Here is a 55,641-nt window from a genome sequence, read left to right as displayed (position 1 = left end):
CGCCCCGGCCTCCGTCCCCGTCCCCGTCCCCGTCCCCGTCCCCGTCCCGCACGGTCCTGGCGAGCCGGTCGAGGAAGCGGGTGCCGAGGGCGGTGAGGCGGACGTGGGCCGCCACCTCCGTCAGGCCGCGCTCGACGTGGGCCCGGGTCTGTGCCAGGCGCCAGGCCGCGTCGGCCTGTGCGGGCCCGTGCCGGCTGCCGCTGCGGTCCTGCCAGAACGCCAGGTCGCCGAGGTGGGCGTAGATGCCTTGGAGCAGTCCGCCGGGGGGCCGCGGGTCGGGCCGCCAGGGCGCGTACAGCCGGGGGCCGCCGCCGGGCTCGTACAGGGTGACCAGGTCGCTCAGGGCGCTGAGTTTGCTGTGCTGGAACTCGTGCAGCAGGGTCAGCGCCAGCCGCTCGGGGTCGGCCGGCCAGGAGGTGAGCACGGTGCCGAAGGCGTGCCGTGAGGTGGCCGAGGCCACGCCGCGCGCCGGGGCGGGCAGGGGCACGATGCCGTTCAGCCCGGCGGCGAGTTCCTCGGCCCGGCGCGGATGGTTCTCGACGAGCAGTTCCCAGGCCTGCCGCAGGAGTTCCCGCCAGGCCGCGGGACCGGCGCTGGCCGTCTCCAGCGCGGGCAGCTCCGGTGCGGCGGTCTCCAGCGGCAGCCGGAGCGTCAGCCCCCGGTGCCGGGCGTCGAGCACGGCGACGGGCTGCCAGCCGTGTCCGGGCCGGGACGGGTCGCGCGGCAGGACGCGTACCCCGGCCGCGGTCAGGACGCGTACCCGGCGGCCTCCGGCCGAGGTGCCCGGGGCTCCCTCGGGACCCGCCGCCTCGACGACGACCAGGGCCTCGCGCGCCTCGCCGAGCCCGGTGACCGTGCCGAGGCCGGGCAGGGCCAGCCGTCCCTCGCGCACCGGCACGGTGATCCGGGCCGGGTGGGCCGCGCGGACCGCGGCGAGGACCGCGAGGGCGGCGAGGTCCCGGCCGGCGCATCCGCCCCCGCGGTGCGCCGGGCAGTCGCGCAGGGTGCGGGCCGCCCAGGTGCCGAAGGCGGGGCCGTCGACCACTGACCGGGCCGCCTCGGGGTCGACGCGTTCGACGCCCGCCAGCAGGTCCGCGGCCGCTTCGGCGGCCGCGCCGCACGGTCCGTCCAGCGCGCGGCGCAGCAGCAGGAGGTTGCGGCTGCGCCGGGCGCGGAGCAGCAGGAGCACCGCGGACCGGCCGCCCTCCCCCGCGGCGAGGGCGTCGAAGACGTCGTCCGGCAGGACGCAGGGGCCGATCACGTCGGCGCCGCGGTGCGGGCGATCCGGCGTCTGATGTGCCCGATGAGCAGGAGCAGGTCGGCGCAGTACACGGTGGGCGCGCGGTAGCCGGAGCCGGGCCGGTAGCGGTGCCCGTACTCGCCGCCGCCGCACACGGACAGCTCCGGACAGCGCAGGCACTGCTCGGACAGGGCGCGCTCCCCGGCCTGCCGGGCGGCGAACCCCGGGTGCAGCAGGACCTCGTCGAAGGAGTTCCGGAAGACGTCCAGGCCGCTCTCGGAGGAGCCGTCGGGCCCGGTGCGCAGCGTGTCGTTCTGGTGGAGGGAGCCGTCGGCCTCGACGAACACGGAGACGCTGCTGGTGACGCCGACCCAGTCGAGCCTGCTGTGCCCGCCGAGCACCGTGTGCAGCAGCTCGTCGAGGATCCGCACGGAGGTCTCCTTGCGCGGCGCGCCGGCCCAGCGGTCGAAGACGGCGGCCAGCCAGCGCCCGTACGCCCCGGCCGGTGCGGGTGGCGGGGCGCCCCAGTGGCCGTGCGGCAGCAGGAAGTCGATCAGCGGGGGCCTGGTCGCCAGCAGCGACTCGTAGACGGCGACCGGGTCCCCGGCCGCGTCCACGGTGCACAGCAGCCCGGCGTAGAGCTGCGGATAGGAGCCGGCGAGCAGCCGCAGTCCCGCCAGCACGTCGTCGTAGGAGCCCCGTCCGCCGCGGGTGCGGCGGTGGGCGTCGTGCGCCTGCCGGTCGCCGTCCACGCTGACGCCGACCCGCACCCGGTGCTCGGCCAGCGTGTCCAGCATGCGGGTGTCGAGGAGGGTGCCGTTGGTCTGGACGGTGAACTCGGCCTCGGTGCCGGTCTCCTGGACGGTGTCGCGGACGGTGCGCACGGCCTCGGCGACGCCCTGGGGCCCGGCCAGCAGGGGTTCGCCGCCGTGCAGCACGATCCGGACCCGCCGCAGCCCGTGGTCCCGCGCGTGCTCCGCGATCCGCTCGGCCGTGCGGCGCAGGGTCGCGGGGCTCATGGCGCGGGGCTGGCGCCGCCAGGTGCGGTCGCCGTGCTCGTAGATGATGCAGTAGTCGCAGGCCAGGTTGCACCGGCTGCGGGTCTTGAGGACGAACTGGCGCAGCGGGACCGGCCGCCAGCCCTCGTCCAGGAGTGCCGCGACGTCGACCGCGGGTCGGTCAGGCACTCGCCTGCCAGCTGGTGTATTCGTCGTCATGGGACTGAGCGGCCTCCGTCTGCAGCCGCTCCAGGGCCACCGCGAGTACGGAACCGGGAAGCGCGCGCAGTTCGTCGACGGTGCATTCGGCGATGTCGGGCAGTGCGCACTCGACCCCCGTGGTCTCTTCCACGCCTCGGCCCCCTCCTGCGTCCGGGACGTCTGGCATCCGGCCCCGCGCCGCGGCACACCGCCGCCAGTGCATGGTAGGCGGATCCGGGTGCGGTGCGGGAGAGGGCCTCACTCCCCCGCGGCCGGATCCGGACACCCGGTCCCCCGGGCATGGCGCTGCCTAGCTTTCCCACACGGCACGCACGATCAGGTGGGCCTCTCCCGTCGCTTTGGCCACGACGGCACCGGCTTCCCCGCTCAGCTTCACCCCGAACTCCAGTTCCAGCCGTTTCGGGGCGACGTCGAGGGACGTCATGCGGGTGTGCGCCTCGGCGGCCATGCGCCGGATGCCGTCGAGGGCGTCGCCGAGGCCCTCCTGGGCCCGCCGCACGACCGTGCTCCCGTTGACCGAGATCTCCTGCAGTCCGTAGACGTCCTCGTCGACCGGTTCGACCAGGACCCGGCCGCCGTCCGGCAGCGCGAAGCTGACGACGTCCCCCATGTGCACCCTCCCCTGGCTCGGCAGCGCCGGTGCGCTGGTGCGCTGGTGCGCTGGTGCAGTCGTACCCTGATCCGGGGTCCGTCCACACGTCCTGGCATCCTTGGTGCCGACATGAGCACCGCATCCCCCTCCCCCCTGCCGCGCAACCCCGTCGGCGGCCACGTCCCCGTGGCCGGCGGGCTGCACTCCGTCGGCCTGTCCTACGCCCGTGAGCTGAAGGCGGAGACCGTGCAGGTCTTCGTCGCCAACCCGCGCGGCTGGGCCACCCCGGCCGGCAACCCGAAGCAGGACGAGGCCTTCCGCGAGGCCTGCGCGGCCGGATCGGTCCCGGCGTACGTGCACGCGCCGTACCTGATCAACTTCGGCTCGCACACCGAGGCCACCGTGGAGCGGTCGGTCGAGTCGCTGCGGCACTCGCTGCGGCGCGGGCGGGCCATCGGGGCGCTCGGCGTGGTGGTGCACACCGGGAGCGCGACCGGCGGACGGGAGAGGCCGGTGGCGCTGAAGCAGGTGCGCGAGCACCTGCTGCCGCTGCTCGACGAGCTGACCCACGACGACGACCCGTACCTGCTGCTGGAGTCGACGGCGGGGCAGGGCGCCTCGCTGTGCTCGCGGACCTGGGACTTCGGGCCGTACTTCGAGGCGCTGGACGCCCATCCGAAGCTGGGCGTGTGCCTGGACACCTGCCACATCTTCGCGGCCGGCCACGACCTGAGGGGCCCTTCCGGCATGCACCGGACCCTCGACCTGCTGGTGGACACCGTCGGCGAGGGCCGGCTGCGGCTGATCCACGCCAACGACTCCAAGGACGTGGCCGGCGCGCACAAGGACCGGCACGAGAACATCGGCGCCGGTCACATCGGCGAGGACCCGTTCCGCGCGCTGATGACGCACCCGGCGACCGAGGGCGTGCCGCTGGTCATCGAGACGCCCGGCGGCAAGGAGGGGCACGCGGCGGACGTGGCCCGGCTGAAGAAGCTGCGCGACGGCTGACCCGCGGGGGCCGTACGGCGGGTCACGGCTCGGGGCCGTCCCCCGGCTCCTCCTGGTAGGAGTAGCGCTGCTCCCGCCAGGGGTCGCCGATGTTGTGGTAGCCGCGCTCCTCCCAGAAGCCGCGCCGGTCGGCGGTCATGTACTCGATGCCGCGCACCCATTTGGGGCCCTTCCAGGCGTACAGGTGCGGCACGACCAGCCGCAGCGGGAAGCCGTGCTCGGCGGTGAGCAGCTCGCCGTCCTTGTGGGTGGCGAAGAGCGTGCGCTCGGCGGCGAAGTCGGACAGCCTGAGGTTGGAGCTGAAGCCGTACTCGGCCCACACCATCACGTGGGTGACGGCGGGCGCGGGCGGGGCCAGCGACAGGATCGTGGTGGCCGGGACGCCGCCCCACTCGGCACCGAGCATGCTGAACTTCGTGACGCAGTGCAGGTCGGCGACGACCGTGGTGTAGGGCAGGGCGCCGAACTCGTCGTGGGTCCAGCCGTGCTTCTCGTCGTCGGTGGTGGCGCCGAAGACCCGGAACTCCCAGCGCTCGGGGCGGAACTTGGGAACCGGTCCGTAGTGCGTGACGGGCCAGCCGCGCTGCAGCCGCTGCCCGGGCGGGAGCTCGAACCGTGACGCTCCTTGCGAACCGTCTTCTCCCGATCCGTGTTCCACCGGCTGACCCATGCCTCCATCCTGACAGACCCGGACCGATGCCCCTGACCCACCCCACTTACATTCGAGCAAAAGCCCACAACACTCACTAAACCGACTAAGCCTGTACTTACTTACTAAGTCAAGACTTACTGGACGATCTTCGATGCCGGTGCAATCATGCCGCCCAATACGCCTGTTCCCGTTCGAAGGAGCGTCAAGCGATGCAGGGCGACCCGGAAGTCATCGAGTTCCTCAATGAGCAGCTGACCGCCGAGCTCACGGCCATCAACCAGTACTTCCTGCACGCGAAGCTGCAGGACCACAAGGGCTGGACCAAGCTCGCGAAGTACACCCGCGCGGAGTCCTTCGACGAGATGCGCCACGCCGAGGTGCTCACCGACCGCATCCTGCTCCTGGACGGCCTGCCGAACTACCAGCGGCTCTTCCACGTGCGGGTCGGCCAGAGCGTGACCGAGATGTTCCAGGCCGACCGGGAGATCGAGCTGGAGGCGATCGACCGGCTGCGCCGGGGCATCGAGGTGATGCGGGCCAAGCACGACATCACGTCGGCCAACGTCTTCGAGGCGATCCTCGCCGACGAGGAGCACCACATCGACTACCTGGAGACCCAGCTCGACCTGATCGAGAAGCTGGGCGAGTCGCTGTACCTGTCGACGGTCATCGAGCAGACCCAGCCGGACCCGTCGGGACCGGGCTCCCTCTAGGGCCTGTCTGACAATTCGCGCCGTCGCCCGAAGGGCGGCCGCGCGGCGTCAGGTGCGTGCTCTCGGTGCGCCGGCCCCAGACCCGCGTACTGGCCGTACTCGGGTCTGGGGCCGGTGCGGCGAGAGGGCGTGCATGGCGTCGCGCGGCAGACGGGAATTGTCAGACAGGCCCTAAGGGCCGGAAGTACGGGGCTAGGCCGCCTCGGGAAGCTCCGCGAGGACCGGGGCGCCCTGGTCGGCCAGCTGCCGGCGGGGGCAGGCGCCGCGTCCGAGCAGGGCCTGGATGCGGCGTACGCAGCCGCCGCAGTCGGTGCCCGCCTTGCAGGCGGAGGCGATCTGCCGGGGCGTGCACGCGCCGGCCTCCGCGTGGCTCTTCACCTGTTCCTCGGTGACACCGAAGCAGCTGCAGACGAACACGCGGTTCACCTCCCGGGCGGGGTACAAGGTCGTGCCGTACCGACGACCGGAGGGCCCGACTGATCGGTGAGGCAAACCTAACCTTACCCATCGCGCAAGGCCGGCAAAAGTGGGAGGGGCGCGGATCCCGTGTGACCCGCGCCCCATTTCACCCGCCCGCCCGGGGGCGGACCGTCACTGGTCCCGGTACATCTCCGCCACCAGGAACGCCAGGTCGAGCGACTGGCTGCGGTTGAGCCGCGGGTCGCAGGCCGTCTCGTAGCGCTGGTGCAGGTCGTCGACGAAGATCTCGTCGCCGCCGCCCACGCACTCGGTGACGTCGTCGCCGGTCAGCTCCATGTGGATGCCGCCCGGGTGGGTGCCGAGCGACTTGTGCACCTCGAAGAAGCCTTTGACCTCGTCGAGCACGTCGTCGAAGCGGCGGGTCTTGTGACCGGAGGCCGCCTCGTAGGTGTTGCCGTGCATCGGGTCGGTGATCCAGGCGACGGTGGCGCCGGAGGCGGTGACCTTCTCCACCAGCTCCGGGAGCTTGTCGCGGATCTTGTCCGCGCCCATCCGGACGATGAAGGTCAGCCGCCCGGGCTCGCGCTCCGGGTCCAGCCGCTCGATGTACTGCAGCGCCTCCTCGGCCGTGGTGCTCGGGCCGAGCTTGATGCCGATCGGGTTGCGGATCCGCGAGGCGAACTCGATGTGCGCGTGGTCCAGCTGCCGGGTGCGCTCGCCGATCCACACCATGTGGCCGGAGACGTCGTACAGCTGCCCGGTGCGCGAGTCGACGCGGGTGAGGGCCGACTCGTAGTCCAGCAGCAGCGCCTCGTGCGAGGAGAAGAACTCGACGGTCTGGAACTCGGCCGGGTCCGTCCCGCAGGCCCGCATGAAGTTCAGCGCGTTGTCGATCTCCCGGGCGAGCTGCTCGTAGCGCTGGCCGGAGGGGGAGGACTTCACGAAGTCCTGGTTCCAGGCGTGCACCTGGCGCAGGTCGGCGTAGCCGCCGGTGGTGAAGGCGCGCACCAGGTTCAGCGTGGACGCCGAGGCGTGGTACATGCGCTTGAGCCGCTCGGGGTCCGGGATCCGGGCCGCCTCGGTGAAGTCGAAGCCGTTGACGGAGTCGCCGCGGTAGGTCGGCAGCGTCACGCCGTCGCGGGTCTCGGTCGGCTTGGAGCGGGGCTTGGAGTACTGCCCGGCGATCCGGCCGACCTTCACCACCGGCACGGACGCGGCGTAGGTGAGGACGGCGCCCATCTGGAGGAGGGTCTTGAGTTTGTTGCGGATGTGATCCGCGGACACCGCGTCGAAGGCCTCGGCGCAGTCGCCACCCTGGAGGAGGAACGCCTCTCCCTTGGCGACGGCCGCCATCCGGGCGCGCAGCTGGTCGCACTCGCCCGCGAAGACGAGCGGCGGATACGACTCGAGGTCCGCGATCACTGCGCGCAGAGCCTCGGTGTCGGGGTACTCGGGCTGCTGCGCCGCGGGCAGGTCTCGCCAGGTGTTGCCAGCGCTCGGGCTGGTCTTAGCGTTCACGGTCACGGCGTCAACACTACGGGGTCGGAAGGACGCTCCCGCCGCATGCCCAGGGAGTGAGACAGGCGTAACGCCCTGTGGACGGTGAGCCGGGGTGGGGTACGCTGCGCCGTATGTTCGCGCACACGACCCGGAACTGGTGGTGGACCGCTCACCCGGCGGCCCACTGACTGCGCGCGACTCCAGACTCGCGAAGGCCGCCCGAGGGGCGGCCTTCGGTGTTTTCGAGCCCGGGTCCGTTCCTCCTCACCGACGAACCGAGAAGGACACGGACCCATGACACCGCTCGACCGCCTCCTGACCGACACCCGCCCCTTCGCCCTGCTGCGCCGCCGCGCGCCCGGCCACGATCACGGCCTCGTGGAACTGCTGCTCGGCCCGGTCACGGAGCACGGCAGACTCGCCGACCTGCCCGACGAGGGGCTGGCGCTCGTCCCCTTCCGGCAGATCCGCGAGCGCGGCTTCGACGTCCGCGACGACGGCACCCCGCTGCTGATGCTCACCCCCGAGGAGCGCTACGACATCCCGCTCGCCGAGGCGCTGGCGCGGCTGCCCGCGCACGAGGTCCGCGTCGAGGGCGGCGGCTTCGACGTCGGCGACGAGGAGTACGCGCGGATCGTCGGCCTGGTGCTCGACGAGGAGATCGGGCGCGGCGAGGGCGCCAACTTCGTGATCCGGCGGACGTACCAGGGGCGGATCCCCGGGTTCGGGCGGGCCGACGCGCTGGCCCTGTTCCGGCGGCTGCTGGAGGGCGAGCGGGGCGCGTACTGGACGTTCGTCGTGCACACCGGGGACCGCACGCTGGTCGGGGCCAGCCCGGAGGTGCATGTGCGGATGTCCGGGGGCACGGTCGTCATGAACCCGATCAGCGGCACGTACCGCTACCCCGCCGAGGGGCCGACGCCCGAGCACCTGCTCGACTTCCTCGCCGACGGCAAGGAGATCGAGGAGCTGTCGATGGTCGTCGACGAGGAACTGAAGATGATGTGCACCGTCGGCGACATGGGCGGGGTGGTCGTCGGCCCGCGGCTCAAGGAGATGGCGCACCTCGCGCACACCGAGTACGAGCTGCGCGGGAAGTCGTCCCTGGACGCGCGGGAGGTGCTGCGGGAGACCATGTTCGCGGCGACGGTCACCGGCTCGCCGGTGCAGAACGCCTGCCGGGTCATCGAGCGGCACGAGACCGGCGGGCGGGGCTACTACGCGGGCGCGCTCGCGCTGCTCGGCCGGGACCCGGGTGACGGGCCGGGCGGGGCGGCCGGTCCCCAGACCCTCGACTCCCCCATCCTGATCCGTACCGCCGACATCGACGCCGACGGGCGGCTGCGGGTACCGGTCGGCGCCACGCTGGTGCGCGGCTCGGACCCGGCGGGCGAGGTCGCGGAGACCCACGCCAAGGCGGCCGGCGTACTGGCGGCGCTGGGCGTACGCCCGTCCCGGCCGCGTACGGAGGCCGGGCGTCCCCGGCTGGCCGACGACCCCCGGGTGCGGGCCGCGCTGGACGGGCGCCGCGCGTCGCTGGCCCCGTTCTGGCTGCGGATGCGGGAGCCGTCGGCCGAGCTGTCCGGGCACGCGCTGGTCGTCGACGCGGAGGACACCTTCACGGCGATGCTCGCGCACGTGCTGCGCTCCTCGGGGCTCGCGGTGAGCGTACGGCGGTACGACGAGCCGGGGCTGCGCGAGGCGGTGCTGGGGCACGAGGGCGGCCCGGTGGTGCTGGGGCCGGGTCCCGGTGACCCCTCGGACCCGGCCGACCCGAAGATGCGCTTCCTGCGGTCCCTGACCGCCGAGCTGCTCGGGGCGAACCGGCACGGCGTCCTCGGCGTCTGCCTCGGGCACGAGCTGATCGCGGCGGAGCTGGGGCTGGACATCGTCCGCAAGGAGGTGCCGTACCAGGGTGCGCAGACCGGGATCGATCTGTTCGGGCGGCCGGAGACGGTCGGCTTCTACAACAGCTTCACCGCGCGCTGCGACGACGGGACGGCTCGGGAGCTGGCCGCCCACGGCATCGAGGTGAGCCGCTCGGCGGCCGGCGAGGTGCACGCACTGCGGGGCGGCGGCTTCGCGGGCGTCCAGTTCCACCCCGAGTCGGTGCTGACCCTGAACGGCACCGCGATCGTGCGGGAGCTGGCCGGTCAGCTGCGCGGTACGAGCACGTTCTCCGAGCGGCGGCCCTCCCGGTAGTCGAGGACGTTGCGCACCGTCGTGCCGACGATCTGGCCGACGGCGTCCTCGGTGTAGTAGGCCTGGTGCGAGGTGACCAGGACGTTCGGGAAGGTGACGAGGCGGGCCAGGGTGTCGTCCTCGACGGCCTCCAGGGACTTGTCGAGGAAGAACAGGCCCGCCTCCGCCTCGTACACGTCCAGGCCGACGCCCGCGAAGCGGCCCGCGCGCAGTTCGCCGACGAGGGCCGCGGTGTCGATCAGGCCGCCGCGGCTGGAGTTGATCAGGATGGCGTCGTCGCGCATCGCCTTCAGGGCGGTCGCGTCGATCAGGTGCCGGGTCTCGGCCATCAGCGGGACGTGCAGGGTGATCAGGTCGGAGCGGGCCAGCAGCTCGTCCTTCGGGACGTAGCGCATGCCCAGTTCGGCGCAGGCCGGGTTCTCGGCGACGTCCCAGCCGAGCAGCCGCATGCCGAAGCCGTGGGCGATCCGGGCGAAGCCCTCGCCGATCTTGCCGGTGCCGAGCACGCCGGCGGTGCGGCCGTGCAGGTCCCGGCCCATCAGTCCGTCGAGCCGGAAGTCGAAGTCGCGGGTGCGGATGGAGGCGCGCACGATCCGCCGGTTGACGGCCATGGCGAGGGCCCAGGCGAACTCGGCGACCGAGTGGGGCGAGTAGTACGACACCCGGGCGACGGTCATGCCGAGCCGGTCGGCGGTGTCCAGGTCGACGTTGTTGAAGCCGGTGGAGCGCTGGGCCACCATCCGGGTGCCGCCGGCCGCGAGGATCTCCAGGACGGCCGCGCCGAGGTCGGCGTTGACGGACGTGGAGACGATCTCGTGGCCGGCCGCGATGGGGGCGGTGTCCTCGTTGAGGAAGACGTCCAGGCAGCGGACATCGTCCTCGTGGTCGCGGAAGGCCCGCTCGATCAGGGGCTTCTCGTCGGCCTGGACGCCGAAGGCAAGGATCTCCATGACCGCTCCCGTCGTGGTGGGCTCCGGGCCGAATATACGGGCCGGAGCCCACCGTCGCCGGTCAGCGGGCCGCTCCGCCGGACGTCAGCCGAAGAACACGCCGACCTCCTCGTACAGCGCCGGGTCGACCGTCTTCAGGCGGGCCGTGGCCTCGGCGATGGGGACCCGGACGATGTCCGTGCCGCGCAGGGCGACCATCTTGCCGAAGTCCCCGTCGTGCACGCAGTCGACGGCGTGCAGTCCGAAGCGGGTGGCGAGCCAGCGGTCGAAGGAGCTGGGTGTGCCGCCGCGCTGGACGTGGCCGAGGACGGTGGTGCGGGCCTCGTTGCCGGTGCGTTTCTCGATCTGCTTGGCCAGCCACTCGCCGACGCCGGACAGCCGGACGTGCCCGTAGGAGTCCAGCGACTCGTCCTTGAGCACCATGTCGCCGTCGCGCGGCATCGCGCCCTCGGCGACGACCACGATCGGGGCGTAGGAGGCCCGGAAGCGGGAGGTCACCCAGGTGCACACCTGCTCGACGTCGAAGCGCTGCTCGGGGATGAGGATGACGTTGGCGCCGCCGGCCAGGCCCGAGTGCAGCGCGATCCAGCCCGCGTGCCGGCCCATGACCTCGACGACCAGGACGCGCATGTGGGACTCGGCGGTGGTGTGCAGCCGGTCGATGGCCTCGGTGGCGATGCCGACGGCGGTGTCGAAACCGAAGGTGTAGTCGGTGGCGGACAGGTCGTTGTCGATGGTCTTGGGGACGCCGACGCAGGGCACGCCGTACTCGTCGGCGAGGCGGGTGGCGACGCCGAGGGTGTCCTCGCCGCCGATGGTGATGAGGGCCTCGACGCCGAGTGCGGCGAGGTTGTCCTTGATGCGCCGGATGCCGTCGGGCTGCTGGAGCGGGTTGGTGCGCGAGGAGCCGAGGACGGTGCCGCCGCGGGGCAGGATGCCGCGGACGGCCGGGATGTCGAGCGGGACGGTGTCGCCCTCCAGGGGGCCGCGCCAGCCGTCCCGGAAGCCGGTGAATTCGTAGCCGTACTCCTGGACGCCCTTGCGGACGACGGCCCGGATGACGGCGTTGAGCCCGGGGCAGTCGCCGCCTCCGGTCAGTACTCCGACCTTCATCGCACAACCCCTTTGCCAGGGTGGGTGGTTGAGGCCACTGTCCCGCGTGGGTCAGGCGTCGTCCAGACCCCGTTCGATCGCGTACCGCACCAGCTCCACCCGGTTGTGCAGCTGGAGCTTGCCGAGGGTGTTCTGGACGTGGTTCTGCACGGTGCGGTGGGAGATGACGAGGCGTTCGGCGATCTGCTTGTAGCTCAGGCCCTTGGCGACCAGGCGCAGCACCTCGGTCTCCCGGTCGGTGAGCCGGGGCGCGCCGGGGTCGTCGGTGCCCGCGGCGGGGGCCGGTTCGGAGGCCAGGCGGCGGTACTCGCCGAGGACCAGCCCGGCGAGCCCCGGGGTGAAGACCGGGTCGCCCGCGGCCGTGCGGCGCACCGCGTCCCTCAGCTCCTCGGTGGAGGCGGACTTCAGCAGGTATCCGGTCGCGCCGGACTTGACCGCCTCCAGTACGTCGGCGTGCTCCCCGCTCGCCGAGAGCACGAGCACGCGCAGCCTCGGGTCGGCGCCGACGACCTCCTTGCAGACCTGGACGCCGGGTCTGCCGGGCAGGTTGAGGTCGAGCACGAGGACGTCGGGGGCGGCGGCCCGGGCGCGGCGCACCGCCTGGTCGCCGTCGCTCGCGGTGGCGACCACGTCGAAGCCGGACTCGGCGAGGTCCCGGGCGACCGCGTCGCGCCACATCGGGTGGTCGTCGACCACCATGACCTTGATCGGGTCCTGGCGGTCGGGGTCCCGCCGCTCGGCGTCGTGTCGTTCGGGGCCGTGTCGTTCCGCGTCGTGTCGTTCCGCGTCGTGTCGTTGGGGGCCGTGTCGTTCAGTCATGGTCCGCTGCCTTCCCCCGCGCGGTGGTACCGGCGTTCTTCTTCGGTGCCTTCAGTTCGACCTCCGTGCCCTGTCCGGGCACCGAGATCAGCTCGGCCGTGCCGCCGAGGTCGCGCAGCCGCCCGCGGATCGACAGGGCCACGCCGAGCCGCCCCTCGCCCTCGGCCTCGGCGAGCCGCCCCGGCGGGATGCCCGGCCCCTCGTCGCGGACGGTGACGATCACCTCGTCCGGTTCGTCCTCGACCAGGATCCAGGCGCGGGCCCGCTCGCCGACGTGCTCGCGGACATTGTCCAGCGCGGCGCCCACGGCGGCGGCCAGTTCCCGCGCGGCACCCGGGGCCAGGAGGACCGGGGCGCCCGGCTCGGCGAGGTTCACCAGGGAGCCGGCGTACGGGGCGAGCAGGGCGCGCAGGTCGACGGGACCGTCCGGGTCCGTCCCCTCCCGCTCCTCGACCACCCGTACGAGCGCGCCGTCGGCGGCGTCCTCGGACACCCGGGACACGGGCACCAGGCCGCCGGAGACCAGGGTGCGCAGGGCCACCTCCTGCTCACCGGCGAGGCGGCCCAGCTCGGCCGCCTCGCCGCCGATGACGGCGCCCCGGCGCTGCACCATCGCCAGCACCTGGAGGACGCTGTCGTGGATGTCCCGGGCCAGCCGCTCGCGTTCCCTGGTCGCGGCCTCGATCTCCAGGGCGCGGGCGAGGGTGCGCTCGGAGGCGCGGGCGACCTCGACGACGTAGCCGATCGCGATGGAGGCGACCCAGACGAGGATGACGTTGTGCACGGTGTCGCGGGCCGGCGTGCCGCGTTCGACCAGGTTGGCGACGGCGACGAGGGTGGAGGCGACGGCGGCCCAGCGCCAGCCGCCCTTGATGGCGAAGGCCAGCACGGACCCGGCGGTCCATATCGACGGCAGGGTCGGCCCGCCGTCCGCGACGCGCTGGTGGGCGTCGGCGAAGGGCGTGAGCAGGATGCCGGCCAGCGCGATGGTGAGGTCGGCGGTGAGGAACCGCTTGGTGCAGCTCGCCGCGTTCGCGACCTTGGGGAGGGTGGCCAGGGTCCACACGAAGAGGACCGCGTAGTAGGCGACGGCGAGCCAGGGGCGGGCGAAGCCGGAGTAGGCGGTGGCGAAGAAGCCGATCGCGTACAGCATGGTGAGCACGCGGTAGCCGGCGAGCGCGCGCCACAGCGGCTGCTCGACCGACATCCTCATGACTCTCTCGCGCCTGGCCATGTCCCCCCTCCCCGGGCCCCGTGTCCGGTGCCGCCCGGACTACGTGCCGGCCCGGTCCTTGGCGGCCTTCGCCGCCTTGTCGTCCTTGGCGGCCTTGTCACCCTTGGCCGCCTTGTCGCCCTTGGCCGCCTTCTCCGCCTTCGCCGCCTCCGCGAGCTGCCGCTTCATGGCGGTCGCGTACATGTCGACGTACTCCTGGCCGGAGAGCTTCATGATCTCGTACATGACCTCGTCGGTCACCGCGCGGAGCACGAAACGGTCGTGCTCCATGCCCTGGTAGCGGGAGAAGTCCAGCGGCTTGCCGATGCGGATGCCGGGCCGCATCAGCTTCGGCATCACCTGGCCGGGCGGCTGGATCTTCTCGGTGTCGATCATGGCGACCGGGACGACGGGCGCGCCGGCGGCGAGGGCCACGCGCGCCAGCCCGCCCGGCTTGCCGCGGTAGAGGCGGCCGTCCGGGGAGCGGGTGCCCTCGGGGTAGATCCCGAACAGCTCGCCGCGCTCCAGGACCTCTATGCCGCTCTTGATGGCGGCCTCCCCCGCGCCGCGCGCGCCGGAGCGGTCCACCGGGAGCTGGCCCACGCCCTTGAAGAACGCGGCGGTGAGCCGGCCCTTGATCCCGGGGGTGTTGAAGTACTCGGCCTTGGCGATGAAGGTCACCTTGCGGTCGAGGACGGCCGGCAGGAAGAACGAGTCGGAGAACGACAGGTGGTTGCTCGCCAGAATGGCGGGGCCGTCGGCCGGGATGTGCTCCAGGCCCTCCACCCAGGGCCGGAAGGCGAGCTTCAGCGACCCTCCGATGGTGACCTTCATCGTGCCGTACAACAACCGAGTGCCTCCCGTGTCCGTGGGTCAGACCTTATCCCGGGAGACCGTCAATGGCCCCGACGGCCCTGGTCGGTGTCCGTGCGGTCGCGTACGGTGAAAGACCCGCGAGTACCCCTGACGACAGGAGACCGAGACGTGTCGGTCCTGCCCGGAGCCGAGCCGTTCCGCCACGAGGGCGGTGCGGTCGGCGTCCTCCTCTGTCACGGTTTCACCGGTTCCCCGCAGTCGCTGCGCCCCTGGGCGCGGTACCTTGCCGCACGCGGCCTGACCGTGGCGCTGCCGCTGCTGCCCGGGCACGGCACGCGCTGGCAGGACATGCAGGTCACCGGCTGGCAGGACTGGTACGCGGAGGTGGACCGCGAGCTGCGCGCCCTGCGCGAGCGCTGCGAGCGCGTCTTCGTGGCCGGTCTGTCCATGGGCGGCGCGCTGGCGCTGCGGCTGGCCGCCAAGCACGGGGACGCGGTGTCGGGCGTCGTCGTCGTCAACCCGGCGAACAGGATGCACGGCGTCGCCCAGCACGCCCTTCCGGTCCTGCGCCACCTGGTGCCCGCGACGAAGGGCATCGCCAGCGACATCGCCAAGCCGCACAGCGCGGAGCTGGGGTACGACCGGGTGCCGCTGCACTCGGCGCACTCGCTGCGCGCCTTCTTCCGTCTCGCCGACGGCGACCTGCCGCAGGTGACCCAGCCGCTGCTGTTGCTGCGCAGCCCGCGGGACCATGTGGTGCCGCCGGCCGACTCGGCGCGGATCCTGGGCCGGGTGTCGTCGACGGACGTGACGGAGATCCTGCTGGAACAGAGCTACCACGTGGCGACGTTGGACCACGATGCGGACCGGATCTTCGCTCAGAGCGTCGCGTTCATCGGCCGGCTCGCGCCCGGTTCCATCGGGGAACCGGAGCCCGGTCTCGGCAAGGAAGGGACGACCGCAGGTGGCTGAGCACGACTCCGACCGCGAGGACCGCGAGGAGCGCGAGGAGCGGGACCTGGAGCGGGAGCACCGCGAGGGACGGGAGCGCGCGGCGGACGGCGGGCCCGAGGCACAGGACGCGCCTTTCGACGAGGACGCGGCCTGGGCCTCGATCGTCGCCGGGTACGGGGAGGAGCCCCCGGACCCGCCGGGCGCCAAGCCGTTCAAGTCGGTCGAGGACCTGGCGCTGCTGGAGCCCGAGGTGAACGACGAGAAGCCCTCGGCGGACCGGCCCTCCTCGGACCGGCCGCTGGGGAGTTCCGTCGCGTTCGCCCCCGGCATCGGCCCCCGCGACCACACGCCCGCCGAGCCGTCCGACGACGACTTCGACACGGACGACGAGGGCCACTTCGTGCCGCCCGAGCCGCCGCCGCTGCCCGAGACCGACCCCACCTCGAAGTTCGCCTGGCTGGGCGTGCTCGGCGGCCCGGTGCTGCTCCTGCTGGCGGTGGTGCTCGGCTGGGACATGACCTGGTGGCTGACGACCCTGTGCATCGGCGGTTTCCTCGGCGGCTTCGCCACGCTGGTCGTGCGGATGCGGACGGGCGACGAGGACGACGACGATCCGGGGCGGGGCGCGGTGGTCTAGGCCCTGTGGCCGGCCGGGCCCCGGGGTCAGGCGGTCGCGGGTACGCGGAGGGCGGTCAGGACCGGAAGGTGGTCCGTGGCCGCCCTCAGGTCGTCCTCGGCCACCCCGGCCAGTCCCGACGGCACCCCGCAGCCCAGCACCTCGATGCCCTCGGTGACGAAGACCGCGTCGATACGGCGGTCCGGGGCGGTGGCGGGGAAGGTGTACTCGCCGCCCCAGGGCGCGGCGGTCCAGCAGTCGCGCAGCACCTCGCCGAGCCGCCGGAAGGTGCGGCCGCCGGGGCGTTCGTTCAGGTCGCCGCCCGCCACGGCGTGCGGCACGCCGAGGCCGGCCAGCCGGTCGAGGAGCATCCCCGCCTGCTCGTGGCGCTCGTCCGGCTGCAGCGACAGGTGGGAGCTGAGTACGCCGATACGGGCGCCGCCGAACCGGACCACGGCGGTGGCCAGGCCCCGGCGGTGCCGGCCGGGGGTGAGCGGGAGCAGCACGTCCTCGGTGCGTTCCACGGTGGCCCGCAGGGAGCAGAGCAGCGCGGGGCCGGCGGCGGTGGCGCCGCCGGAGAGCAGGACCAGGTCGGCGGCACGCGCCAGGCGGGTGATCTTCTTGCGCCAGCGGAAGAAGCGGGGGGCCTCCTGGAGGAGGACGAGGTCGGGCGCGCAGGCCTTGATGACGCGGGCGAGGGCGTCGGTGTCGTCGCGCAGCGAGCGGATGTTGTAGCTCAGGACGCGGATGACCGCGGAACCGTCGGGTTCGGTGCGGGAGTTGGGCAGCGCGGGGAGGGATGTTGCCATGCCGTCAATTTACGGGACCGCATGATCAGGCGCCTCATGGGTCGGGGCGCGGGGTTCGTGGGCGACTGCCGGTCGGATGTGGCTGGTCGCGCAGTTCCCCGCGCCCCTTGGCGCGTGCAGTGAGCGTTGCTTACATGATCGGGTCGGGCTCCCGGGCCAGGTCGGCCGCGCCGACCAGGCCGGCCTTGTTGCCGAGCTGGGCGGCGACGACGTCGGCGACCGGGCGCCAGTTGCCGCCGACCAGCCAGCGCTTGTAGGACTTGCGGATCGGGTCGAGGACCAGGTCGCCCTCGTCCGAGAGGCCGCCGCCGACGATGAAGGCGGACGGGTCGAAGAGCGAGGCCAGGTCGGCGAGACCGGCACCGGCCCAGCGGGCCAGCTCCCGGTAGGAGTCGACGGCGACCGGGCAGCCCTGGCGGGCGGCGACCGAGATGTGCTTGCCCTCGATGCCGTCGGGGGTGCCGTCGCCGAGCGCGAGCAGCACCTCGGCGCGCTCGGGGGTGGCGTTGGCGCGCTGCTTGGCGTACCTCACCAGCGCCCGTCCCGACGCGTACTGCTCCCAGCAGCCCTGCGAGCCGCAGCCGCACAGCAGGCCGTCGGGCACCATGCGGATGTGGCCGAACTCGGCGGCGACGCCGAAGTGACCGCGGCGCAGCTTGTTGCCGATGATGATGCCGCCGCCGAGGCCGGTGCCGAGGGTGATGCAGATGACGTTGCGGTGGCCCTTGCCGCCGCCGAACTTGTACTCGCCCCAGGCCGCGGCGTTGGCGTCGTTCTCCACCACGACCGGGAGGCCGACGCGGGCCTCGACCTTCTCCTTGAGCGGCTCCTGGCGCCAGTCGATGTTGGGCGCGAAGTAGACCGTGGAGCGCTGGCGGTTGACGTATCCGGCGGCACCGATTCCGACGCCGACGATCTCGTGCCCCACGCGTGCGCCCTCCACCGCGGAGGCGATGGCGTCCACGATGGCCTCGGGTGTGGTGGGGGTCGGCACCTTGTGGGTCGAGAGGATGTTGCCTTCCTCGTCGACCACGCCGGCCGCGATCTTCGTGCCGCCGATGTCGACGCCGATGGTGAGTCCCATGAATCCCTCAGTTCGGTCGAGCCCCGCTAAGGGCAACCGTACCCGAGGCGGGGCTCAGTCCAGGTCGATGCGCTGCCCCGGGCCGGTGCCCCCGTCGTCCTCGTCGCGGCCGTCGGTGCCGCGTTCGTCCAGGTCACGGGGGTCGCTCGGGTCCCCCGGCGCGGTGTCCCCGGTGGTCCAGCGGCGTTCCTGGTTCTGGACGGCGGAGCGGTAGGCGGCGAGCAGTTCACCACCGGCGGCGGCGAGGTGGTCGAACAGGTCCGGGTTGCGCTCGATGACCGGTTCGACGGCGGCCTTGGCCTGCTGGACGACCTGCCGGACCAACTGCTGGGCGGCGGGTCCGGCGACCTGGCCGAGCAGGGGGGACTGGAGACCGGACAGCTTGTCCGCGACGGTGTCGACGAGCCGGCGCAGCTCCTCGGCGGCCGAGCCGGGCGGCGGCCCGTACGCGGCCCGGCGGCGGGCCTTCTCGGCCTCCAGGTCCTCGGCGCACGCGGTCGCCCAGGCGTCGGTGTCGCTCGCACGCGGCTCCGCTGCCGCCCCGCGCGTCTCGTCGGTCGCTCGCGTCTCGTCGACCGCGTCGGCCTCGTCGGGGCGGGGGGCCTCGGACGGGGGGAGCTCTTCGCTCATGACGGACTCCTGACTACGGTTCGTCCTTACGACGTTACCCGAACGGGCCCGTGTTCCGGGGGCCCCGCGGGTCATCGCCCCCGCGGCCACAGTTCCGGGTCGGGCGCGAACCGGACGGCGAGCGTGCCCTCGCGCAGGGCGGCCCCGTCGACGGTGCAGCGGCGCAGCGCCGACGGCAGCGGGACGGTGCGGCGGAACGGCCCGGCGGCGACGACCAGTTCGTCGCCGCGGCGGACCAGGTCGAGCTCCTCGCGTACGGCGCCGGGCAGCGGGATGTGCCAGACCAGCACGCCGTCCTCGGCCAGCCGGTCGGTGACGGGCCACTCGACCGGGGAGGCGTCCGGGTTGACGCCCGGCACGGCGAGGGCCGCGAGGTCGTCCGTGCCGCGCGGGTCGTGGCCGAGATGGGCGACGGCGCGGACGTCGTACGCGCCCCGCCACTCCTCCAGGGTCTTGCGCTGCTGGGCGAGGGGGCCGCTGAGCCAGCTGTCCGCCGGGGTGTCCTCGGGCAGCACGCGGTTGGCGACCAGCAGGTCGGTGCGCAGTCCGCGCAGGGCCAGGCCGAGGGCGGTGGTGCGGACGGCGTCGGCTCCGGCCGGTCCGGGCTCGGCGACCAGCCGTACGACGGTGTTCCGGTCGGCCAGGACGGACTCGGCGGCGGCGAGTTCCAGGTCCCAGCGGGCGGTGGTCTTGTACAGCGCCTCGGTGGGCATGGGGACGCCGGCGAGCCGGCCGAGGACCGGGCGCAGGGCGCGGGCGGCCTGCCGCTCGGGCGGGAGCAGGCGGCGCAGGCCGCGGCGCAGTTCCTCGGGCGCGGCGAGCAGGGCGAGGGCGCGCGGGGCGGGCGGCAGGTCGACGACGAGGAGGTCGTGCGCCTCGGCGAGGGCGGCCTCGCGCAGGGCACGCAGCAGGGCGAGGTCGTCGGCCCCGGGCAGCGGGGTGAGTTCCTCGGGGTCGAGGCGGGAGGCGCCGAGGAGGTCGAGCGCGGAGGCGGCGCGGTCCTGGAGGGCGGCGAGGGCGTCCCGGAAGCCCTGGGCGGCGTCGGGGCGCCAGGCGGTGAGGCCGGGTTCGACGGGGGTCGGGGCCGGGCCGGTGCGCACGCCGAGTGCGGCGCCGAGGGTGTCGTCGCGGTCGGTGCCGAGGAGGAGGGTGCGGGTGCCCTGCCGGGCTGCGGTGAGCGCGGTGGCGGCGGCGACGGTGGTACGGCCGGTGCCGCCGGGGCCCGTGATCAGGAGGGTGCGCATGGGGGTGAACGGTACCGGTGCCTTGGCGGCGCCGGGTGCGGGTGTGCGGTGGTGGGTGCGCTGCCCGGCGGTGCGGGGTGCCGGTGCCGGCGGGGGAGTTCGCAGCCCGGCGGTGCGGGGTGCCGCTGCGCCCACCCGTGCCGCCCCAGCGGCACGACTGCCCGCAGCTACGGCGGCGTCGGCGGCGGATGTCCGCAGTTGCGCTACTTTCCCGACTCGACCCGCTTCTTCAGGCCTGCCAGGGCTCGGTCGATGATGACCTTTTCCGCCTTGCGCTTGATCATGCCGAGCATCGGGATCTTGACGTCCACCGTCAGCCGGTAGGTGACCTCCGTGCCCGTGCCCGCCGGGCGGAGCAGGTAGGAGCCGTCGAGGGAGCGCAGCATCTGGGACTTCACCAGCGTCCAGGACACCTCGTGCTCACCGGTCCAGGTGTACCCCAGCGTCTGGTCGTCCTTGATCGCCCCGGCGTCCATGACGAGCCGGACCTGCTCGGCGCGCCCCTGCTCGTCGGTCGCGAGGACCTGCGCCTCCTTCACCTCGCCGGTCCAGTCCGGATAGCGCTCGAAGTCGGAGATCACCGCCATGACGTCGGCCGGAGCCGCCTCGATGGTGATGCTCGAGCTGGTGTGTTCCGCCATCGCCGTGGCTCCTCCGGATGCGGGCCGCTACTGAGGTCGTCGTGCGCCCGTCGCGCGCACGTGTGTGCCGCGTGAAGGCTATCGCGCACGGGGAGGCCGCATGCCACCACCCACCTGCGCGGCCGAACCGCACCCGGTCACCACTCCAGCGCCCACGGCCGCCCACTCGACGCGAAGTGGCCGACGTTCACGCACTCGGTCGCCCCGACGCGCATCCGCCGGGCCAGCGGCTGGTGGACGTGTCCGAACAGGGCGTAGCGGGGCCGGGTGCGGCGGATCGCGTCCAGCAGCGCGCGGCTGCCCCGCTCGAAGCGCCGGGCCACCGTGTCGTAGACCAGTTCCGGCACGTCCGGCGGGATGTGGGTGCACAGCACGTCCACCTCGCCGACGGCCTCGATCTTCGCGGCGTACTCCTCGTCACCGATCTCGTACGGCGTGTTCATCGGGGTCCGCAGGCCGCCGCCGACGAAGCCGAAGACGCGGCCGCCGATCTCCACCCGCTCCCCGTCGAGCACGGTGGTGCCGGGCCCGGCGTACTCGGACCACAGCGGGGGCACGTCGACGTTGCCGTAGGTGGCGTACGTCGGGGTGGGGAAGGCGGCGAACAGCTCGGCGTACTGCTTGCGCACCGCCCGCTCGATCAGCTCGCGCGGCTCCCCGCCGGCCTCCGCCCACAGCCGCCTGCCGAACTCCCGCGCCTCGTCGAAACGGCGGGCGGTGCGCAGCGCGACGATGCGGTCCGCGTTCGCGACGCCGAACAGGTCGGGGAAGATGCCGCGCGAGTGGTCGGCGTAGTCGAGGAAGAGGACCAGGTCCCCGAGGCAGATCAGGGCGTCGGCGCCGTCGCCGGCCCGGGCCAGGTCGCGGGCGTTGCCATGGACGTCGCTGACCACGTGGACGCGCGTGCTCGTGTTACGGGGCGGTGTGGGTGCCATGGCGATCAAGCGTAAGCAGCGCGCGCGTGATGTGAACAGTGGCGGTCGGACCTGCGGTTACTGGCTGGTCCGTTGATCCGTCGACTACTGTGCGCAAAGCAAACCCCATCCGTGTGACGCAGCGAACATCTCGCGGGGACCCCCTGTCGGAGAACGCATACCGGCGGGTAACGTCCGGGCAGTCCAGTCGTGCTCTGGATTTCAACATGTGAATCCCACATGAGTCCTCCGGAGCCACAGCCCGAGCCTTGGACCGCACCGTCGCATCACACAACGTCGTGGCGCCGGCGCCCTATGAGGAGCAGCAGTCTTGCGCGAGTTCAGCCTTCCGGCCTTGTACGAGGTCCCCGCGGACGGAAACCTGACCGACATCGTCCGCAGAAACGCCGCGCAGCATCCCGACGTCGCCGTCATCGCCCGCAAGGTGGGAGGCGTCTGGCAGGACGTCACCGCGCGCGCCTTCCTCGCCGAGGTGCACTCCGCCGCCAAGGGGCTCATCGCCTCCGGTGTCCAGCCGGGCGACCGGGTCGGCCTGATGTCCCGCACGCGCTACGAGTGGACGCTGCTGGACTTCGCGATCTGGAGCGCGGGCGCGATCACCGTGCCGGTGTACGAGACCAGCTCGGCAGAGCAGGTGCAGTGGATCCTCGGCGACTCGGGTGCCACGGCGTGCGTGGTGGAGTCGGCCGGGCACGCCGCCGCGGTCGAGTCGGTGCGCGAGCAACTGCCGGCCCTCAAGAACGTCTGGCAGATCGACGCCGACGCCGTGGAGGAGCTGGGGCGGGTGGGCCAGGACGTCACGGACCGCACCGTCGAGGAGCGCGGCTCGATCGCGAAGGCCGACGACCCCGCGACCATCGTCTACACCTCGGGCACCACGGGCCGCCCCAAGGGCTGCGTGCTCACCCACCGCAGCTTCTTCGCGGAGTGCGGCAACGTGGTGGAACGGCTGCGCCCGCTCTTCCGCACCGGTGAGTGCTCGGTCCTCCTCTTCCTGCCGCTCGCCCACGTCTTCGGCCGCCTGGTCCAGGTCGCGCCGATGATCGCGCCGATCAAGCTGGGCAACGTCCCGGACATCAAGAACCTCACCGACGAGCTGGCCGCCTTCCGGCCCACGCTGATCCTCGGCGTGCCGCGCGTCTTCGAGAAGGTGTACAACTCGGCGCGCGCCAAGGCCCAGGCGGACGGCAAGGGCAAGATCTTCGACAAGGCCGCCGACACCGCGATCGCGTACAGCACGGCCCTGGACACGCCGTCGGGCCCGTCCGTCGGCCTGAAGATCAAGCACAAGGTCTTCGACAAGCTCGTCTACAGCAAGCTCCGCACGGTCCTCGGCGGGCGCGGCGAGTACGCCATCTCCGGCGGCGCCCCGCTCGGCGAGCGGCTCGGGCACTTCTTCCGCGGCATCGGCTTCACGGTGCTGGAGGGCTACGGCCTGACCGAGTCCTGCGCGGCCACCGCCTTCAACCCCTGGGACCGGCAGAAGATCGGCACGGTCGGCCAGCCGCTGCCCGGCTCGGTGGTGCGCATCGCGGACGACGGCGAGGTGCTGCTGCACGGCGAGCACCTGTTCAAGGAGTACTGGAACAACCCGGGCGCGACCGCGGAGGCGCTGGCCGACGGCTGGTTCCACACCGGCGACATCGGCACCCTGGACGAGGACGGCTACCTGCGGATCACCGGCCGCAAGAAGGAGATCATCGTCACCGCCGGCGGCAAGAACGTCGCCCCGGCCGTCATGGAGGACCGCATCCGCGCGCACGCGCTGGTCGCGGAGTGCATGGTGGTCGGCGACGGGCGGCCCTTCGTGGGCGCGCTGGTCACCATCGACGAGGAGTTCCTGGGGCGCTGGTGCGCGGAGCACGGGAAGCCGGCCGGCTCGACGGCGGTGTCGCTGCGGGAGGATCCGGAACTGCTCGCGGCGATCCAGGACGCGGTCGACGACGGGAACGCGGCGGTGTCCAAGGCGGAGTCGGTGCGGAAGTTTAGGGTGCTGGGGGCGCAGTTCACCGAGGAGTCGGGGCATTTGACTCCGTCGTTGAAGCTGAAGCGGAATGTTGTGGCGAAGGATTACGCGGACGAGATCGAGGCGATTTACGCCAAGTAGGGCGCCCATGGGGGTGCCGGGTACGGTTCGTTGGCGGCTTTCCGTCCGTCGGGGCTGGTCGCGCAGTTCCCCGCGCCCCTGAGGTCAGTCCGACTCCCCCGTGCCGACAAGGCGCCCCGCGTTATAGCAAAGCCTTCAGGCGCTCTGCCAGTAGGTCCCAGCGCCATTTCTCCTCGACCCAGGTCCTGCCCCGTTCGCCCATCCTGCGGCGGAGTTCTGGGTCGGCGAGGAGGGTGGTGATGCGGTCGGCCGACTCGTTCGGGTCCTCGCCGCGGACCACCCAGCCCGTCTCGCCGTCGAGTACCGCGTCGGGGGCGCCGCCCGAGTCGCCGGCGACGACGGGCAGGCCGGTCGCGGAGGCCTCCAGGTAGACGATGCCGAGGCCCTCCACGTCGAGGCCGCCCCGGCGGGTGCGGCAGGGCATGGCGAAGACGTCCCCGGCGCCGTAGTGCGCGGGCAGTTCGGACCAGGGCACGGCGCCGGTGAAGTGGACGGCGGCGGCGACGCCGGTCTCCTCGGCGAGGCGGCGCAGGTCCTTCTCGTAGGGGCCGCCGCCGACGATCAGCAGGACGGCGTCCGGCTCGGCGGCGAGGATGCGCGGCATCGCGCGGATCAGGGTGTCCTGGCCCTTGCGCGGGACCAGGCGGGAGACGCAGACCACGACGGGGCGGTCGGTGAGGCCGAGGCGGGCGCGCACCTCGTCGCCGCCGCCGGCCGGGTGGAAGGTCTTCTCGTCGACGCCGGGCGGCAGTTGCACCATCCGGGCGGCGGCCTCGGGGGTGAGCGCGCCCGCGATCCGGGAGCGCGTGTACTCGCCGAGGTAGGTGATCGTGTCCGTCGACTCCCCGATCCGGCGCAGCAGTTGCCGGGCGGCGGGAAGCCGGGCCCAGCCCGCCTCGTGGCCGTGGGTGGTGGCGACGAGGCGCTCGGCGCCCGCCTTGCGCAGGGCCGGGGCCATCAGGCCTAGGGGCGCGGCCGCCCCGAACCACACCGACGTGCAGCCGTGCTCGCGCAGCAGCCCCACCGCCCGCCGGGTGGCGCCCGGCGTCGGCAGCAGCATCGTGGTGCGGTCCCGTACGACGGTGAAGGGCTGCTCGGCGTCGAAGGCGGCGGTGGCCTCGACGCCCTCGCGGCCGCGCTTCCAGGTGGAGGCGTAGACGACCAGCCGCTCGGGGTCCAGGCGCAGCGCCATGTTGTGCAGGAAGGCCTGGATGCCGCCCGGGCGGGGCGGGAAGTCGTTGGTCACGATCAAGGTCTTGCGCACGCCGCCGACCCTACCGAACCGGCTGCCGGGAGCCTGGCCCGGCCGCCTCCTGTGGCACGCCCACAGGGGTCCGGGTCATCATGGCCGCACCGGGGGACCAGCGGGTACGAGGCGGGGACAGGCAGGTACGGACGGTCACGGGCGGTCACGGACGGGCAGGGAGCGCGTGGAGACGAGGGACGCGGGGCGGTCACGGGTGTGGCTGCCGACGGTCTGGGGCGCCACCCGGCTGGTGCTGCTGCTGTTCGTGCTGAAGGTGCTGGTCTTCCCCGGTCCGGACGTCACCGGCGACGTGTCCGTCATCTACCGGGACTGGGCCGACGTGCTGCGCACCGGAACGTTTCCGCTGGACGACGTCACCTGGCAGTATCCGCCGGCGGCGGCCTTCGCGGTCCTCTCCCCCGGCCTGCTGCCCTTCCTGGAGTACGCGACGGCCTTCTTCGTCCTCGCGTGTGTCACGGACGCCGCGGTCCTGGCGCTGCTGTGGCAGGCCGGCCGGGGGACGGGGCGGTCGCCGCGCGGGGCGTGGGTGTGGGTGGCGGGCGTACCGCTGCTCGGTCCCACGGTGTACGCCCGCTACGACGTGATGGTCACGGCCGTCGCGGTGGCCGCGCTGCTCGCCGCCGGGCGGCATCCGCGCGTGGCGGGGGCCCTGGCGGCGGTCGGGGCGCTGCTGAAGGTGTGGCCGGCGCTGGTGCTCGTCGGGATGCGGGGGCGCGGGCCGTGGGTCGCCGCCGCGGTGAGCGGGGCCGGGCTGGCCGCGCTGTTCGCCGTGTCGATGCCCGGGGCGTTCGCGTTCCTGACGTTCCAGCGTGAGCGGGGCATCGAGGTGGAGTCGCTGGGCTCGCTGGTCTTCCACGTCGCGCGGCACTTCGGCTGGGAGGGCGGGGTGCTGCTGAACTACGGCTCGATGGAGTTCCTGGGCCCGCACGTGGACACCGTGGGCACGGTCTCGCTGGGGCTGAGCGCGGTGGCATTCGGCTGGCTGCTGCTGTGGCGGGTGCGGGCCTCGCGGTCGGCGTCCCACCGGTTCGCGGCGCACACGGCGGCGGACGCGGCCTTCGTGGCGGTGCTGATGTTCACGGTGACCAGCCGGGTGATCAGCCCGCAGTACCTGGTGTGGCTGGTGGGCCTCGGTGCGGTCTGCCGGTGCTTCCGGGCGAGCCGGATGCGGGTGCCGGTCGCCCTGGTGCTGGCGGCGACCCCGCTGACGGCGCTGGAGTTCCCGCTCCTGTTCGCGGACGTGGTGGCGAGCACCCCCTTCGGCATCACGCTCCTGTTCGTCCGCAACGGCCTGCTGGTGGCCGCCACCCTCCTCGCCGCCCGCGCGCTGTGGCGGGGCACGGTGCGCCACGGGACCGAGGTCCCGGCCGAACGGCCCGCCCCCCTCACCCGAGCCACGCCCGCGGACACACCCACCGGGGCGCCCTGAAGCCCGCCGGCGGAGAGCCCACGCGGCTCAGCCGATCATCCGAGCCGGGTCCGCAGGTACGCTCGCCAGCGGGCCGTGAAGTCGTCCGGTGTCGTTCCGAGGACCTCGTGCAGCGCGGCCTCCACCGCGCCGGCGCGGTCGTCGTGGGTGCCCACGGAGCGGTAGAACGCGTCCAGCCGGTCCTCGCCCCACTGCTCGGCGATCATCCGGCAGGCCAGCCAGCCGCCCTCGTAGGCGCGGGCCAGTGCCTCCGCGTCGGCGGTGAAGCCGAAGTCCTCGTCGGTCGGCAGCCGCGCGGGCACCCGGCCCTCGGCGACCGCGTCGGCCAGTTCGGGGGCGGCCTGGGCGGCGGTGCGGCCGCTGCCGCGGTAGCCGACCCAGTCGGCGTAGCCCTCGGAGAGCCACAGCGGGGTGGCGGAGGTGGTGTCGGCGCGGGTGGCGACGTGGGTCGTCTCGTGGGTGAGCACGACCTGCCTGCCCAGGCTGCCCAGCAGGCCGTACGCGTCGGGGTTGACGATGATCCGGTCCGCGGGGGCGTGTTCCCGGCCGCCCGTCTCCCCGGTGGTGACCGCGGCGATGCCCCGGTAGGACGAGGCCGGGGAACCGAGCAGGCCCGCCATGCCCTCCACCGACCTGGGGACGACCACGACCACGCGGCGGGACCAGTCGCCGTCCCAGGCGTCCGAGACGGCCGGCACCGCGCGGTCGGCCAGGTCGGCGAAGCGGCGCAGGGCGGTGGTGGACTGCCCCACGCCGAGGACGAGGCTGTGCGTGCCGCGCACGACCCGGACCGCGCCCTGGTCCCAGGGCTGCTGGCCGGACTCCTTGGCGGGGCGGTCGGAGTCGACGGTCCAGGTCCCGGCCGTGCCGTCCCGGCTCAGCCGCACGGTGCGGCCCGCGGAGACGGGGCCCCGGTCGTAGCCCTCGACGCGGTAGCGCAGCTCGACGTCGGCGGTGGCGGTGTCGCCGCTGCGCTCCACGTCCCGCACCCGGTAGGACCAGGCGGCGAGCGGGATCGCGCTCAGGTTGCCGAAGCCGGTGCCGGTGCCGGTGCGCGCGTAGGCGGCCGCGTCGTGGGCGAGGACGGCCGCCGCCCGCCGGTCGAGCACCCGCTGGACGTCGGTCGAGGACGGATCGGCCGCGGTCCGGCCGCCGCAGCCCACGAGCGCGACCAGCAGCAGGCACAGCGCCACCACCGAGAACCCCGACACCCGCCTTCGACCAGCCACCTTCCCGATCGTACGGGCGCCGGGCCACGGAAGGCACCGGGCGATGCGGGCTCGGCGGACCCGGCGGACGCGGCGGGCCCGGCGGACGCGGCGGACGCAGCGGACGCAGCGGACGCAGCGGACGCGGCGGACGCGGCGGACGCGGCGGACGCGGCGGACGCAGCGGACCCGGCGGGCCCGGCAGTCGCGGCGGACCCACCGGACCAGGCGGACGCAGCGGACGCAGCGGACCCGGCAGTCGCGGCGGACCCACCGGACCAGGCGGACCCGGCGGACGCGGCGGACGCAGCGGACCCGGCGGACCTGGCGGACCCGGCAGTCGCGGCGGACGCAGCGGACCCGGCGGACCTGGCGGACCCGGCAGTCGCGGCGGACCCGGCGGACCCGCCGGACCCGGCAGTCGCAGCGGACCCGGCGGACACGGCGGGCCGAAGGGGCCGTGGGGTCACACCCTGGTGATCGACGAGATCGGCATCATGGCGACCGGGTCGTAGCGCACCGGCGCGCCGGGGTAGGGCGCGTGGATCACCTGGCCGTTGCCGGCGTACATGCCGATGTGGCTGGCGTCGTCGCGGTAGGCGACCAGGTCGCCGGGGCGGGCCTCGGCCAGGGACACGTGCCGTCCGGCGCCGGTCTGTGCCTGGGAGGTGCGCGGGATGCCCACCCCGGCCTGCGCGTAGGCCCACTGGGTCAGGCCCGAGCAGTCGAAGCCGGAGGGTCCGTTGGCGCCCCAGACGTAGGGCTTGCCGAGGGCGGAGCGGGCGGCGGCGAAGGCGGCCCCGGCCCGGCCGGAGGCGGGAGCGGCACCGCCGGCGAGGGCGGTCAGGTCCTCGCGGCCGGAGCGGGAGCCGCGCTGGTAGGCGGTGCGTTCGTCGTCCGGCAGGGCGGCGAGCAGCGCGCGGGCCTTGGCCAACTTGCGCTCCACGGTCTTCTTGTGGGCGGCCACGGCCTTGCGGCCCCGCTCCAGCTCGGTGAGTTTGCCGGCCGCCTCGGCACGGTCCTGGGCGAGGTCGCGCATCGCCTGCTGGAGTTCCCTCAGCTCACCCGCCTGGCGGGTGGTGATCCGGTCGAGCACGGAGGCCCGGTCGAGGTAGTCGTCCGGTTCGGCGGAGAGCAGCAGCGCCAGCGACGGGTCGATGCCGCCGGAGCGGTACTGCGCGCCGGCCAGCGAACCGAGCGCGTCCCGCATGGTGTTGACGCGTTCCTGCTGCCGGGCGATGGACTCCTGCGCGGTGGCGACCTCCTCGCGCAGCGCGTCGGTGCGCGCGTCGGCCTTGTTGTAGGCCTCGGTCGCCTGCTCCGCCTCGGTGTGCAGCCGGTCCACCTCCGCCCGCCGGTCGTCCTGCGGGGCGGCCGGGGCCGCGGGCGCGGCGGTGGCCGGTACGGCGCCCAGCAGTGCGGCGGCCACGGAGAGCAGGCCGACGGCGGCGGTGGAGCCACGGTCGAACCCGGATGGTGCAAGGCGGCGATGGGACCCCACGGGAAGCCGCACTCCTTCCGCTGGCGGACGGGAAACGCGGCAGACAGTAACCCCCCGGCGGGGCACCGGCCAACGACCTCGGGCGCCGCGCAACACGACGCCCCGCCGCTGACGCAGGTCACCGGCGGGGCGAGGGGTCACAGGGCCCGGACGTGATTCGCCCGAACGGGCGGCACGGCGGGGACGGCTTCGGGTGGCGCGGGTCGTCCGGGTCGGCCCCGGACGCGGGGCAGGGTCAGACCCGTACGCCGAACATGAACGGACCGCCGATGGTGCTCATCGACTCGTAGCGGACGTTCGTGCCGGTGCGCGGCGCGTGCAGGACCTGGCCGTTGCCGGCGTAGAGGCCGACGTGGTGCAGGTCGCTGAAGAAGAAGACGAGGTCGCCGACCTGCAGCTGGCTCGACGAGGAGATGCGCGTGCCGTAGTTGGCCTGCGCCTGGGAGGTGCGCGGGATGCCGACGCCGGCCTGCGCGTACGCCCAGGAGGTCAGGCCCGAGCAGTCGAAGGAGGACGGGCCGGTGGCACCGTAGACGTAGGGCGTGCCTATCTTGCCCTGGGCGGCGGCGAAGGCGGCCCCCGCGCGGCCGGAGGCGGGGGTGGACTTGCCGCCGGTGAGGACCTGGCGCTCGCTGGCGCGGTTGGAGCGCTGCTGCTCCTCCTGGAGGGCGGCCTTCTCCTGCGCGGTGAGCGTGTTGAGCAGCTTCTGCGCGGAGGAGAGCTTGCCCTGGACTTCCTTCTTCTTCTTGCCCAGCTCGGTGCGGGTGGCGGAGAGGTCCTTGAGCTTCTCGGAGGCCTCGGAGCGCTGCTGCGCGAGGTCGCGCTGCTTGACCTGGATCTTCTTCAGCGCCTCGACCTGCTGGCCGCTGAGCTGGTCGAGGGTGGAGGCCTTGTCCAGGTAGTTGTCCGGGTCGGCGGACAGGAAGAGCTGGAGGGAGGGGTCGATGCCGCCGGAGCGGTACTGGGCGCTGGCCATCGAACCGAGGCCGTCGCGCAGCTCGTTGAGCTCCTCCTGGCCGCGGGCGACGTTGTCCTGGATGGTGGAGATCTCCTTCTGGAGCTTCTCCTGCTTCTCCTTGGCGCCGTTGTACTTCTCGGTGGCCTGCTCGGCCTCCTCGTAGAGCTTGTCGACCTTGGCCTTGACCTCGTCCTTGCTCGGCTTCTCGCTCGGGGCGGCGTTGGCGGCCTGGGAGCTGAGAGCGACAGCGGCGGCGGCAGCGGTGGTGAGCACGGTCACGCGCGTGCGGCTCGGCTGCTTGGGACGACGGTGGGACGCCACGGAGACGAGCTCCTTCTTGAGAGGGATCACCCGTTCGAGGGTTCGAAGGGTGACCCTAGTGACCCACTCGTGATCAGTTCAAATCCTCCGCCGAAAAATCACGGTTACGCACCGCGTTTTCCGCCACAACTCACCTGCAGTGACGCCTTCCTGACACTACGTTGCGTGACGGTTCCGTCAATTCGGGCATAGGGCGCCTACGTTGCGGTTGGTACGGAAGTGAAGGAGGGGCTAGGAAAGCCGCTTGAGGAGCACCACGGACGCCACCGGGCGTGCGCCCGCGCGCGCCACGCCGTCGGCGACCTCGCGGTCGGTGGAGACGACGATGACCGGCCGGCCCGGCGGCTCGGCCCGCACCAGCTGGCGGATCAGCTCGTCGGCGGTGACACCCGGCTTGGAGAACAGCACCCGCACCCCGCGCGGCGGCGCGAGCAGCACCGGCGCGACGAGTTCGGCCCCGTCGAAGACACAGGTCATCTCGGCGCCGGTCTGCGCGGCGAGCTGGGAGAGCTGGCCGAGCAGCCGCAGCCGCTGCTTCTCCAGGGGCATCTGCGGATAGCCGGTCTTGGTGACGTTGTAGCCGTCGACGACCAGGTGCGCCTGGGGCAGTGCCAGCAACTGGTCGAGGATCGCCGGGTCGTTCTCGGACAGGGCCCGGTTGGCGATGTCCTTCGGCGTCATCCGGCCGGGCTCGACCGCGTCCACGGTCTCGGCGGGCCGCACGGACACCGGGGGCAGCGCCAGCTCGCGGCGCAGCCCCTGGGTGGCGTCGAGGAGGGTGTCAAGGAGCAGCCGTACGCGCATGTCCTCGACGCTGCGCCCCTCGCGGGCGGCCTTGCGGGTGGCCTCCAGGGCCGCCTCGGCCTCTCCCAGGCGGGCCTTGAGCCGCCGGGTCTCGCTCTCGGCCGCGGACACCTGGGTCTGCCCCTCGGCCCGTACGGCGTCCAGCTCGGCCTGGACCTTGCGCAGGGCCGCCTCGCCGCGCTTGACGTCGCTGAGGGCGGAGCGCAGCTTGCGGTGCAGCGACTCGGTCTCCCGCTTCGCCGCGTCCAGCTCGCCGCGCAGCCGCTCGATCTCGGTCCTGGTGTGCTCCCGGGCCCGGGACAGCTCCTCGTGCAGCCGCTCCAGCTCCGCGCGGCTCTCCTCGTCGGCGCGCTCGGCGTCCGCGCGCTGCGCCTCCTCACCGGCGGCGGTGACCAGCTTCACCCAGCCGTGCGGGCGCAGTACGTAGGCCGCGGCGGCCACGTCCAGCGGGTCGGCGGCCGGCAGCGCGGACCCGGCGTCCAGCGCGTGAGCCAGCTCGGGCTGGGCGTCGCGGAACTTCTCGCCGATGCGCTGGCGGAAGAGCGGGTCGGTCTCCACCGCGGCGGCCATGGCGTTGCCGGCGAACTTGACCCGGCGGTTCGGGGCGAACCTGGCGTACTGCCTCAGCTGTGCGGGCAGCTCGCCGAGGGTGAGCGAGCCGAAGCCGTCGGACACGATCTGCACGACCCGGCGGCGCACGCCGTCGGGCAGCGGGCGGTCGAGCACCTCAGCGGCGCCGTCGCCCGGCCCCCCGCCGTGTGTCTCCACCATCCGTCACCCCAATGTCTCAGGGCGATCCCGGGCCGGAATCGCCTGGTGCGGGGCCGCTTCCCTCAGGAGGCGGCACCCGGCCTGTCCACGAGTTCCACCTGGTCCACGGCGTTGCACCAGCGGCACCGCACCGACTCGACGGTCTCACTGAGCACCTCGCGCTCCTCGACCGTCGGCTCACCGGCCAGGTCGAGGTGGACGTACTCGACGACCTTCGAGGCCCGGGTCACGTCGAAGCGGGTGAGGTTGCCGCAGAGGGTGCAGCGCCACCGCGTCGTGTCGGTCGGCAGGGGAACCGTCATCGTGGCTGTTCGCTCTCTTCCAGTGTCGGTGACGCGCCGGGCTCCCCCGGTACGTGTGGCACGTAACCCTACGGCCTGGCGGGTACCCGACGCCCGCGTGTCCACGGCGGCGAGGCGCTATGAGCCCTCGCGCCCGTTACGTCATGCTCTGTGTCCATGATCCGCAACTGGAGCAAGGCGGTCCGCAGAACGGTCGCGGCGGCCGGGAGGCTCGCCCCGGCCCGCCGGGCCCGCCCGGCCCGGCGCCGGACGGCGCCCGTGACGTACACGCTGATCACACTGTGCTGTCTGCTGTTCCTGATCAGCCCGGCCGCGGGCCTGAATCCGGTGTACGGCACCGGGGAGGAGGTGCTGGCGGCGCAGCGCGCCTACTTCCGGCGCTGGGGCGTGATCCCCGCAGAACTGTTCGAGGACTCCCCCGGGTCGGCGCTCACCCCGGCCACGGCTCTGTTCGTCCACGGCAGCTGGGTGCACCTGCTGGGCAACATGCTCTTCCTCTACGTCTTCGGCGCCATGACCGAGGAGCGGATGGGCCGACTCCAGTTCGCCCTGTTCTACCTCGGCTGCGGCTACCTGGCCCTGGTGGGCTACGCGGGCGCCAACGCCCACTCCCAGGAGTCCCTGGTCGGCGCCTCGGGGGCGATCTCCGCGGTCCTCGGCGCGTTCCTGTTCCTCTTCCCGCGGGCCCGCGTGACCAGCCTGCTGCCCTTCCTCTTCTTCCTGCCGCTGCGCTTCCCGGCCTGGGTCGTGCTGCCGTTCTGGGTTTCCCTGCAGTGGCTGGCGGCGGGGCGGGCCGGTGACGGTCCGGGGGTGGCGTACCTGGCGCACCTGGTGGGCTTCGGCCTGGGCTTCGCCTTCGCCTGGGTGCGGTTCGGGCGTACGACTACAGTTGGTGGCGTTCCAGTGGCGGCGCCCGAGGGAGAGAACCAGCCGTGATCAGCGCGATCGTCCTCATCAAGACCAGCGTGGACCGCATTCCCGAGATCGCGGAGCAGATCGCCGCGCTGGAGAGCGTCAGCGAGGTCTTCTCCGTCACCGGCACCTACGACCTGATCGCCATGGTGCGGGTGAGCCGGCACGAGGACCTGGCCGACGTCATCCCCGGCCGGATCAGCAAGATCCCGGGCGTGGAGGGCACCGACACCCACGTGGCCTTCCGCACGTACTCCCAGCACGACCTGGAGGCGGCGTTCGCGATCGGCCTCGACAACTGATCGCCCCGAGCGAGAAGCGCCCCGAGGGGGCGCGCCCCCAAGGGGCGCGGGGAACTGCGCGACCAGCCACGGCGAACCCGCAGCGATCCGACGACGGACACATGAAGGCTTCTTCATCCAGGACTCATCCGGCCCGCCGGATCCACCGCGCAGAATCCACCCCATGGTCTTCTCCCGCCGAATGGCGGCCCTCGCGGCCGTCGTCCTCATCCCCCTCGGCATCGCCGCGACCAGTTTCGCCCTGACCGACAGCCCGCAGGAGCCCAAGGTCCCGGCCAAGGTGGAGCTGGAGAGCGGCTCCCCCACCCCGGCGCCGACCTCCTCCTCGCCCGAGCCGACGCCCAGCGACCAGGTGGTGACGCGGCCGCCGGTCACCGACGGCCCTTCGGATGACGACGATGACGACGACCGGGGCGGGGACACCGACGACGGACCCGGCGACGGGTGAGCGCGAGCGCCGCCGGGTCTCGGCCCGGGTCCGCATCCTGCTGTGGCTGCTGCTCGTGATGGCGGTCGCGCTGGCCTCGGTGGCGGCGACCACCCGCTCGATCCTGCTGCGCGACACCGACCAGCGGATCAACGGCCTGCTCGCGCAGGAGGCGGGCGAGTTCGCCAACTTCGAGGAGCAGGGCTTCGATCCGGAGACGGGCCGTCCGTTCACCGACCCGGGTCGGCTGCTGCGGGTGTTCCTGGAGCGGCAGTACGCCGACCTGGACGAGGAACTGGTCGGCCTGGTCGGCGAGGCGGGCAGCCGGCCCACGCAGATCATCCAGCAGCGCGAGATCCCGGTCGACCGGCCCCTGCACGAGGACGCCGACGCCCGGCGCCGCATCTACGCCTCCCCCGACTCCACCGGCACCCTGGACCGGCCCGAGGGCGAGATCCGCTGGGCCAAGGTCACCGTGGCCCGCTACGGCGGCGAACCGGCGGCCGCCTTCGTGGTCGCCTTCCACCCGGGGCGTGAACAGGCGCGCGCGGACGAGGTGTTCCGCGTCCTGCTCGCCATCTCCGGCGTCGCCCTGCTGATGACCACCGGCATCGCCTGGGTGGTGGCGGGCCGCATCCTGAAACCGGTGCGGCTGGTGCGCACCACCGCCGCCCAGCTCACCGAGCAGGATCTGACCCGGCGCATCCCGGTGCACGGCCACGACGACGTGGCGGCCCTCGCCGAGACCTTCAACGCCATGCTGGACCGGCTGGAGCGCGCCTTCGCCACCCAGCGCAGGTTCGTCGACGACGCGGGCCACGAGCTGCGCACCCCGATCACCATCGTGCGCGGCCACCTGGAGCTGATGGGCGACGATCCGGCCGAGCGCGAGGAGACCGTCCGCCTCGTCACCGACGAGCTGGACCGGATGAGCCGCATCGTCGAGGACCTGCTGCTGCTGGCCAAGGCCGAACGCCCCGACTTCGTCACCCCCGAGCCGGTGCAGCTCGCCGAACTCACCGCCGACGTCTACGTCAAGGCCCGCACCCTGGGCGAGCGGGAGTGGGTGCTGGACGGGGTCGCCGACCGGGAGGTCCTTCTCGACCCGCAGCGCATCACCCAGGCCATGGTGCAGCTCGCGCAGAACGCCGTGCAGCACACCACGGCCGGTCAGCGGGTCCGCATAGGGTCCCGCGCCGACGGCTCGCGGATCGAGCTGTACGTCGCCGACTCGGGACCCGGCGTCCAGCCGCAGGACGCCGAGGTGATCTTCGAGCGGTTCCGCCGCGGCACGGCCCGCCGCGGGGTGCGCGGCACGGGCGCCGGGCTCGGGCTGTCCATCGTGCGGGCGATCGCCGAGGGCCACGGCGGCCGGGTCGACCTGCGCACCACCGCCGGCGGCGGCGCCACCTTCGTACTCACTCTGGAAGAGGCACGACCATGAACCGCATCCTCATCGTCGAGGACGAGGAACGCATCGCCTCCTTCGTCCAGAAGGGCCTGCGCGCCAACGGCTTCACCACCACCGCGGTCGCCGACGGCGACGCCGCCTACGAGTACGCCCTCACCGGCGGTTTCGACCTCGTCGTCCTGGACATCGGACTGCCCGGCCGGGACGGCTTCACGGTCCTGCGCGAGCTGCGCGAGGCCCGGGTGACGACCCCGGTGATCGTGCTGACCGCCCGGGACTCGGTACGGGACACGGTGGCCGGTCTGGAGGGCGGCGCCGACGACTGGATGACCAAGCCGTTCCGCTTCGAGGAGCTGCTCGCCCGGGTCCGGCTGCGCCTGCGGACGGCGGCCAGGGCTCCGGAGGTGACGGTGCTGAAGTCGGGGCCGCTCAGCCTCGACCTGCGCACCCGCCGGGCCCGCGCCGAGGGGCGCACCGTGGACCTGACGGCCCGTGAGTTCGTGCTCCTGGAGCTGTTCCTGCGCCACCCGGGGCAGGTACTGTCCCGCGAGCAGATCCTGTCGCACGTGTGGGGCTACGACTTCGACCCGGGCTCCAACATCGTGGACGTGTACGTGCGGGCCCTGCGCAAGAAGCTCGGCGCCCAGCAGGTGGAGACCGTGCGCGGGATGGGGTACCGGCTGCCGGCCTGGTGAGGCCCGCGTCCCGCACGGCCCGGTGAAGTTTCCTTCATGTGACCCTCATTGAGGGCTCACCGCGCCCGTGGACGCTCGGGGCGTGACGTTGAACCTCCGCCTCGCGGCGGCCCTGTGCGCGGCGCTGTCCCTGTGCGCGCTGCTGGCGGTCCCCGCCAACTTCCCCGCCCTGGGCGGCGACGCGCGCCTGACCCTCGCCGTGTTCGCGCTGGCCACCTGCGCCTGGATCGGTACGCCGATCGACGACACGTACATCGCGCTGGGCGCCGGGCTCGCGCTGACCGCGACCGGTGTCATCAGCAGCGACACCCTGTTCGGCACCCTCGGTGAGGACACGGTGTGGCTGCTGATCTGCGCCTTCGTGCTGGCCGCCGCGGTCGCCAGGACCGGGCTCGCGGGGCGGGCGGCGGCGTTCCTGGTGGGCGGGGCGCGCACGGTGCGCCAGCTGGTGCACCTGACGACGGCCGCGCTGGTCGTCACGGCCTTCGCGGTGCCGGCCACCTCGGGCCGGGCGGCGCTGGCGCTGCCGGTGTTCCTCGCCCTCGCCAAGGCGCTCGCCGACCGGAAACGACTGGTCGTGATGCTTGCGCTGCTGTTCCCGACCGTGATCCTGCTGTCGGCGGTGGCGACTTTGATCGGTGCCGGTGCGCATCTGATCACGGTGTCGGTGCTGTGGGAGGCGACCGGGGACCGGATCGGGTTCACCCAGTGGCTGCTGCTCGGCCTGCCGCTGGCGGTCGCCTCCTCCCACCTCGCCGCCGAGACGGTCCTGCTGACGACCACGCGCCGCACGGACCGCGCCGGGTCCGTCCGCATCACCGCCGAGGAGATACAGCGGCACAGCGAGAGCCCGGTCACCGGCCCCTGGACGCAGGCCGAGAAGCGCTGCGCGCTGCTGCTGGCCACGGTGGTGGCCCTGTGGTGCAGCGAGCCCCTGCACCGGGTCTCCCCCGCCGTGGTGGCGCTGATCGGCGCGGTCGTCGCGTCCTCCCCCGCGCTGGGCACCGTACGGCTCAAGGACGCGCTGAGGACGGTGCCGTGGTCGCTGCTGCTGTTCATGGCGGCGACGATGGCGATGGGCGTCGCGCTGGCCGACTCCGGTGCGGCGAAGTGGCTGGTGTCGGGCCTGCCCGCGGACGTCGCCCCGGCCGTCTTCCTCGGCGTGGTGGTCGCGGTGAGCACGGCGGCCCACCTGGTCCTGCAGTCCCGTTCCGCCCGCTCCTCCGTGCTGGTCCCGCTGGTGATCGCCGCGGCCGTCGGCGCCGGGGTCAACCCGGTCGCCGCCGCGCTCGCCTCGACGGCGGCGGCCGGGTTCTGCCACACGCTCCCGGCCTCCGCCAAGCCGGTCACGCTCTTCTCCGACGTACCCGGCGTCCCCACCTACACCCCGCGCGACCTGCTGCGGCTGTCCGCCGTACTGGCGCCGCTGACCGCCCTGCTCGTGCTGTTCTTCGCCGCCGCGGTCTGGCCGCTGCTCGGCGTGCCCGTGACCCGCTGAAGGAGCCCCCCATGTCTTCTCCGTCCCCCGTGCTGAACCGCGTGGTCGTGGCCCCCAGCGGATTCAAGGAGTCCCTGTCCGCCCGGGCCGCCGCCGACGCCATCGCGGCGGGCGTCCGCCGGGTGCTGCCGGACGCCGAGATCGACCGGATCCCACTCGTGGACGGCGGCGAGGGCACCGCCGTCGCGCTGGCGTCGGCGACCGGCGGGCGCCTGGTGGCGCTGGCCGCCACCGGCCCCGTCGGCGACCGGGTCGGCACCCACTTCGCGCTGCTCGGCACCGGGGACACGGCGGTGGTGGAGATGGCGGCCGTCGCGGGCCTGTCCCTGGTCCCCCGCGCCCTGCGCGACCCCGGCGCCACCACCACGTACGGCGTCGGCGAGCTGATCCGCGCCGCTCTCGGCACCGGGGTGCGGCGCGTGCTGGTCGGCTGCGGCGACTCGGGGACGTCCGACGGGGGCGCGGGCGCGCTCCAGGCGCTCGGGGCCCGGCTGCTGGACGCGGACGGCTTCGAACTCGGCCCCGGCGGCCGGGAGCTGAACCGCCTCGTCCGCGTCGACCCGTCCGGTCTCGACGCCCGGCTGAAGGACACCGAGCTGCTCGTCGCCTGCAACCCGTACAACGTGCTGTGCGGCGAGCGGGGCGTGGCCCGGGTGTTCGGCCCGCAGAAGGGGGCGACGCCCGCGCAGGTCGAGGAGTTGTCGGCCGGGCTGGAGAACTGGGCGCGCGTGCTCACCCGCGACCTCGGCGTCGTCGGCACCGACCTGCGGACGGGGTCCGGCACCGGCGCCTCCGGCGGTCTCGGCGCGGGACTCGCCGCCGTCGGGGCCCGGCTGCTGCCCCGCTTCGACGTGCTCCTGGGCCACCTCGACCTGGACGCCCGCCTCGCCCGGGCCGACCTGGTGCTCACCGCCGAGGGCGCCCTGGACCACCAGACGCCGCGCGGCAAGGTCCCGGCCGAGGTGGCCCGCCGCGCCAAGCTCTCCGGCAGGCCCGTCCTCGCCCTGGCGGGCACGCTCGGCGAGGGCGCGCACGACGTGCCCGGGGTGGACGCCTGCCACGGGATCATGCCGGCGCCGATGGCCCTGGCGGACGCGTTGCTGCGCGCCTCCGAACTCCTCACGGACGCCACGGAACGGGCGCTGCGGATGGTGCTGCTGGGGGCCCGGTTGCCGGCCGGGTCTACTCAGGCGGCGGCGCCGGTCACCGGCGCCGTGTCGCCGGACGCCGGGTCGCCGGACGTCGGGTCGGGCACGCAGCGGCCGTCCTCGGTGCGGTAGTTCCAGCGGGCGCCGTCGCTCACCAGCTGCCGGACGGCGCTCACGAACCGCTCCACGTGCTCGTCCGGGGTGCCCGCGCCGAAGCTGACGCGGATGGCGTTGAGGGACTTCTCGCCGGGCGCCGCCTCGGGCGCGCCGCACTCGCCCTGCGTCTGCGGGTCACTGCCGAGCAGGGTGCGCACCAGCGGGTGGGCGCAGAACAGGCCGTCGCGCACGCCGATGCCGTACTCGGCGGAGAGCGCGGCGGCGAAGTGCGAGCTGTTCCAGCCCTCGACGACGAAGGAGAGCACCCCGACGCGCGGCGCCTCGTCGCCGAAGAGGGAGAGGACACGCACCTCGGGCACCCCGGCGAGGCCCTCGCGCACCTTTTGGATCAGGTACTCCTCGCGGGCGACCAGCGAGTCGAACCCGGCCTCGGTGAGCGCCTTGCAGGCGGAGGCGATCGCGTAGGCGCCGATGACGTTGGGCGACCCAGCCTCGTGCCGGGCGGCGCTGTCGTGCCACCGCACGTCCACGCCGCCGTCCGCGCGCCGGGAGACGCTGCGGCTGGCGCCGCCGCCGGCCAGGTACGGCTCCGCCTCGCGCAGCCAGTCGGCGCGGCCGGCCAGCACGCCGGAGCCGAAGGGCGCGTACAGCTTGTGCCCGGAGAAGGCGACCCAGTCCACGTCCAGGTCGCGCACGCTCACCGGGTGGTGCGGGGCGAGCTGGGCGGCGTCCAGGACGATCCGGGCGCCGTGGGCGTGCGCGGCGGCGGCCAGTTCCCGCACCGGCCACAGCTCGCCGGTGACGTTGGAGGCGCCGGTGACGCAGACCAGGGCGGGCCCGTACGGCTCGCGGGCGGCGAGAGCGCGCTCCAGGGTCTCGACGGCCTCGGCGGGAGTGCGCGGGGCGTCCAGGTAGGTGACGTCGGCGTCGCGCCAGGGCAGCAGCGAGGCGTGGTGCTCGGTCTCGAAGACGAAGACCCGGCAGTGGGCGGGCAGCGCGGCGGCGAGCAGGTTCAGGGAGTCGGTGGTGGACCGGGTGAAGACCACCTGGTCGTCGTCCCGGCAGCCGAGGAACCCGGCGACGGTCCCGCGGGCGTTCTCGAACAGGTCGGTCGACAGCTGCGAGAGGTACCCGGCGCCCCGGTGGACGCTGCCGTAGTACGGGGCGTAGGCGGCCACGTCGTCCCAGACCCGCTGGAGCGCGGGCGCGCTGGCGGCGTAGTCGAGCGCGGCGTAGGTGACCTGACCGCCGGTGACGAGCGGAACGGTGACGTCCCGGCCGAGGACGGGCAGCGGGGTGGCGACAGCGGTGGGTACGGACATGGCGGACTCCCGTGAGGACCAGCGCACGGCGCGGCGCTGTGAAAGAGAGGAAAGGGGGGTGCGGAGGCGGGGCTCTGCGGCCCTATCGCATTCGCTGGTTCACGGGAGACTCCCTCGGACGACCCAGGACCCCTGGTTCCGCGAGGGGTCCGCGCTTGCCGTGGACCTTGCTGTCCACGACCTGGTCTTCACCCGGGGCACCCCGCCACGGACGGAGGGTTGCCGGACAGTCGGCCGGGGCCTCATGACTGTCACTCATGACCTGTCGGAAAACCTATGGGAAATGATCGGCGTCCCGCAACCCGGGTCCGGATCGCGGGACGCACGTCACATGTATCGCCGTATCGCCGTATCGCCGTTCAGGCGTTGCTGACGGCCACCCAGCGCTCCAGCACCCGCCGGGCCGCACCGGAGTCGATCGCCTCGGCCGCCCGGTCCATCCCGGCCCGCAGCCGCCCGGCCAGGGCCCCCTCGCCGGGCTCCAGGGCCTCCAGGGCCGCCGCCGAGTTCAGCAGGACCGCGTCCCGCACCGGGCCCTTCTCGCCGGCCAGCAGGCGGCGGGCGACGTCGGCGTTGTAGGAGGCGTCGGCCCCGCGCAGCGCCTCGACCGCCACCAGCTCGATGCCGACGTCCCGCGGGTCGAAGGTCTCCTCGGTCACCCGGCCCTCGCGCACCACCCAGACCCGGGAGGTGGAGGTGGTGGTCAGCTCGTCGAGTCCGTCGTCGCCGCGGAAGACCAGGGACGAGTGGCCGCGCTCGGCGAAGACACCGGCGACGATCGGCGCCATCCGGGCGTGGGCGACCCCGACCGCCTGGGCCTTCACCCGGGCGGGGTTGGTCAGCGGACCCAGGAAGTTGAACACCGTACGGATGCCGAGCTGGCCGCGGGCCGTCGCCACGTGGCGCAGCGCCGGGTGGAACTTCACGGCGAAGCAGAAGGTGATACCGGCTTCCTCGGCGACCTCCGCCACCCGCTGCGGCGTCAGCTCCAGGTTGACCCCGAGCTTCTCCAGGACGTCGGAGGCCCCGGACGCCGAGGAGGCGGCCCGGTTGCCGTGCTTGACGACCTTCGCCCCCGTGCCGGCCAGGACGATCGCCGACATGGTGGAGATGTTGACCGTCTTGGCGCCGTCGCCGCCGGTGCCGACGATGTCGACGGTCTTCCCCGGCACCTCGATCACGTTGGCGTGTTCGTACATGGTGCGGACCAGCCCGGAGATCTCCTCGACCGTCTCCCCCTTGAACCGCAGGCCCACCGCGAACCCGGCGATCTGCACGTCGGTCGCCTCGCCGCGCATGATCACGTCCAGCGCCCAGGCGGTGTCGTCCGCGCTCAGGTCGCGGCCGTCCAGCAGTCCGTTCAGCAGGGCGGGCCAGGAGCGGTCCGCCGCGGTGTCGCCTCCAGCGGGGGTCACAGCGCTCATAGCCGCTCCTGAATCGTGTGTGTCGTCGACGGGGATCGTCGACGGGAATCGTGCTCCCACCCTATCCAGCCCCGGACACGGCGAAGGGCCCCGTCCGCAGAACGGAACGGGGCCCTTCGACCGTGGTGTGGCGACGCCGGAGGGTCAGTGGTGGCCGTGGCCGCTCGTGATCTCCTTGTACTCCTCGACGGTCGGCTTCGGAATCTGCGACTCCTCGCCGTAGTACGACTCGCTGAGCTTGGCACGGAGCTTCTGCGTGCCGCTCACCTTGCGCTCGACGCCGTTCTCGTCGACCGTCGGGCCGATCTCGGCCGGCGCGTACTGCTCGTGCGCCGTGAGCGTGTGCAGCTGCTCCTGGCTGAGCGGCTCGTGCACCTCGATGAACTCACCGTGCGGCAGGCGCTTGATGATGCCGGACTCGCGACCGTGCAGCACCTTGTCCTTGTCCCGGCGCTGGAGGCCCAGGCAGATCCGCTTGGTGGCGATGAAGGCGACGACCGGTCCGACGAAGAACGCGATGCGGACGAACCAGGTGATCGCGTTGATCGACAGGTGGAAGTGCGTGGCCCACAGGTCGTTGCCGCCACCGATGAGCAGCACGAAGTACACGGTCAGCCAGGCGACACCGAAGGCGGTACGGGTCGGGGCGTTGCGCGGGCGGTCCAGGATGTGGTGCTCGCGCTTGTCGCCGGTGACCCAGGACTCGATGAACGGATAGACCGCGATCGCCGCCAGGACCAGCGGGAAGATCATCAACGGGATCAGTACGCCCAGGACGAGTGTGTGGCCCCAGGCGTTGATCTCCCAGCCTGGCATCACCCGGATCAGGCCCTCGGAGAAGCCCATGTACCAGTCCGGCTGGGCGCCGGTGGAGACCTGGTCGGGCCGGTAGGGCCCGATGGCCCAGATCGGGTTGATCGTGGCGATGGCCGACACGATGGAGATCACACCGAAGACCAGGAAGAAGAAGCCTCCGGCCTTCGCCGTGTACACCGGCAGCAGCGGCATGCCGACGACGTTCTTGTTGGTCTTGCCGGGACCCGCGAACTGCGTGTGCTTGTGGTAGAAGACCAGGATCAGGTGGCCCACCAGCAGCCCGAGCATGATGCCCGGCAGCAGCAGGATGTGGATCGAGTAGAACCGGGACACGAAGTCGTGGCCGGGGAACTCGCCGCCGAACAGGAAGAACGAGATGTACGTGCCGACGATCGGCACGGACAGGATCGCGCCCTCCATGAAGCGGATACCGGTGCCCGAGAGCAGGTCGTCCGGGAGCGAGTAACCGGTGAAGCCGGTGAACATGCCGAGGACGAGCAGCAGGAAGCCGAACAGCCAGTTGACCTCGCGCGGCTTGCGGAACGCGCCGGTGAAGAAGACGCGCATCATGTGCACGAACATGCCGGCCAGGAAGATCAGCGCGGCCCAGTGGTGGATCTGCCGGATCAGCAGACCGCCGCGGACGTCGAAGCTGATGTCCAGCGTGGAGGCGTAGGCCTCACTCATCAGCTGGCCCTGCAGCGGCACGTACGAGCCGTGGTACTCGACCTCGGCCATCGACGGGTGGAAGAACAGCGTCAGGTACACACCCGTGAGGATGATGATGATGAAGCTGTAGAGGCAGACCTCACCCAGCATGAACGACCAGTGGTCGGGGAAGATCTTGCGCATGTTGGCCTTGGCCAGGGAGTAGATCCCCAGCCGGCCGTCGGCCCAGTCGGCGACGCGCTCGCCGGCCGGTGCCTTCCCGCGCGAGCGGGACGGTTCGTTTGCTGCAGTACTCATCCGCGCTCCCAGTAAGCAGGACCGACGGGCTCCTCGAAGTCGCCGAGCGCTTCGAGGTAACCCTCGTCGTTCACGCCGATGCGCAGCTGCGGCAGGGCGTGACCGGCGGGACCGAAGATGACCCGGGCACCGTCGGCAAGGTCGAAGGTGGACTGGTGGCAGGGGCAGAGCGCGTGGTGCGTCTGCTGCTCGTACAGGGAGATCGGGCAACCGACGTGGGTGCAGATCTTCGAGTACGCCACGATGCCCTCGTGCGACCACTCGAGCTCGCGCTTGTCCTTGATGGAGTCCGGCTCCAGCCGGATGATCATCAGGGCGGCCTTGGCGATCTCGTTCTGGAAGTCCTCGTCGTGCTCCTCCAGGCCCTCGGGCATGGCGAAGGTGAGCGAGCCCACCGCGACGTCGGAGGGACGCAGCGGCTCGTTGGTGTTCATGTTGACGAGGAGCTTGCCCTTGGACCACAGGGTGTGGCGGAGCTTGGTCCCGGGCAGCGGACCGAGGTCGCGCAGCAGGACGACGCCGGAGAGCGGCACCAGGGTGAGCGCGCCCAGCATCGTGTTGCGGATCAGCTTGCGGCGCCCGATCACGGACTCCTTGGCGCCCTGCTTGAAGTCCGCGTGGACCTTGGCACGGACCTCGGGGGACGCCGCGATCGGGTGGCGCTCGTCGGCGACCTCCTCGTCGGACATCAGGGTGCGGGCCCAGTGGACCGCGCCGGCGCCGATGGCGAACAGCGCGACGCCGAGCGTCATGCCGAGCGCGAAGTTCAGCGCACTGATGTGACCGAGCGGGAAGATGTAGACCGACTTGTCGACGTCGATCGCCACGAAGGCGGCGATGAAGGCGACGGTGGCCAGCATCGACAGCGTGAACAGCAGGGCGACCGTGCGCTCGGACCGCTTGGCGGCCCGCTCGTCGACGTCCTGGACCCGCGGTTCGTGGGGCGGCAGACCCGGGTCGGCGAACGGGTTGGTCTCGTCCGCGGGCCGGGCGGCCGCGCCGTGCGGGCGGTCCTGCTCTGCCGGCAGGTTCTCTTCTGGAATGTCTTGGCTACTCATGACTTCTTGGCCTTTGCGGTCCGAGCGGCGACCCAGACGGCGACGGCGATCAGCGCGCCCAGTCCGAACACCCAGGCGAACAGGCCCTCACTGACCGGGCCGAGTCCGCCGAGGCTGAGACCACCGGGGCTCTCGGTGTCGTCACCGTTGACCGCGTCCAGGTAGGCGATGATGTCCTTCTTGTTCTGCTCCGACAGCGTGGTGTCGGGGAAGGAGGGCATGTTCTGCGGGCCGGTCTGCATGGCCTCGTAGATGTGCTTCGGGTCGACACCCTCGAGGCTCGGCGCGTACTTGCCGTGCGTCAGGGCGCCGCCCTTGCCGGTGAAGTTGTGGCACTGCGCGCAGTTGGTGCGGAACAGCTCACCACCCTTGGCGATGTCCGCGCCCTCGGGGCCGTACTTCTCCTCCGAGGGGATCGCCGGACCGGCACCCAGCGACGCGATGTAGGCCGCGAGCTGGTCGATCTCCGCCTGGGAGTAGATGACCTTCTTCTTCGGGACCTGCGCGCCGGGCTGCTGGGCCGGCATGCGGCCGGTGCCCACCTGGAAGTCGACGGCCGCGGCGCCCACGCCGACCAGGCTCGGACCGTCGCTGGTGCCCTGCCCTCCGGTGCCGTGGCAACTGGCACAGCCGACGGCGTAGAGCTTCTTGCCCTCGTCGATGGCGAGGGACTGGGCGGATTCATCGGCCTGCGCCTTGCTCGCGGGTGCGAACGCGGCGTACAGCCCCCCTGTGCATGCCAGCGCGAGGAGTAGGACGACGAGGGCCGCCAGCGGATGGCGTCGTCGTGCGGAGAGCTTTTTCACGGATTACCCCGGTGTCAGGATCTTCTGCGTCGATGCTGTCGATGCTTCTGGTGTTGCGCGGGTGCGCGCCGCGACTACTTGATCAGGTAGATCGTGGCGAACAGGCCGATCCAGACCACATCGACGAAGTGCCAGTAGTAGGACACGACGATGGCGGCGGTCGCCTGCTCGTGGGTGAACCTCCGGGCCGCGTAGGTGCGGCCGAGGACAAACAGGAAGGCGATCAGTCCGCCCGTCACGTGCAGTCCGTGGAAGCCGGTGGTCAGGTAGAACGCCGAGCCGTACGGGTCGGACGACAGCGAGATGCCGTCGTGCTTGACCAGCTCGGTGTACTCGAACACCTGACCGCCGATGAAGATCGCACCCATCACGAAGGTGACGATGAACCACATCCGGAGCTTCTTCACGTCACCGCGCTCGGCCGCGAACACGCCGAGCTGGCAGGTGAGGGAGGAGAGCACCAGGATCGTGGTGTTCGTCGCGGAGAACGGGATGTTCAGCGCGTCGGCCTTCTCGGACCAGAAGTCCGGGCCGGTCACCGATCGCAGGGTGAAGTACATCGCGAAGAGGGCCGCGAAGAACATCAGCTCGGAACTCAACCAGATGATGGTTCCGACGCTGGTGAGGTTCGGCCGGTTGACCGACGGGTGCGCGTGCCCGGTTTCTACTGTCGTTGCTGTCGCCACGACCGACATTATGTCGGTCGCTTATCCCGCCCTCACCCCGGGGGGTGCCGTTCGGTGTGTTCCCCCTGCTTGTACGGCCCGGATGGCCCATCGAACGGCCCGTCGAAGCCCTGTCCGAACCAGTGCTGACGGGACGTTCGAGGGAGTAGCATCCGCCCCAACGGGCTACGACAGCCTTCACCGGTCTCACCGCGTATCGGAGGAAGCATGCAGGCGACCGCCACGGTGCTGGTCTACAGCGACGACTCCAACACCCGCGAACAGGTGCGGCTCGCGACCGGCCGCCGGCCGGCTCCGGACGTGCCCGTGGTCGAGTTCGTGGAGTGCGCCACCCCGGCCGCCGTGCTCAAGGAGCTGGACCGGGGCGGGATCGACGTCTGCGTGCTGGACGGCGAGGCCGTGCCCATGGGCGGCATGGGCATGTGCCGCCAGATCAAGGACGAGGTCTTCCAGTGCCCGCCGGTGCTGCTGCTCATCGCGCGGCCGCAGGACGCGTGGCTGGCGACCTGGAGCCGGGCGGAGGCGGCGGTGACGTTGCCGGTGGAGCCGGTGGAGTTCGCGGGGGCGCTGGCCGCGCTGCTGCGGGAGAAGAGGCTGCAGGGGGTCTAGGGGCGCCTTGGAGCTCGGGGGTACGGGTTTCATGGCGAGTGCCGCGCCGTCGTGGCTTGTCGCGCAGTTCCCCGCGCCCCTGGGAGCCTCACACAACCGTCGGGCGTAGACGTGCCGTGTCCTGGCTGTTTGACGCGTTGCCGGTGCCCGTCAGGGCGCTGCCGGTGCGCCACTTGGTCCAGTCCATGTTCCAGTCGCCGAAGCCGTTGCCGAAGGGTTCCATCGTTTCGCCGCCGGAGTTGACGACCTCGACGAGGTCGCCCTCCTGGACGTTCTTGAAGAACCACTCCGCGCTGTCGGTGCTCATGCCGACGCAGCCGTGGCTGACGTTGGCGATGCCCTGGGAGCCGACGGACCAGGGGGCGGCGTGCACGTACTCGCCGCTCCAGGTCACCCGGGTGGCCCAGTAGACCGGCAGGTCGTACGACTCCGAGGAGCCCTCGGCGATGCCGACGGTGCTGCTGCGCATGCGTACGAAGGATTCCTTGCCGAGCACGACCTTGACGCCGTTGCGGGTCTCGAAGCCGGGCTTGCCGGTGGTGACCGGGATCTCCCGGATCGCCTCGCCGTCCTTGAAGACCGTCAGCGTGTGCGCGGCGGCGTCGGTGACGGCCACCACGCGGTCGTCCGTGGTGATCTTCAGGGGCTTGGCCTTGCCGCCCCACATCCGGTCGCCGATCTTGATGCCGTCCAGGGTGCTGCGGACCTCGATGGTGGCGTGGGCGGGCCAGTACTCCTGGGGCCGGTAGTGGAGCTTCTTGTCGTCCACCCAGTACCAGGCGCCCCGCACCGCGGGGGTGGAGTCGACCTTCAGGGCGCGCTCCACTATGGCCCGCTGGGCCGGGTCCTTGACCGGCTGGCTCAGCTCGGCCGTGACGGGCTGACCGACGCCGTACGCGCCCGCCTTGGGCCCGAAGGTGACGTCCAGGGTCTTCTTCGCACCGGGCTTGCCGGTCTCGAAGGTGAGCACCTTGCGGCCGGGCGCGCCGTCGCCGTCCTCGGTGCTGACCCGCACCGTGTAGCTGGCGTTGGCCGCCAGCGGCGAGGTGCTGTGCCAGCGGGCGCCGTCGGCGGACAGCTCGCCCGCGACGTGGCGTCCGGTCGCGTCCACGGCTGTGACGTCCGTGATGCGCCCGTCGGCGCCCTCGGCGACCACCTCCAGGGGTTTGTCCGGGTCGGCCTTCTTCCCGGCGTCCGTGGGGCCGTTGAAGGAGATCTGGCCGGCCGCGTCGTAGGGCGTGGCGGACAGCGGGTTGTCGTCGTCGCCGAGGCAGGCGGTGCCGCTCGCGCCGAGGGCGATCACCAGCAGGGTGCAGCCGACGACCGTACGCCCCCGCGCCTGGAAGTGTGCCGTGTTGCTCATGGCCTCACGCTAGGGAGAGACGTCAACGGCGGCGCGGTGGGTAAGCCGGAAGGGTGAGAGGCCGTACGGCCAGACGAAGGGGCCCGGACGCTCCTGACGGAGTGTCCGGGCCCCTTCGTGCTCGACGCGTGCTACTGGGTCCGCGTGCTACTGGGTGCGGTTCTCACCGCGGTAGTACTCGAAGACCCAGCCGAACAGGCCGACCAGGATCACCGGTGCCGAGAAGTACATGATCCACCAGCCGACGGCGATGCTCAGGAAGGCGAGCGCGCCGCCGAAACCGAGCGCCAGCGGCTGCCAGCTGTGCGGGCTGAAGAAGCCGACCTCGCCGGCGTCGTCCGCGACGTCCGCCTCCAGGTTGTCCTGCGCACCGACGTCGACCCGCCGCGCCGTGAAGGCGAGGTAGAAGCCGATCATGATGGCCAGGCCGAAGGCCAGGAAGAGCGCCGTGGTGCCGGCCGGCTCCTTGGACCAGTAGCCGTAGACGACCGCCACGGCGAGGATGAAGACGCTCAGCCAGATGAAGAGCTTGCCCTGGATCTTCACTTCCCGGCCTCCTTGCCGCCGGCGAGGGCCTTCTCACCGTGGCCGACGTTCTCCAGCTGGTCGATCGCGGAGATCTCGGGGTGGTGGAGGTCGAAGGCGGGCGATTCACTGCGGATGCGCGGCAGCGTGAGGAAGTTGTGCCGCGGCGGCGGGCAGGAGGTCGCCCACTCCAGCGAACGGCCGTAGCCCCACGGGTCGTCCACCTCGATCTTCTTGCCGTACTTGGCGGTCTTCCAGATGTTGTAGAAGAACGGCAGTATCGACATACCGAGCAGGAACGAGCTGATCGACGAGATCGTGTTCAGGGCGGTGAAGCCGTCGGCTGCCAGGTAGTCGGCGTAGCGGCGCGGCATGCCCTCGGCGCCCAGCCAGTGCTGGACCAGGAACGTGCCGTGGAAGCCGACGAACAGCGTCCAGAAGGTGATCTTGCCCAGGCGCTCGTCCAGCATCTTGCCGGTGAACTTCGGCCACCAGAAGTGGAAGCCGGCGAACATCGCGAACACCACGGTGCCGAAGACCACGTAGTGGAAGTGCGCCACCACGAAGTACGAGTCCGAGACGTGGAAGTCCAGCGGCGGCGAGGCGAGGATGACGCCGGTCAGACCACCGAAGAGGAAGGTGATCAGGAAGCCGACGGACCAGAGCATCGGTGTCTCGAAGGACAACGAGCCCTTCCACATGGTGCCCAGCCAGTTGAAGAACTTCACACCGGTCGGGACCGCGATCAGGAAGGTCATGAAGGAGAAGAACGGCAATAGCACGCCGCCCGTGACGTACATGTGGTGGGCCCACACCGTCACCGACAGGCCCGCGATCGCGATCGTCGCGCCGATCAGACCCATGTAGCCGAACATCGGCTTGCGGGAGAAGACCGGGATGATCTCACTGACGATGCCGAAGAACGGCAGCGCGATGATGTACACCTCTGGATGCCCGAAGAACCAGAACAGGTGTTGCCACAACAAGGCTCCGCCGTTGGACGCGTCGAAGATGTGGGCACCGAACTTGCGGTCGGCCTCCAGCGCGAACAGGGCCGCGGCCAGCACCGGGAAGGCCAGCAGGACCAGCACCGCGGTCAGCAGCACGTTCCAGGTGAAGATCGGCATGCGGAACATGGTCATGCCCGGCGCGCGCATGCAGATGATCGTGGTGATGAAGTTGACCGAGCCGAGGATGGTGCCGAAGCCGGAGAAGGCCAGACCCATGATCCACAGGTCACCGCCGATGCCGGGCGAGTGCACCGCGTCGGACAGCGGCGAGTAGGCGAACCAGCCGAAGTCGGCCGCGCCCTGCGGGGTCAGGAACCCGCCCACCGCGATGGTCGAGCCGAACAGGTACAGCCAGTAGGCGAACATGTTCAGCCGGGGGAACGCCACGTCGGGCGCGCCGATCTGCAGCGGCATGATCCAGTTCGTGAAGCCCGCGAACAGCGGCGTCGCGAACATCAGCAGCATGATCGTGCCGTGCATCGTGAACGCCTGGTTGAACTGCTCGTTCGACATGATCTGCAGACCGGGTCGAGCCAGCTCGGCGCGCATGAAGAGCGCCATGACGCCGCCGATCACGAAGAACGCGAACGACGTCACCAGATACAGCGTGCCGATGGTCTTGTGGTCCGTGGTCGTCAACCACTTGATGACCACGTTGCCGGGCTGCTTGCGCCGTGCCGGCAGCTCGTTCTCGTACGAGTCCTCCGCTGCCGAGGCACCCTGGGGTTCGTTGAGGATGCTCACAGGTTGTTCGTCTCCCGGTTCTTCTCGTGGCTCGTCTGAGCGATGCCCGCGGGAACGTAACCGGTCTGCCCCTTCTTCGCGAGGTCCTGGAGGTGCTGCTCGTAGCGCTCCGGGGAGACGACCTTGACGTTGAACAGCATCCGGGAGTGGTCCACGCCGCACAGTTCGGCGCACTTGCCCAGGAAGGTCCCCTCCTTGTTGGGGGTCACCTCGAAGGCGTTGGTGTGGCCCGGAATCACGTCCTGCTTCATGAGGAACGGCACCACCCAGAAGGAGTGGATGACGTCACGCGAGGTCAGGACGAAGCGGACCGTCTTGCCCTTGGGGAGCCAGAGGGTCGGGCCGGGGTTGCCGGTCTGCGGGTTCTCCGTACCGGGGGTACCGCAGTCGTAGACACCGCCGGCGTCGGCCGGGAAGTCCTCGATGAACCGGTCCGGGATGCCGGCCAGTTCCTTGGAGGTCTTGGCGTCGCCGGTGGAGCCCGGGACGTCCTCGATGTGGTTGAAGCACCAGCTCCACTGGAAGCCGACCACGTTGACCGTGAGGTCGGGCTTCTTGTTGAGGCTCATGAGATCGGACTCGTCACGCGCGGTGAAGTAGAACAGCACCGAGACGATGACGAGCGGAACCATGGTGTACAGCGCCTCGATGGGCAGGTTGTACCTGGTCTGCGGAGGGACCTCGACCTTGGTGCGGCTGCGCCGGTGGAAGAAGACACTCCACAGGATCAGGCCCCACACCAGCACGCCGGTGGCCAGCGCGGCTGCCCATGAGCCCTGCCACAGGGAGAGGATCCGCGGAGCCTCTTCCGTGGTGGGGGTGGGCATGCCGAGGCGGGGGAAGTCCTCGTATGTGCAACCGGTGGCGGTCGCCAGGACCAGGCCCGCGGTCAGTGCCTGCAGCAGCTTCCGCCGCATCGGGCGCCGCGGCGAGCGGTCGGAGCCGTTGGGACTCACGTAGCGCCTTCCCGAGAGTCTCGCCCGCGCGGTTGGCTGCGGCCTGCCTTCTCGCTGGTCGGTCGCCGCCCTGCGTCGGGCAGGGGTTTGATGTTTATGCGGACCAAACCCTAGCCGACGCCCTCCGGGGGGTCGCGGGGAGGGTGGCATACGCGCCGGGGGTCACTCTTTAAGGGTGGGATGGGGTGCCTACGGAGGTGGGGGCGGGGGTTGTTCGGCGGCTGACGGTTCGTCGTGGCTTGTCGCGCCGTTCCCCGCGCCCCTTTGGGGCGCTTCCTCACCGGACGTCATAGCGTTGGCGTGTGGCTTACTTCGACGCTGCTTCCGCCGCTCCCCTTCATCCCGTCGCGCGACAGGCGCTGTTGGCGTCTCTTGACGAGGGGTGGGCCGATCCTGCTCGGTTGTACCGGGAGGGGCGGCGGGCGCGGTTGCTGCTCGATGCCGCCCGGGAGGCGACGGCCGAGTGTGTGGGGTGCCGGCCGGACGAGTTGGTGTTCACTCCTTCGGGGACGCGGGCGGTGCATTCGGGGGTGGCGGGGGCGCTGGCCGGGCGCCGGCGCGTCGGATCGCACCTGATCGTGTCAGCGGTCGAACACTCCTCCGTACTGCACGCGGCCGAGGCGCACGAGGCCCGCGGCGGGAGTGTCACGCAGGTACCGGTCGACCGGGCGGGCGCGGTGGATCCGGCGGCGTACGCGGCGGCCCTGGGCGAGGACACGGCGCTGGCCTGTCTCCAGTCGGCCAACCACGAGGTGGGCACCGAGCAGCCGGTGTCCCGGGTGGCGGAGGCCTGCCGGGCCGCCGGTGTGCCGCTGCTGGTGGACGCGGCCCAGTCGCTGGGCTGGGGCCGGGTCGAGGGCGACTGGTCGTTGCTGACGGGCAGCGCCCACAAGTGGGGCGGACCCTCGGGGGTGGGACTGCTCGCCGTACGCAAGGGTGTCCGGTTCGCGCCCCAAGGGCCCGGCGACGAGCGGGAGTCGGGGCGGGCACCCGGCTTCGAGAACCTGCCGGCGATCGTGGCCGCCGCGGCGTCGCTGCGGGCGGTGCGGGCCGAGGCGGCGGCGGAGGCGGCGCGGCTGCGGGAGCTGACGGAGCGGATCCGGACTCGGGTGCCGGGTCTGGTGCCGGACGTGGAGGTGGTCGGCGATCCCTCGCGGCGGCTGCCCGGGATCGTCACCTTCTCGTGTCTCTATGTCGACGGGGAGACCCTGCTGCACGAGCTGGACCGCGCCGGTTTCTCCGTGTCGTCCGGTTCGTCCTGCACCAGCAGCACGCTGACACCGAGCCACGTCCTGAAGGCGATGGGCGTGCTCACCGAGGGCAACGTCCGGGTGTCGCTGCCGCCGGGCACGGCCGCCGAGGACGTCGAGCGGTTCCTGGAGGTGCTGCCGGGCACGGTGGCCGCGGTGCGCGAGAAGCTGGGGGCGCCGGCCGCGACGGAGAACGTCCGCGCGGCCGGCCCCGACCTCGTCGTGGACGCGCTGGGCCGGCGCTGCCCCATTCCGGTGATCGAACTGGCCAAGGTCATCGGCGACGTCCCCGTCGGCGGCATCGTCCGCGTCCTCTCCGACGACGAGGCCGCCCGCCTGGACATCCCGGCGTGGTGCGAAATGCGGGGCCAGGAGTACGTGGGCGAGGAAAAGGCGGACAAGGGAAGCGCGTACTTGGTCCGCCGGGTCAGCTGACGCCCCTGAGGGGCGCGGGGAACTGCGCGACAAACCCCAACGCACCCGCACACGACACCGCACGTCAAGGGGCTCCCCCGTAGTCGCCCCCGGTTTCAGCCCAGGTGCGCCTGAACCTCCCCCGCGGCCTCGTCCCCGTACGCCTTCGTGAACCGCTCCATGAAGTGCCCGCGCCGCAACTGGTACTCCTGCGTACCGACCGTCTCGATGACGAGGGTCGCCAGCATGCACCCGACCTGCGCGGCCCGCTCCAGCGAGACCCCCCACGCCAGTCCCGACAGGAACCCCGCGCGGAAGGCGTCGCCGACGCCCGTGGGGTCGGCCTTGCGCTCCTCGTCGGGGACGCCGACCTCGATGGTCTCGCCGCCTGCCCGCTCGATGCGCACGCCCCGCGCACCGAGGGTGGTGACGCGGTGGCCGACCCGGTCGAGGATCTCGGCGTCGCTCCAGCCGGTCTTGGTCTCGATGAGCCCCTTCTCGTACTCGTTGGAGAAGAGGTAGGTCGCCCCGTCCAGCAGTATCCGGATCTCGTCGCCGTTCATCCGGGCGATCTGCTGGGAGAAGTCGGCGGCGAAGGGGATGGACCGGGCACGGCACTCCTCGGTGTGCCGGAGCATCGCCTCCGGGTCGTCCGCGCCGATGGAGACCAGGTCCAGGCCGCCCACCCGGTCGGCGACGGTCTTCAGCTCGATGAGGCGGGCCTCGCTCATCGCGCCCGTGTAGAAGGAGCCGATCTGGTTGTGGTCGGCGTCGGTGGTGCAGACGAAGCGGGCGGTGTGCAGGGTCTCGGAGATACGGACCGAGTCGGTGTCGACGCCGTGCCGGTCGAGCCAGGCCCGGTACTCGTCGAAGTCCGAGCCGGCCGCGCCGACCAGGACCGGACGGGTGCCGAGCTGACCCATGCCGAAGGCGATGTTCGCGGCTACGCCGCCCCGGCGTACGTCCAGCTGGTCGACCAGGAAGGAGAGCGAGACCGTGTGCAGCTGGTCCGCGACGAGCTGGTCCGAGAAGCGGCCGGGGAAGGTCATGAGGTGGTCGGTGGCGATGGAGCCGGTGACTGCGATGCGCACGGCGTGGACTCTCTCCTGCGGGGAGGCGGGTTGACGGTTCACGCTACCCGGCGCCGCCGCCAGGCTGAAGCAGGCGAAACTACCCGGTAGTACAACTTTCTTCGCGGCACGGGACGTGCCTACGGTTCTGTTATGACGAACCTGAGGACCGTCGACCCCGCCCCGGCCGACCTGGACGGCGACCTGGCGTCGCTGCGCGGTGACTGCGCCCGGATGACTCCGCGCTGGTCGGCGCCCGTCGGCGCCTCCGTCCGGCCGGTGCCGCTCGCCCTCATCCACGGCGTCCGGGTGCCGTCGGCCTCGGCCCGGTTGCTGGACGCGATGTCCGACTACGGCGACTGAGGTCCGCCGGGCGGCCGCGCGGCCGTTCGGGCGACGCCCGCCGTCACCGGGAACCGGATCCCGCCCCACCGCGTCCCATCGCTGTCCCCAGTAACAGCCGAAGGAGCGATGCGGTGAACACCGAGCGACCCGACAACGACGACGCCGCCCACGAGGCCGGCGGCGGGCGTCCCGCGCGGCGGCGCCCCGGGGCGGTCGCGGTCGCGTCGGTCGCCGCCGCCGTGCTGCTGCTGGGGGGCGGCGGCGCCTACCTGGCCACCTCCGCCACCGGGGACGACGCGGACGGCGGTACGGCGTCCGGGGCCCCGGGCGACGACACTCCCCCGCCGCTCCCCCTCGACGACCACGGGGCGTCGTCCCCGGAGGGCGGCTCGAACGGCATCGCGCCGGGCGAGCCCGACCCGTACGGCGTCACCTACCGCGCCGACGGGCCGCTCCCCGAGGGCCCCGGCTCGGCGCCCGTGTACCGGGCGAAGGGCGAGGTCACCGAGGCCGAGGTGGCCCGCCTCGCCGAGGCGCTGGGCGTCGAGGGCGCGCCCCGCACCCAGGGCGAGGCGTGGAAGGCCGGCAACGACGGGGACGGTTCCGGGCCGCTGCTCACGGTGAGCCGTCGGGCGCCGGGCACCTGGACCTTCCACCGCTACACGCCCGGCACCGACAACTGCAAGAAGGGGCCGGTCTGCAAGGTCCCCTCCGCCGACGGGAACCCGGTGGGCGAGGCGGCCGCGAAGAAGGCGGCGGCACCGGTGCTGAAGGCGCTGGGCCAGGACGACGCCAAGCTCGACGCGAGCCAGGTGGTGGGCGCCGGACGGGCCGTGAACGCGGAACCCGAGGTGGGCGGGCTGCCCTCGTACGGCTGGACGACGGGGATCGTCGTCGGGGGGCAGGGCGAGGTGGTCGGCGGCAGCGGCCGGCTGAAGGCACCGGTCAAGGGGGACACGTACCCCGTCCTGAACGCGCAGGAGACGCTGGCGCTGCTGAACGCGCCGGGTGCCGGGTCCGGGGCGGACGCCGGTGGTGCCGGGGGCATCGGCGGCTGCGCGAGTCCCGTACCGCACCAGGACGGGGCGGACACGCCCTGCGGGCCGCCGACCGGCACTCCGGAGCAGCCCGGGGCGGAGAAGAGGCAGACCGCCACGGTCGAGGACGCGGTGTTCGGGCTGGCCGCGCATCCGGTGCGGGGGCAGCAGACGCTGGTGCCGTCCTGGCTGTTCGAGGTGCGGGCGCCGGGGGCGCGGGACACGGTGACGGTCACCTATCCCGCGGTCGAGCCGAGGTTCCTGACCACGGCGTCCCCCGCCACGCCGCCCACCTCCCCGTCGGCCCCGGACGAGCCGACCGCCGGGCCCGGGGAGCCGCGGGACGTCCGCGTGAGCGGCTACACGGCCGCCGACGGCGAGCTGACCGTGCACTTCACGGGCGGAGTGTGCTCCGACTACGACGCGAAGGCGAAGGCGAAGGAGAGCGACGGGAAGGTGACCGTCACGGTGACCGAGACCCCGCATCCGGACCGGGTCTGCATCCTGATCGCCAAGGAGTACGAGCGGACGGTGCCGCTCGACGAGCCGCTCGGCGACCGGACGGTCGTCGGCTCGGACGGCGAGGACGTCCCGGTGCACAAGCCGGGCGCGCGGCTGCCGGCCCCGTCCGGGGGCCGGTGACACCCACGACGTGACAGAGCAGAAGGGCGGCGGCCCGGGGATGGAC

The 55,641-nt window shown here is 72.3% G+C and carries 54 protein-coding genes and 1 riboswitch (1 of these 55 only partly in view); of the genes, 19 read left to right on the top strand and 35 right to left on the bottom strand.

The window, feature by feature from the left end:
* From ACFV9J_RS07975 to ACFV9J_RS07960, 4 genes are all read right to left on the bottom strand, one after another.
* Window positions 1-1,261: the 5' portion of an aKG-HExxH-type peptide beta-hydroxylase gene (locus ACFV9J_RS07975; RefSeq protein WP_385351488.1), read on the bottom strand. The gene continues 578 nt to the left of window position 1, outside the view; the window shows 1,261 of its 1,839 coding nt (coding positions 1-1,261); it begins with the start codon at window positions 1,259-1,261; its stop codon lies beyond the left edge, outside the window.
* A complete protein-coding gene (locus tag ACFV9J_RS07970) occupies window positions 1,258-2,427 on the bottom strand; it encodes an FxsB family cyclophane-forming radical SAM/SPASM peptide maturase (RefSeq protein ID WP_385351485.1) in 1,170 nt (389 codons plus the stop codon). The genes ACFV9J_RS07975 and ACFV9J_RS07970 overlap by 4 nt, the downstream gene beginning before the upstream one ends.
* Window positions 2,420-2,590, bottom strand: coding sequence for a hypothetical protein (locus ACFV9J_RS07965; protein ID WP_385351481.1), 171 nt, complete (start codon window positions 2,588-2,590; stop codon window positions 2,420-2,422). Before ACFV9J_RS07965 ends, ACFV9J_RS07970 begins: the two co-directional genes overlap by 8 nt.
* Window positions 2,591-2,749: 159 nt before the next feature.
* Complete coding sequence (locus ACFV9J_RS07960; RefSeq protein WP_385351478.1) at window positions 2,750-3,070, bottom strand: CU044_2847 family protein; 321 nt, start codon at window positions 3,068-3,070, stop codon at window positions 2,750-2,752.
* 111 nt (window positions 3,071-3,181) lie between these two features.
* On the opposite strand from ACFV9J_RS07960, the gene ACFV9J_RS07955 reads away from it, so the two are divergent.
* A complete protein-coding gene (locus ACFV9J_RS07955) occupies window positions 3,182-4,063 on the top strand; it encodes a deoxyribonuclease IV (protein WP_385351475.1) in 882 nt (293 codons plus the stop codon).
* Between the two features lie 22 nt (window positions 4,064-4,085).
* Here ACFV9J_RS07955 and ACFV9J_RS07950 read toward each other — a convergent pair whose 3' ends face one another.
* A complete protein-coding gene (locus tag ACFV9J_RS07950; RefSeq protein ID WP_385351472.1) occupies window positions 4,086-4,733 on the bottom strand; it encodes a sulfite oxidase-like oxidoreductase in 648 nt (215 codons plus the stop codon).
* 191 nt (window positions 4,734-4,924) lie between these two features.
* On the opposite strand from ACFV9J_RS07950, the gene bfr reads away from it, so the two are divergent.
* Window positions 4,925-5,428, top strand: a complete 504-nt coding sequence (gene bfr / locus ACFV9J_RS07945) for a bacterioferritin (RefSeq protein ID WP_007448529.1) — start codon at window positions 4,925-4,927, stop codon at window positions 5,426-5,428.
* A 192-nt stretch (window positions 5,429-5,620) separates the two neighbouring features.
* Here the strand turns inward: bfr and ACFV9J_RS07940 are convergent, their stop codons facing one another.
* Complete coding sequence (locus ACFV9J_RS07940; protein ID WP_030869393.1) at window positions 5,621-5,854, bottom strand: bacterioferritin-associated ferredoxin; 234 nt, start codon at window positions 5,852-5,854, stop codon at window positions 5,621-5,623.
* A gap of 165 nt (window positions 5,855-6,019) precedes the next feature.
* A complete protein-coding gene (locus ACFV9J_RS07935; RefSeq protein WP_385351468.1) occupies window positions 6,020-7,372 on the bottom strand; it encodes a class II 3-deoxy-7-phosphoheptulonate synthase in 1,353 nt (450 codons plus the stop codon).
* Between the two features lie 107 nt (window positions 7,373-7,479).
* Between ACFV9J_RS07935 and ACFV9J_RS07930 the strand changes: the two genes are divergently transcribed.
* Window positions 7,480-7,536, top strand: a complete 57-nt coding sequence (locus ACFV9J_RS07930; RefSeq protein WP_351255831.1) for a trp operon leader peptide — start codon at window positions 7,480-7,482, stop codon at window positions 7,534-7,536.
* A 106-nt stretch (window positions 7,537-7,642) separates the two neighbouring features.
* Window positions 7,643-9,550, top strand: coding sequence for an anthranilate synthase family protein (locus tag ACFV9J_RS07925; protein WP_385351465.1), 1,908 nt, complete (start codon window positions 7,643-7,645; stop codon window positions 9,548-9,550).
* Here the strand turns inward: ACFV9J_RS07925 and ACFV9J_RS07920 are convergent.
* The 5 genes from ACFV9J_RS07920 to ACFV9J_RS07900 form a co-directional block, all read right to left on the bottom strand.
* A complete protein-coding gene (locus ACFV9J_RS07920) occupies window positions 9,502-10,500 on the bottom strand; it encodes a 2-hydroxyacid dehydrogenase (RefSeq protein WP_385351462.1) in 999 nt (332 codons plus the stop codon). The genes ACFV9J_RS07925 and ACFV9J_RS07920 overlap by 49 nt on opposite strands.
* Before the next feature lie 84 nt (window positions 10,501-10,584).
* The gene (locus ACFV9J_RS07915) at window positions 10,585-11,613 is read right to left on the bottom strand and encodes a 6-phosphofructokinase (RefSeq protein ID WP_385351460.1); all 1,029 of its coding nucleotides are present in this window, start codon (window positions 11,611-11,613) and stop codon (window positions 10,585-10,587) included.
* Window positions 11,614-11,664: 51 nt separating this feature from the next.
* Window positions 11,665-12,312, bottom strand: coding sequence for a response regulator transcription factor (locus tag ACFV9J_RS07910; RefSeq protein ID WP_087812149.1), 648 nt, complete (start codon window positions 12,310-12,312; stop codon window positions 11,665-11,667).
* 112 nt (window positions 12,313-12,424) lie between these two features.
* On the bottom strand, window positions 12,425-13,666 hold the full coding sequence (gene macS, locus ACFV9J_RS07905) for a MacS family sensor histidine kinase (RefSeq protein ID WP_385351457.1): 1,242 nt from the start codon (window positions 13,664-13,666) through the stop codon (window positions 12,425-12,427).
* A 39-nt stretch (window positions 13,667-13,705) separates the two neighbouring features.
* Window positions 13,706-14,479, bottom strand: coding sequence for a lysophospholipid acyltransferase family protein (locus ACFV9J_RS07900; protein WP_385351454.1), 774 nt, complete (start codon window positions 14,477-14,479; stop codon window positions 13,706-13,708).
* A gap of 150 nt (window positions 14,480-14,629) precedes the next feature.
* Here ACFV9J_RS07900 and ACFV9J_RS07895 point away from each other — a divergent pair, with 150 nt between their 5' ends.
* Both ACFV9J_RS07895 and ACFV9J_RS07890 read left to right on the top strand, forming a co-directional pair.
* Window positions 14,630-15,433 (top strand): alpha/beta hydrolase, encoded by an 804-nt coding sequence (locus ACFV9J_RS07895; RefSeq protein ID WP_385351451.1) that lies wholly within the window; start codon window positions 14,630-14,632, stop codon window positions 15,431-15,433.
* Entirely contained in the window at window positions 15,426-16,052 is a 627-nt protein-coding gene (locus ACFV9J_RS07890) for a hypothetical protein (RefSeq protein ID WP_385351448.1), read from the top strand. Before ACFV9J_RS07895 ends, ACFV9J_RS07890 begins: the two co-directional genes overlap by 8 nt.
* Before the next feature lie 26 nt (window positions 16,053-16,078).
* On the opposite strand, the gene ACFV9J_RS07885 is transcribed toward ACFV9J_RS07890, so the two are convergent.
* The 6 genes from ACFV9J_RS07885 to ACFV9J_RS07860 form a co-directional block, all read right to left on the bottom strand.
* Window positions 16,079-16,840 (bottom strand): endonuclease/exonuclease/phosphatase family protein, encoded by a 762-nt coding sequence (locus tag ACFV9J_RS07885; protein WP_385351445.1) that lies wholly within the window; start codon window positions 16,838-16,840, stop codon window positions 16,079-16,081.
* Between the two features lie 130 nt (window positions 16,841-16,970).
* Window positions 16,971-17,924, bottom strand: a complete 954-nt coding sequence (locus tag ACFV9J_RS07880; RefSeq protein WP_031035803.1) for an ROK family glucokinase — start codon at window positions 17,922-17,924, stop codon at window positions 16,971-16,973.
* Between the two features lie 54 nt (window positions 17,925-17,978).
* Window positions 17,979-18,554, bottom strand: coding sequence for a carbon catabolit repression protein (locus tag ACFV9J_RS07875; protein ID WP_385351442.1), 576 nt, complete (start codon window positions 18,552-18,554; stop codon window positions 17,979-17,981).
* A 71-nt stretch (window positions 18,555-18,625) separates the two neighbouring features.
* A complete protein-coding gene (locus ACFV9J_RS07870) occupies window positions 18,626-19,798 on the bottom strand; it encodes an ArsA-related P-loop ATPase (protein WP_385351439.1) in 1,173 nt (390 codons plus the stop codon).
* Window positions 19,799-20,001: 203 nt separating this feature from the next.
* On the bottom strand, window positions 20,002-20,439 hold the full coding sequence (locus ACFV9J_RS07865) for an SRPBCC family protein (protein WP_271158613.1): 438 nt from the start codon (window positions 20,437-20,439) through the stop codon (window positions 20,002-20,004).
* 137 nt (window positions 20,440-20,576) lie between these two features.
* Entirely contained in the window at window positions 20,577-21,374 is a 798-nt protein-coding gene (locus tag ACFV9J_RS07860) for a metallophosphoesterase (protein ID WP_385351435.1), read from the bottom strand.
* 310 nt (window positions 21,375-21,684) lie between these two features.
* Here ACFV9J_RS07860 and ACFV9J_RS07855 point away from each other — a divergent pair, with 310 nt between their 5' ends.
* On the top strand, window positions 21,685-23,481 hold the full coding sequence (locus ACFV9J_RS07855) for an AMP-dependent synthetase/ligase (protein WP_385351432.1): 1,797 nt from the start codon (window positions 21,685-21,687) through the stop codon (window positions 23,479-23,481).
* Between the two features lie 121 nt (window positions 23,482-23,602).
* Here ACFV9J_RS07855 and ACFV9J_RS07850 read toward each other — a convergent pair whose 3' ends face one another.
* Window positions 23,603-24,745, bottom strand: coding sequence for a glycosyltransferase family 4 protein (locus tag ACFV9J_RS07850; protein WP_385351429.1), 1,143 nt, complete (start codon window positions 24,743-24,745; stop codon window positions 23,603-23,605).
* Between the two features lie 166 nt (window positions 24,746-24,911).
* On the opposite strand from ACFV9J_RS07850, the gene ACFV9J_RS07845 reads away from it, so the two are divergent.
* The gene (locus ACFV9J_RS07845) at window positions 24,912-26,177 is read left to right on the top strand and encodes a glycosyltransferase 87 family protein (RefSeq protein WP_385351427.1); all 1,266 of its coding nucleotides are present in this window, start codon (window positions 24,912-24,914) and stop codon (window positions 26,175-26,177) included.
* A gap of 35 nt (window positions 26,178-26,212) precedes the next feature.
* Here ACFV9J_RS07845 and ACFV9J_RS07840 read toward each other — a convergent pair whose 3' ends face one another.
* The 5 genes from ACFV9J_RS07840 to ACFV9J_RS07820 form a co-directional block, all read right to left on the bottom strand.
* Entirely contained in the window at window positions 26,213-27,406 is a 1,194-nt protein-coding gene (locus ACFV9J_RS07840) for a hypothetical protein (protein WP_385351424.1), read from the bottom strand.
* A 445-nt stretch (window positions 27,407-27,851) separates the two neighbouring features.
* Window positions 27,852-28,886, bottom strand: a complete 1,035-nt coding sequence (locus tag ACFV9J_RS07835) for an NlpC/P60 family protein (RefSeq protein WP_385351421.1) — start codon at window positions 28,884-28,886, stop codon at window positions 27,852-27,854.
* A 235-nt stretch (window positions 28,887-29,121) separates the two neighbouring features.
* On the bottom strand, window positions 29,122-30,165 hold the full coding sequence (locus tag ACFV9J_RS07830) for an NlpC/P60 family protein (protein ID WP_385352203.1): 1,044 nt from the start codon (window positions 30,163-30,165) through the stop codon (window positions 29,122-29,124).
* Window positions 30,166-30,396: 231 nt separating this feature from the next.
* Window positions 30,397-31,740 (bottom strand): NYN domain-containing protein, encoded by a 1,344-nt coding sequence (locus ACFV9J_RS07825; RefSeq protein WP_385351419.1) that lies wholly within the window; start codon window positions 31,738-31,740, stop codon window positions 30,397-30,399.
* A 62-nt stretch (window positions 31,741-31,802) separates the two neighbouring features.
* Entirely contained in the window at window positions 31,803-32,042 is a 240-nt protein-coding gene (locus ACFV9J_RS07820; protein WP_003976677.1) for a hypothetical protein, read from the bottom strand.
* A 156-nt stretch (window positions 32,043-32,198) separates the two neighbouring features.
* Here ACFV9J_RS07820 and ACFV9J_RS07815 point away from each other — a divergent pair, with 156 nt between their 5' ends.
* From ACFV9J_RS07815 to ACFV9J_RS07785, 7 genes are all read left to right on the top strand, one after another.
* The gene (locus ACFV9J_RS07815) at window positions 32,199-32,978 is read left to right on the top strand and encodes a rhomboid family intramembrane serine protease (protein WP_385351415.1); all 780 of its coding nucleotides are present in this window, start codon (window positions 32,199-32,201) and stop codon (window positions 32,976-32,978) included.
* A complete protein-coding gene (locus tag ACFV9J_RS07810; protein WP_003976675.1) occupies window positions 32,975-33,256 on the top strand; it encodes an Lrp/AsnC family transcriptional regulator in 282 nt (93 codons plus the stop codon). Before ACFV9J_RS07815 ends, ACFV9J_RS07810 begins: the two co-directional genes overlap by 4 nt.
* Before the next feature lie 163 nt (window positions 33,257-33,419).
* Window positions 33,420-33,704: a small secreted hydrophilic protein gene (locus ACFV9J_RS07805; RefSeq protein ID WP_385351412.1), complete on the top strand. Its 285-nt coding sequence runs from the start codon at window positions 33,420-33,422 to the stop codon at window positions 33,702-33,704.
* A gap of 58 nt (window positions 33,705-33,762) precedes the next feature.
* The gene (locus tag ACFV9J_RS07800) at window positions 33,763-35,127 is read left to right on the top strand and encodes an ATP-binding protein (RefSeq protein WP_385352201.1); all 1,365 of its coding nucleotides are present in this window, start codon (window positions 33,763-33,765) and stop codon (window positions 35,125-35,127) included.
* A complete protein-coding gene (locus ACFV9J_RS07795) occupies window positions 35,124-35,789 on the top strand; it encodes a response regulator transcription factor (RefSeq protein WP_385351409.1) in 666 nt (221 codons plus the stop codon). The genes ACFV9J_RS07800 and ACFV9J_RS07795 overlap by 4 nt, the downstream gene beginning before the upstream one ends.
* 82 nt (window positions 35,790-35,871) lie before the next feature.
* Entirely contained in the window at window positions 35,872-37,287 is a 1,416-nt protein-coding gene (locus ACFV9J_RS07790) for an SLC13 family permease (RefSeq protein ID WP_385351406.1), read from the top strand.
* A 29-nt stretch (window positions 37,288-37,316) separates the two neighbouring features.
* Window positions 37,317-38,567 carry a glycerate kinase gene (locus ACFV9J_RS07785; protein WP_385352199.1) on the top strand — a complete coding sequence of 417 codons (1,251 nt, stop codon included), beginning with the start codon at window positions 37,317-37,319 and terminating at the stop codon, window positions 38,565-38,567.
* Here the strand turns inward: ACFV9J_RS07785 and ACFV9J_RS07780 are convergent.
* The 6 genes from ACFV9J_RS07780 to ACFV9J_RS07755 all read right to left on the bottom strand — a co-directional run bounded on the left by ACFV9J_RS07780 (window position 38,474) and on the right by ACFV9J_RS07755 (window position 45,639).
* On the bottom strand, window positions 38,474-39,874 hold the full coding sequence (locus ACFV9J_RS07780; RefSeq protein WP_385351402.1) for an aminotransferase class V-fold PLP-dependent enzyme: 1,401 nt from the start codon (window positions 39,872-39,874) through the stop codon (window positions 38,474-38,476). The two genes, ACFV9J_RS07785 and ACFV9J_RS07780, sit on opposite strands and share 94 nt — an antisense overlap.
* A gap of 146 nt (window positions 39,875-40,020) precedes the next feature.
* Window positions 40,021-40,137: riboswitch (SAM riboswitch) on the bottom strand.
* Window positions 40,138-40,233: 96 nt separating this feature from the next.
* Window positions 40,234-41,298, bottom strand: a complete 1,065-nt coding sequence (gene trpD, locus ACFV9J_RS07775) for an anthranilate phosphoribosyltransferase (RefSeq protein ID WP_385351399.1) — start codon at window positions 41,296-41,298, stop codon at window positions 40,234-40,236.
* Between the two features lie 144 nt (window positions 41,299-41,442).
* Window positions 41,443-43,080: a cytochrome bc complex cytochrome b subunit gene (locus ACFV9J_RS07770; RefSeq protein ID WP_385351396.1), complete on the bottom strand. Its 1,638-nt coding sequence runs from the start codon at window positions 43,078-43,080 to the stop codon at window positions 41,443-41,445.
* Window positions 43,077-44,138, bottom strand: coding sequence for a Rieske 2Fe-2S domain-containing protein (locus tag ACFV9J_RS07765; RefSeq protein WP_385351393.1), 1,062 nt, complete (start codon window positions 44,136-44,138; stop codon window positions 43,077-43,079). The genes ACFV9J_RS07770 and ACFV9J_RS07765 overlap by 4 nt, the downstream gene beginning before the upstream one ends.
* Complete coding sequence (locus ACFV9J_RS07760; protein WP_003976665.1) at window positions 44,135-44,944, bottom strand: c-type cytochrome; 810 nt, start codon at window positions 44,942-44,944, stop codon at window positions 44,135-44,137. The genes ACFV9J_RS07765 and ACFV9J_RS07760 overlap by 4 nt, the downstream gene beginning before the upstream one ends.
* 74 nt (window positions 44,945-45,018) lie before the next feature.
* A complete protein-coding gene (locus ACFV9J_RS07755; protein ID WP_385351388.1) occupies window positions 45,019-45,639 on the bottom strand; it encodes a heme-copper oxidase subunit III in 621 nt (206 codons plus the stop codon).
* 198 nt (window positions 45,640-45,837) lie between these two features.
* On the opposite strand from ACFV9J_RS07755, the gene ACFV9J_RS07750 reads away from it, so the two are divergent.
* Window positions 45,838-46,239 (top strand): hypothetical protein, encoded by a 402-nt coding sequence (locus tag ACFV9J_RS07750; RefSeq protein ID WP_109031780.1) that lies wholly within the window; start codon window positions 45,838-45,840, stop codon window positions 46,237-46,239.
* 88 nt (window positions 46,240-46,327) lie between these two features.
* Here the strand turns inward: ACFV9J_RS07750 and ACFV9J_RS07745 are convergent, their stop codons facing one another.
* The 4 genes from ACFV9J_RS07745 to coxB form a co-directional block, all read right to left on the bottom strand.
* Window positions 46,328-47,602, bottom strand: a complete 1,275-nt coding sequence (locus ACFV9J_RS07745; RefSeq protein ID WP_385351385.1) for an Ig-like domain-containing protein — start codon at window positions 47,600-47,602, stop codon at window positions 46,328-46,330.
* A 147-nt stretch (window positions 47,603-47,749) separates the two neighbouring features.
* Complete coding sequence (locus tag ACFV9J_RS07740) at window positions 47,750-48,148, bottom strand: cytochrome c oxidase subunit 4 (RefSeq protein WP_385351383.1); 399 nt, start codon at window positions 48,146-48,148, stop codon at window positions 47,750-47,752.
* Entirely contained in the window at window positions 48,145-49,881 is a 1,737-nt protein-coding gene (ctaD, locus tag ACFV9J_RS07735) for a cytochrome c oxidase subunit I (protein WP_385351380.1), read from the bottom strand. Before ctaD ends, ACFV9J_RS07740 begins: the two co-directional genes overlap by 4 nt.
* A complete protein-coding gene (coxB, locus tag ACFV9J_RS07730; protein ID WP_271158602.1) occupies window positions 49,878-50,837 on the bottom strand; it encodes a cytochrome c oxidase subunit II in 960 nt (319 codons plus the stop codon). The genes ctaD and coxB overlap by 4 nt, the downstream gene beginning before the upstream one ends.
* A 302-nt stretch (window positions 50,838-51,139) precedes the next feature.
* Here coxB and ACFV9J_RS07725 point away from each other — a divergent pair, with 302 nt between their 5' ends.
* Entirely contained in the window at window positions 51,140-52,522 is a 1,383-nt protein-coding gene (locus ACFV9J_RS07725; protein ID WP_385351376.1) for a cysteine desulfurase/sulfurtransferase TusA family protein, read from the top strand.
* A 95-nt stretch (window positions 52,523-52,617) separates the two neighbouring features.
* On the opposite strand, the gene ACFV9J_RS07720 is transcribed toward ACFV9J_RS07725, so the two are convergent.
* A complete protein-coding gene (locus tag ACFV9J_RS07720; RefSeq protein WP_016326033.1) occupies window positions 52,618-53,592 on the bottom strand; it encodes a carbohydrate kinase family protein in 975 nt (324 codons plus the stop codon).
* A gap of 132 nt (window positions 53,593-53,724) precedes the next feature.
* On the opposite strand from ACFV9J_RS07720, the gene ACFV9J_RS07715 reads away from it, so the two are divergent.
* Together ACFV9J_RS07715 and ACFV9J_RS07710 are read left to right on the top strand one after the other, a co-directional pair.
* Window positions 53,725-53,934 (top strand): hypothetical protein, encoded by a 210-nt coding sequence (locus ACFV9J_RS07715; protein ID WP_385351372.1) that lies wholly within the window; start codon window positions 53,725-53,727, stop codon window positions 53,932-53,934.
* Window positions 53,935-54,047: 113 nt separating this feature from the next.
* A complete protein-coding gene (locus ACFV9J_RS07710) occupies window positions 54,048-55,595 on the top strand; it encodes a hypothetical protein (protein WP_385351369.1) in 1,548 nt (515 codons plus the stop codon).
* Window positions 55,596-55,641: the final 46 nt, after the last annotated feature.

The organism is Streptomyces sp. NPDC059906 (assembly GCF_042730645.1).
In the GTDB taxonomy this organism is placed as follows: Bacteria; Actinomycetota; Actinomycetes; order Streptomycetales; family Streptomycetaceae; genus Streptomyces; species Streptomyces rubrogriseus.
The sequence above is the reverse complement of the archived record's forward strand: the minus strand, read 5'-3'. Positions and strand labels throughout refer to the sequence as shown.

What these genes read in the sequence shown, in the direction of transcription:
- ACFV9J_RS07780 (WP_385351402.1), bottom strand. Translation starts at nt 39,874, where the DNA reads ATGTCCGTACCCACCGCTGTCGCCACCCCGCTGCCCGTCCTCGGCCGG.
- ACFV9J_RS07750 (WP_109031780.1), top strand. Translation starts at nt 45,838, where the DNA reads ATGCAGGCGACCGCCACGGTGCTGGTCTACAGCGACGACTCCAACACC.
- ACFV9J_RS07915 (WP_385351460.1), bottom strand. Translation starts at nt 11,613, where the DNA reads ATGAAGGTCGGAGTACTGACCGGAGGCGGCGACTGCCCCGGGCTCAAC.
- ACFV9J_RS07770 (WP_385351396.1), bottom strand. Translation starts at nt 43,080, where the DNA reads ATGAGTACTGCAGCAAACGAACCGTCCCGCTCGCGCGGGAAGGCACCG.
- ACFV9J_RS07875 (WP_385351442.1), bottom strand. Translation starts at nt 18,554, where the DNA reads ATGAGCGAAGAGCTCCCCCCGTCCGAGGCCCCCCGCCCCGACGAGGCC.
- ACFV9J_RS07880 (WP_031035803.1), bottom strand. Translation starts at nt 17,924, where the DNA reads ATGGGACTCACCATCGGCGTCGACATCGGCGGCACGAAGATCGCGGCC.
- ACFV9J_RS07860 (WP_385351435.1), bottom strand. Translation starts at nt 21,374, where the DNA reads ATGGCACCCACACCGCCCCGTAACACGAGCACGCGCGTCCACGTGGTC.
- ACFV9J_RS07795 (WP_385351409.1), top strand. Translation starts at nt 35,124, where the DNA reads ATGAACCGCATCCTCATCGTCGAGGACGAGGAACGCATCGCCTCCTTC.
- ACFV9J_RS07755 (WP_385351388.1), bottom strand. Translation starts at nt 45,639, where the DNA reads ATGTCGGTCGTGGCGACAGCAACGACAGTAGAAACCGGGCACGCGCAC.
- ACFV9J_RS07825 (WP_385351419.1), bottom strand. Translation starts at nt 31,740, where the DNA reads ATGGTGGAGACACACGGCGGGGGGCCGGGCGACGGCGCCGCTGAGGTG.
- ACFV9J_RS07885 (WP_385351445.1), bottom strand. Translation starts at nt 16,840, where the DNA reads ATGGCAACATCCCTCCCCGCGCTGCCCAACTCCCGCACCGAACCCGAC.
- ACFV9J_RS07745 (WP_385351385.1), bottom strand. Translation starts at nt 47,602, where the DNA reads ATGAGCAACACGGCACACTTCCAGGCGCGGGGGCGTACGGTCGTCGGC.
- ACFV9J_RS07815 (WP_385351415.1), top strand. Translation starts at nt 32,199, where the DNA reads ATGATCCGCAACTGGAGCAAGGCGGTCCGCAGAACGGTCGCGGCGGCC.
- ACFV9J_RS07870 (WP_385351439.1), bottom strand. Translation starts at nt 19,798, where the DNA reads ATGCGCACCCTCCTGATCACGGGCCCCGGCGGCACCGGCCGTACCACC.
- macS (WP_385351457.1), bottom strand. Translation starts at nt 13,666, where the DNA reads ATGGCCAGGCGCGAGAGAGTCATGAGGATGTCGGTCGAGCAGCCGCTG.
- ACFV9J_RS07960 (WP_385351478.1), bottom strand. Translation starts at nt 3,070, where the DNA reads ATGGGGGACGTCGTCAGCTTCGCGCTGCCGGACGGCGGCCGGGTCCTG.
- ACFV9J_RS07925 (WP_385351465.1), top strand. Translation starts at nt 7,643, where the DNA reads ATGACACCGCTCGACCGCCTCCTGACCGACACCCGCCCCTTCGCCCTG.
- ACFV9J_RS07820 (WP_003976677.1), bottom strand. Translation starts at nt 32,042, where the DNA reads ATGACGGTTCCCCTGCCGACCGACACGACGCGGTGGCGCTGCACCCTC.
- ACFV9J_RS07765 (WP_385351393.1), bottom strand. Translation starts at nt 44,138, where the DNA reads ATGAGTAGCCAAGACATTCCAGAAGAGAACCTGCCGGCAGAGCAGGAC.
- ACFV9J_RS07865 (WP_271158613.1), bottom strand. Translation starts at nt 20,439, where the DNA reads ATGGCGGAACACACCAGCTCGAGCATCACCATCGAGGCGGCTCCGGCC.
- ACFV9J_RS07920 (WP_385351462.1), bottom strand. Translation starts at nt 10,500, where the DNA reads ATGGAGATCCTTGCCTTCGGCGTCCAGGCCGACGAGAAGCCCCTGATC.
- ACFV9J_RS07950 (WP_385351472.1), bottom strand. Translation starts at nt 4,733, where the DNA reads ATGGGTCAGCCGGTGGAACACGGATCGGGAGAAGACGGTTCGCAAGGA.
- ACFV9J_RS07715 (WP_385351372.1), top strand. Translation starts at nt 53,725, where the DNA reads ATGACGAACCTGAGGACCGTCGACCCCGCCCCGGCCGACCTGGACGGC.
- ACFV9J_RS07900 (WP_385351454.1), bottom strand. Translation starts at nt 14,479, where the DNA reads ATGAAGGTCACCATCGGAGGGTCGCTGAAGCTCGCCTTCCGGCCCTGG.
- ACFV9J_RS07805 (WP_385351412.1), top strand. Translation starts at nt 33,420, where the DNA reads ATGGTCTTCTCCCGCCGAATGGCGGCCCTCGCGGCCGTCGTCCTCATC.
- ACFV9J_RS07910 (WP_087812149.1), bottom strand. Translation starts at nt 12,312, where the DNA reads ATGGTGGTCGACGACCACCCGATGTGGCGCGACGCGGTCGCCCGGGAC.
- ACFV9J_RS07800 (WP_385352201.1), top strand. Translation starts at nt 33,763, where the DNA reads ATGGCGGTCGCGCTGGCCTCGGTGGCGGCGACCACCCGCTCGATCCTG.
- bfr (WP_007448529.1), top strand. Translation starts at nt 4,925, where the DNA reads ATGCAGGGCGACCCGGAAGTCATCGAGTTCCTCAATGAGCAGCTGACC.
- ACFV9J_RS07955 (WP_385351475.1), top strand. Translation starts at nt 3,182, where the DNA reads ATGAGCACCGCATCCCCCTCCCCCCTGCCGCGCAACCCCGTCGGCGGC.
- trpD (WP_385351399.1), bottom strand. Translation starts at nt 41,298, where the DNA reads ATGAGCGCTGTGACCCCCGCTGGAGGCGACACCGCGGCGGACCGCTCC.